57 protein-coding genes (1 of these 57 running past the window's edge) are annotated in these 57,671 nt (G+C 48.4%); 50 read left to right on the top strand and 7 right to left on the bottom strand.

The features are described from left to right. The 8 genes from BUB85_RS07375 to BUB85_RS07340 all read left to right on the top strand — a co-directional run. A protein-coding gene (locus BUB85_RS07375; protein ID WP_073107707.1) for a sensor histidine kinase crosses the window boundary here: on the top strand, nucleotides 1-95 show its 3' portion. The gene continues 1,147 nt to the left of window position 1, outside the view; only the last 95 of its 1,242 coding nucleotides appear in the window; its start codon lies beyond the left edge, outside the window; the stop codon is at nucleotides 93-95. A 189-nt stretch (nucleotides 96-284) separates the two neighbouring features. Next, nucleotides 285-1,910 (top strand): ABC transporter permease, encoded by a 1,626-nt coding sequence (locus BUB85_RS07370; protein ID WP_073107702.1) that lies wholly within the window; start codon nucleotides 285-287, stop codon nucleotides 1,908-1,910. Nucleotides 1,911-1,915: 5 nt separating this feature from the next. Then, a complete protein-coding gene (locus BUB85_RS07365; protein WP_073107697.1) occupies nucleotides 1,916-2,557 on the top strand; it encodes an ABC transporter ATP-binding protein in 642 nt (213 codons plus the stop codon). A gap of 276 nt (nucleotides 2,558-2,833) precedes the next feature. Further along, nucleotides 2,834-5,086, top strand: coding sequence for a formate C-acetyltransferase (gene pflB / locus BUB85_RS07360; RefSeq protein ID WP_073107692.1), 2,253 nt, complete (start codon nucleotides 2,834-2,836; stop codon nucleotides 5,084-5,086). A gap of 150 nt (nucleotides 5,087-5,236) precedes the next feature. Then, a complete protein-coding gene (gene pflA / locus BUB85_RS07355) occupies nucleotides 5,237-5,971 on the top strand; it encodes a pyruvate formate-lyase-activating protein (RefSeq protein ID WP_143160675.1) in 735 nt (244 codons plus the stop codon). 358 nt (nucleotides 5,972-6,329) lie between these two features. Further along, nucleotides 6,330-8,090 carry a GGDEF domain-containing protein gene (locus BUB85_RS07350; protein ID WP_159434626.1) on the top strand — a complete coding sequence of 587 codons (1,761 nt, stop codon included), beginning with the start codon at nucleotides 6,330-6,332 and terminating at the stop codon, nucleotides 8,088-8,090. Nucleotides 8,091-8,135: 45 nt separating this feature from the next. Continuing rightward, the gene (locus BUB85_RS07345; RefSeq protein WP_073107679.1) at nucleotides 8,136-8,801 is read left to right on the top strand and encodes an HD domain-containing protein; all 666 of its coding nucleotides are present in this window, start codon (nucleotides 8,136-8,138) and stop codon (nucleotides 8,799-8,801) included. 194 nt (nucleotides 8,802-8,995) lie between these two features. Then, complete coding sequence (locus BUB85_RS07340; RefSeq protein ID WP_159434625.1) at nucleotides 8,996-9,916, top strand: substrate-binding domain-containing protein; 921 nt, start codon at nucleotides 8,996-8,998, stop codon at nucleotides 9,914-9,916. Between the two features lie 60 nt (nucleotides 9,917-9,976). On the opposite strand, the gene BUB85_RS07335 is transcribed toward BUB85_RS07340, so the two are convergent. The 3 genes from BUB85_RS07335 to BUB85_RS07325 are packed head-to-tail and all read right to left on the bottom strand — an operon-like array spanning nucleotide 9,977 to nucleotide 11,573. Beyond that, nucleotides 9,977-10,687 carry an MBL fold metallo-hydrolase gene (locus BUB85_RS07335; protein ID WP_073107668.1) on the bottom strand — a complete coding sequence of 237 codons (711 nt, stop codon included), beginning with the start codon at nucleotides 10,685-10,687 and terminating at the stop codon, nucleotides 9,977-9,979. Between the two features lie 28 nt (nucleotides 10,688-10,715). After that, nucleotides 10,716-11,084, bottom strand: coding sequence for a VOC family protein (locus BUB85_RS07330; RefSeq protein ID WP_073107664.1), 369 nt, complete (start codon nucleotides 11,082-11,084; stop codon nucleotides 10,716-10,718). Nucleotides 11,085-11,126: 42 nt separating this feature from the next. After that, a complete protein-coding gene (locus tag BUB85_RS07325; RefSeq protein ID WP_073107659.1) occupies nucleotides 11,127-11,573 on the bottom strand; it encodes a GatB/YqeY domain-containing protein in 447 nt (148 codons plus the stop codon). 212 nt (nucleotides 11,574-11,785) lie between these two features. Between BUB85_RS07325 and rsmH the strand changes: the two genes are divergently transcribed. From rsmH to fucO, 30 genes are all read left to right on the top strand, one after another. Then, nucleotides 11,786-12,916, top strand: coding sequence for a 16S rRNA (cytosine(1402)-N(4))-methyltransferase RsmH (gene rsmH, locus BUB85_RS07320; protein WP_330392253.1), 1,131 nt, complete (start codon nucleotides 11,786-11,788; stop codon nucleotides 12,914-12,916). Nucleotides 12,917-13,294: 378 nt separating this feature from the next. Further along, nucleotides 13,295-13,510, top strand: coding sequence for a helix-turn-helix transcriptional regulator (locus BUB85_RS07315; RefSeq protein WP_073107652.1), 216 nt, complete (start codon nucleotides 13,295-13,297; stop codon nucleotides 13,508-13,510). Then, nucleotides 13,497-13,967, top strand: coding sequence for a DUF6773 family protein (locus BUB85_RS07310; RefSeq protein WP_242945375.1), 471 nt, complete (start codon nucleotides 13,497-13,499; stop codon nucleotides 13,965-13,967). The genes BUB85_RS07315 and BUB85_RS07310 overlap by 14 nt, the downstream gene beginning before the upstream one ends. A 266-nt stretch (nucleotides 13,968-14,233) precedes the next feature. After that, entirely contained in the window at nucleotides 14,234-14,446 is a 213-nt protein-coding gene (locus BUB85_RS07305; protein WP_073107648.1) for a hypothetical protein, read from the top strand. A 21-nt stretch (nucleotides 14,447-14,467) separates the two neighbouring features. Continuing rightward, nucleotides 14,468-15,874, top strand: coding sequence for an MATE family efflux transporter (locus BUB85_RS07300; protein WP_073107645.1), 1,407 nt, complete (start codon nucleotides 14,468-14,470; stop codon nucleotides 15,872-15,874). Nucleotides 15,875-16,005: 131 nt separating this feature from the next. Continuing rightward, a complete protein-coding gene (locus tag BUB85_RS07295) occupies nucleotides 16,006-16,764 on the top strand; it encodes a GTP pyrophosphokinase (protein WP_073107642.1) in 759 nt (252 codons plus the stop codon). 54 nt (nucleotides 16,765-16,818) lie between these two features. Continuing rightward, nucleotides 16,819-17,649: a deoxyribonuclease IV gene (locus BUB85_RS07290; protein WP_073107639.1), complete on the top strand. Its 831-nt coding sequence runs from the start codon at nucleotides 16,819-16,821 to the stop codon at nucleotides 17,647-17,649. Continuing rightward, a complete protein-coding gene (locus tag BUB85_RS07285) occupies nucleotides 17,646-18,350 on the top strand; it encodes a FadR/GntR family transcriptional regulator (RefSeq protein ID WP_073107636.1) in 705 nt (234 codons plus the stop codon). Before BUB85_RS07290 ends, BUB85_RS07285 begins: the two co-directional genes overlap by 4 nt. A 159-nt stretch (nucleotides 18,351-18,509) precedes the next feature. Further along, nucleotides 18,510-19,958, top strand: coding sequence for an NAD(P)/FAD-dependent oxidoreductase (locus BUB85_RS07280; protein ID WP_073107770.1), 1,449 nt, complete (start codon nucleotides 18,510-18,512; stop codon nucleotides 19,956-19,958). 82 nt (nucleotides 19,959-20,040) lie between these two features. After that, the gene (locus tag BUB85_RS07275; RefSeq protein WP_073107767.1) at nucleotides 20,041-21,276 is read left to right on the top strand and encodes an NAD(P)/FAD-dependent oxidoreductase; all 1,236 of its coding nucleotides are present in this window, start codon (nucleotides 20,041-20,043) and stop codon (nucleotides 21,274-21,276) included. After that, a complete protein-coding gene (locus tag BUB85_RS07270) occupies nucleotides 21,270-21,638 on the top strand; it encodes a DUF1667 domain-containing protein (protein WP_073107633.1) in 369 nt (122 codons plus the stop codon). The genes BUB85_RS07275 and BUB85_RS07270 overlap by 7 nt, the downstream gene beginning before the upstream one ends. A 182-nt stretch (nucleotides 21,639-21,820) precedes the next feature. Further along, entirely contained in the window at nucleotides 21,821-22,150 is a 330-nt protein-coding gene (locus tag BUB85_RS07265; RefSeq protein WP_073107630.1) for a metal-sensing transcriptional repressor, read from the top strand. Nucleotides 22,151-22,390: 240 nt separating this feature from the next. Next, on the top strand, nucleotides 22,391-25,018 hold the full coding sequence (locus BUB85_RS07260; protein WP_084533951.1) for a translation factor GTPase family protein: 2,628 nt from the start codon (nucleotides 22,391-22,393) through the stop codon (nucleotides 25,016-25,018). 120 nt (nucleotides 25,019-25,138) lie between these two features. Next, nucleotides 25,139-26,137: an energy-coupling factor ABC transporter permease gene (locus BUB85_RS07255; protein ID WP_073107623.1), complete on the top strand. Its 999-nt coding sequence runs from the start codon at nucleotides 25,139-25,141 to the stop codon at nucleotides 26,135-26,137. Between the two features lie 6 nt (nucleotides 26,138-26,143). Continuing rightward, on the top strand, nucleotides 26,144-26,935 hold the full coding sequence (gene cbiQ, locus BUB85_RS07250) for a cobalt ECF transporter T component CbiQ (RefSeq protein ID WP_073107620.1): 792 nt from the start codon (nucleotides 26,144-26,146) through the stop codon (nucleotides 26,933-26,935). A gap of 166 nt (nucleotides 26,936-27,101) precedes the next feature. Continuing rightward, the gene (locus BUB85_RS07245) at nucleotides 27,102-27,848 is read left to right on the top strand and encodes an energy-coupling factor ABC transporter ATP-binding protein (protein ID WP_073107616.1); all 747 of its coding nucleotides are present in this window, start codon (nucleotides 27,102-27,104) and stop codon (nucleotides 27,846-27,848) included. Nucleotides 27,849-27,905: 57 nt separating this feature from the next. Further along, nucleotides 27,906-29,288, top strand: coding sequence for an MATE family efflux transporter (locus BUB85_RS07240; RefSeq protein ID WP_073107610.1), 1,383 nt, complete (start codon nucleotides 27,906-27,908; stop codon nucleotides 29,286-29,288). A gap of 133 nt (nucleotides 29,289-29,421) precedes the next feature. After that, complete coding sequence (locus BUB85_RS07235; RefSeq protein WP_073107606.1) at nucleotides 29,422-29,859, top strand: RpiB/LacA/LacB family sugar-phosphate isomerase; 438 nt, start codon at nucleotides 29,422-29,424, stop codon at nucleotides 29,857-29,859. A gap of 352 nt (nucleotides 29,860-30,211) precedes the next feature. Beyond that, on the top strand, nucleotides 30,212-31,234 hold the full coding sequence (gene pdxA / locus BUB85_RS07230) for a 4-hydroxythreonine-4-phosphate dehydrogenase PdxA (RefSeq protein ID WP_073107603.1): 1,023 nt from the start codon (nucleotides 30,212-30,214) through the stop codon (nucleotides 31,232-31,234). 31 nt (nucleotides 31,235-31,265) lie between these two features. Beyond that, nucleotides 31,266-32,609 carry a four-carbon acid sugar kinase family protein gene (locus BUB85_RS07225; protein WP_073107600.1) on the top strand — a complete coding sequence of 448 codons (1,344 nt, stop codon included), beginning with the start codon at nucleotides 31,266-31,268 and terminating at the stop codon, nucleotides 32,607-32,609. 21 nt (nucleotides 32,610-32,630) lie between these two features. After that, nucleotides 32,631-33,659 carry a 2-keto-3-deoxygluconate permease gene (locus BUB85_RS07220; RefSeq protein ID WP_073107597.1) on the top strand — a complete coding sequence of 343 codons (1,029 nt, stop codon included), beginning with the start codon at nucleotides 32,631-32,633 and terminating at the stop codon, nucleotides 33,657-33,659. Nucleotides 33,660-33,768: 109 nt separating this feature from the next. Beyond that, nucleotides 33,769-34,272 carry a YcxB family protein gene (locus BUB85_RS07215; RefSeq protein ID WP_073107594.1) on the top strand — a complete coding sequence of 168 codons (504 nt, stop codon included), beginning with the start codon at nucleotides 33,769-33,771 and terminating at the stop codon, nucleotides 34,270-34,272. Nucleotides 34,273-34,298: 26 nt separating this feature from the next. Beyond that, nucleotides 34,299-35,090, top strand: a complete 792-nt coding sequence (locus BUB85_RS07210; protein WP_073107591.1) for a DeoR/GlpR family DNA-binding transcription regulator — start codon at nucleotides 34,299-34,301, stop codon at nucleotides 35,088-35,090. 232 nt (nucleotides 35,091-35,322) lie between these two features. Continuing rightward, nucleotides 35,323-36,267, top strand: a complete 945-nt coding sequence (locus BUB85_RS07205) for a hypothetical protein (RefSeq protein WP_073107588.1) — start codon at nucleotides 35,323-35,325, stop codon at nucleotides 36,265-36,267. Between the two features lie 209 nt (nucleotides 36,268-36,476). After that, nucleotides 36,477-37,196 (top strand): AzlC family ABC transporter permease, encoded by a 720-nt coding sequence (locus BUB85_RS07200; protein WP_073107585.1) that lies wholly within the window; start codon nucleotides 36,477-36,479, stop codon nucleotides 37,194-37,196. Then, nucleotides 37,193-37,501 carry an AzlD domain-containing protein gene (locus BUB85_RS07195; RefSeq protein WP_073107582.1) on the top strand — a complete coding sequence of 103 codons (309 nt, stop codon included), beginning with the start codon at nucleotides 37,193-37,195 and terminating at the stop codon, nucleotides 37,499-37,501. Before BUB85_RS07200 ends, BUB85_RS07195 begins: the two co-directional genes overlap by 4 nt. 141 nt (nucleotides 37,502-37,642) lie before the next feature. Next, complete coding sequence (locus BUB85_RS07190) at nucleotides 37,643-38,821, top strand: iron-containing alcohol dehydrogenase (RefSeq protein WP_073107579.1); 1,179 nt, start codon at nucleotides 37,643-37,645, stop codon at nucleotides 38,819-38,821. A 173-nt stretch (nucleotides 38,822-38,994) separates the two neighbouring features. Next, the gene (locus BUB85_RS07185; protein WP_073107763.1) at nucleotides 38,995-39,612 is read left to right on the top strand and encodes a flavodoxin family protein; all 618 of its coding nucleotides are present in this window, start codon (nucleotides 38,995-38,997) and stop codon (nucleotides 39,610-39,612) included. 11 nt (nucleotides 39,613-39,623) lie between these two features. Beyond that, nucleotides 39,624-40,175: a TetR/AcrR family transcriptional regulator C-terminal domain-containing protein gene (locus BUB85_RS07180; RefSeq protein ID WP_073107576.1), complete on the top strand. Its 552-nt coding sequence runs from the start codon at nucleotides 39,624-39,626 to the stop codon at nucleotides 40,173-40,175. Between the two features lie 293 nt (nucleotides 40,176-40,468). Further along, on the top strand, nucleotides 40,469-41,617 hold the full coding sequence (fucO, locus tag BUB85_RS07175) for a lactaldehyde reductase (protein ID WP_073107573.1): 1,149 nt from the start codon (nucleotides 40,469-40,471) through the stop codon (nucleotides 41,615-41,617). Between the two features lie 144 nt (nucleotides 41,618-41,761). On the opposite strand, the gene BUB85_RS07170 is transcribed toward fucO, so the two are convergent. Both BUB85_RS07170 and BUB85_RS07165 read right to left on the bottom strand, forming a co-directional pair. Then, nucleotides 41,762-41,980: a hypothetical protein gene (locus BUB85_RS07170; protein ID WP_073107570.1), complete on the bottom strand. Its 219-nt coding sequence runs from the start codon at nucleotides 41,978-41,980 to the stop codon at nucleotides 41,762-41,764. 122 nt (nucleotides 41,981-42,102) lie between these two features. Then, nucleotides 42,103-42,948, bottom strand: coding sequence for a DMT family transporter (locus BUB85_RS07165; protein ID WP_073107566.1), 846 nt, complete (start codon nucleotides 42,946-42,948; stop codon nucleotides 42,103-42,105). 617 nt (nucleotides 42,949-43,565) lie between these two features. Between BUB85_RS07165 and BUB85_RS07160 the strand changes: the two genes are divergently transcribed. The 8 genes from BUB85_RS07160 to BUB85_RS07125 all read left to right on the top strand — a co-directional run bounded on the left by BUB85_RS07160 (nucleotide 43,566) and on the right by BUB85_RS07125 (nucleotide 50,731). Then, complete coding sequence (locus BUB85_RS07160) at nucleotides 43,566-44,873, top strand: O-acetylhomoserine aminocarboxypropyltransferase/cysteine synthase family protein (protein WP_073107563.1); 1,308 nt, start codon at nucleotides 43,566-43,568, stop codon at nucleotides 44,871-44,873. Between the two features lie 172 nt (nucleotides 44,874-45,045). Continuing rightward, nucleotides 45,046-45,480: an RrF2 family transcriptional regulator gene (locus BUB85_RS07155; RefSeq protein ID WP_073107560.1), complete on the top strand. Its 435-nt coding sequence runs from the start codon at nucleotides 45,046-45,048 to the stop codon at nucleotides 45,478-45,480. Nucleotides 45,481-45,523: 43 nt separating this feature from the next. After that, nucleotides 45,524-46,456, top strand: coding sequence for a cysteine synthase A (gene cysK / locus BUB85_RS07150; protein WP_073107557.1), 933 nt, complete (start codon nucleotides 45,524-45,526; stop codon nucleotides 46,454-46,456). 236 nt (nucleotides 46,457-46,692) lie between these two features. Then, nucleotides 46,693-47,544: a pyridoxamine kinase gene (locus tag BUB85_RS07145; protein WP_073107553.1), complete on the top strand. Its 852-nt coding sequence runs from the start codon at nucleotides 46,693-46,695 to the stop codon at nucleotides 47,542-47,544. 192 nt (nucleotides 47,545-47,736) lie between these two features. After that, nucleotides 47,737-48,240 (top strand): TIGR04002 family protein, encoded by a 504-nt coding sequence (locus BUB85_RS07140; RefSeq protein WP_073107761.1) that lies wholly within the window; start codon nucleotides 47,737-47,739, stop codon nucleotides 48,238-48,240. Between the two features lie 169 nt (nucleotides 48,241-48,409). Further along, the gene (locus BUB85_RS07135; RefSeq protein WP_073107551.1) at nucleotides 48,410-49,009 is read left to right on the top strand and encodes a TIGR04100 family radical SAM protein; all 600 of its coding nucleotides are present in this window, start codon (nucleotides 48,410-48,412) and stop codon (nucleotides 49,007-49,009) included. Between the two features lie 289 nt (nucleotides 49,010-49,298). After that, complete coding sequence (locus BUB85_RS07130; RefSeq protein WP_073107548.1) at nucleotides 49,299-50,075, top strand: 4Fe-4S binding protein; 777 nt, start codon at nucleotides 49,299-49,301, stop codon at nucleotides 50,073-50,075. Continuing rightward, nucleotides 50,072-50,731, top strand: a complete 660-nt coding sequence (locus tag BUB85_RS07125) for an HAD family hydrolase (RefSeq protein ID WP_073107545.1) — start codon at nucleotides 50,072-50,074, stop codon at nucleotides 50,729-50,731. The genes BUB85_RS07130 and BUB85_RS07125 overlap by 4 nt, the downstream gene beginning before the upstream one ends. 39 nt (nucleotides 50,732-50,770) lie before the next feature. Here the strand turns inward: BUB85_RS07125 and BUB85_RS22600 are convergent, their stop codons facing one another. Then, nucleotides 50,771-50,872 (bottom strand): DUF6774 domain-containing protein, encoded by a 102-nt coding sequence (locus BUB85_RS22600; protein WP_408607071.1) that lies wholly within the window; start codon nucleotides 50,870-50,872, stop codon nucleotides 50,771-50,773. 139 nt (nucleotides 50,873-51,011) lie between these two features. Further along, nucleotides 51,012-51,521 (bottom strand): DUF6512 family protein, encoded by a 510-nt coding sequence (locus tag BUB85_RS07120; RefSeq protein WP_073107542.1) that lies wholly within the window; start codon nucleotides 51,519-51,521, stop codon nucleotides 51,012-51,014. Between the two features lie 266 nt (nucleotides 51,522-51,787). Here BUB85_RS07120 and BUB85_RS07115 point away from each other — a divergent pair, with 266 nt between their 5' ends. From BUB85_RS07115 to BUB85_RS07095, 4 genes are all read left to right on the top strand, one after another. Then, complete coding sequence (locus tag BUB85_RS07115) at nucleotides 51,788-54,862, top strand: EAL domain-containing protein (RefSeq protein WP_073107539.1); 3,075 nt, start codon at nucleotides 51,788-51,790, stop codon at nucleotides 54,860-54,862. A gap of 111 nt (nucleotides 54,863-54,973) precedes the next feature. Further along, complete coding sequence (locus BUB85_RS07110) at nucleotides 54,974-56,491, top strand: Na+/H+ antiporter NhaC family protein (protein ID WP_073107536.1); 1,518 nt, start codon at nucleotides 54,974-54,976, stop codon at nucleotides 56,489-56,491. Nucleotides 56,492-56,579: 88 nt separating this feature from the next. Continuing rightward, complete coding sequence (locus tag BUB85_RS20975; protein ID WP_084533944.1) at nucleotides 56,580-57,377, top strand: C39 family peptidase; 798 nt, start codon at nucleotides 56,580-56,582, stop codon at nucleotides 57,375-57,377. A gap of 80 nt (nucleotides 57,378-57,457) precedes the next feature. After that, on the top strand, nucleotides 57,458-57,671 hold a 214-nt coding region (locus BUB85_RS07095; protein WP_143160673.1), incomplete at its 3' end, for a transposase family protein.

Raw genomic sequence — 57,671 nt, 5'->3', positions numbered from 1 at the left:
GGCTTGCCATCGCCAGGAATATCGTGGAACATCACGGAGGGAAAATTGGTGTAGAGTGTGGGTCTGGCAGGACGACATTCTGGGTGAAAATATAAAGAATAATGAAATAACAGTGATACAGCTTCGATGGCGTTCTGTCGGGCTGTATCTTTTTTTGGACATATGAGAAAGCAGACAGAGGAATATATGTAGAATTTGTGAACAGCAGCCGTCTTCAATATTCATTCAATCTTTTTCGGATACAGTGTCTGTATTGCAGAACAAAGAGAAAGATGGAGGAGAATATGTATATTATAAAAAATGCAATCAGAAATGTATGGAGGTCGAAGGGGCGGAGCATCCTGATGGGAATCATTGTTCTCGTTGTGGCCGTTGCAGTGTGTGTCAGTCTGACGATTCGGCAGGCGGCGAAAAATGCGGAGGAGACGACGCGAAACGGGATGTCTGTGACGGCGCAGATCACTGCAGACCGCTCGGCTGTGATGGAGCAGAACAGCTCGGAGGACGGAACGGTGGATAAGTCCTCCTTTCACGACAGAATGTCGGGGGGATTGACAATCGATGAGCTGGAGACTTACGCAAAGGCGGAGTCTGTGAAGTCCTTTTATTACACAGAGACTGCTTCTGTAAATGGAAGTGACACACTGGAACCGGTATCGGACAGTGAGGAGACGGAATCCGGAGCACAGGAATCCGCGGCGGCGGAGGACACAGCCTCTGCCACAGCACCGGCAGGTGCATCGGATGGAACAGAAGCAGCTGAGGGAATGGAACGCGGCGGTATGCAGATGGGCGAAAAAGCGGCCATGATGGCAAGCACCGGGGAGTTCTCACTGGTTGGTTATTCCTCAGATGAGGCGATGACAGCATTTGTGGATGGCACGAACAGTGTCACGGAGGGAAGTGTGTTTGCGGAAGGCGGCACGGAGATGGAATGCATCATTTCTGAGGAACTGGCACTCTACAACTCCATTTCTGTCGGAGATAAGATCACGGTGGTAAATCCAAGTCTGGATACAGAGACGTATGAACTGAGCGTGGTGGGAATTTACAGCAGCAGTGAGACGTCCGGCAATTCCTTTTCCATGATCGACCCGGCCAACCAGATCCTGATGAGTACGGCAGCGCTGGATCAGATTGTGGCGGATTCTGCGGCGGCAGCAACAACTGTGACCAATGCGTACAGCGGGCAGGAGGAGTCCTCTGAGCTGACGGCGGCTACGGCAGGAACTTATGTGTTCGACACGGTGGAGGACTATGAAAAATTCGAGGATGAGGCGAAGAATTTGGGACTGGATGAGATGTATACGGTATCCTCTTCCGATTACACGAACTACACCCAGAGTCTGGTGCCGCTGGAGACGCTCAGCAGGCTGGCAAAATATTTCCTCATTGTTGTGCTGGTGATCGGAGCGATCATCCTCATGGTGTTCAATATGTTCAGCACCAGAGAGCGTAAATATGAGATCGGTGTGCTGACAGCAATCGGAATGAAGAAATCAAAGGTTGCCGTGCAGTTCATGGCAGAAATATTTACCATTACCCTGATGGCGGTCATCATCGGCGGAACAGTCGGGAGCGTGGTTTCTGTACCGATTGCCAATTCCTTACTGGAGTCACAGGTGGCAGCACAGGAAGAGGCGGCAGCAAGTACTCAGAAGTCCTTCGGGCGCGGAGTGAACGGAGGTACAGACGGCGGAACGGGCGGCAATATGAAAGGCGGCATGGGCATGGCGGCTCCGGGGCAGCAGGCAGCAGACTACGTGTCGGAAATTACATCGTCGGTTGACATTGTGATGCTTTTGGAGGTGCTTGGAATCTGCATTCTGGTATCCTTGATTGCAGGTGCGGTATCGGTGGGTACGATTATGAAATATGAGCCACTTACGATTCTGGCAGGAAGGGACTAGGACATATGGAAGTATTAAAATTAGAAAATATCGGATTCAATTATGGAAATAAAAAGGTACTGGACAATGTGAATTATACCTTTGAAAGCGGAAAAATCTATGCGATTGCCGGAAAGTCGGGAGCAGGAAAGACGACACTGCTGTCCTTGATCTCGGGACTTGCGACGCCGAAGAATGGAACGATATATTTCCATGACACGGATATCCGCTCCTATGACAGCTATGAGTACCGGGGGAAGAAAATCGGGATTATCTTCCAGAGCTTTAACCTGCTGGCCAATCTGACTGCCGCGGAAAATGTGGTGCTCACCATGGACATTGCGGGTGTGAAAGCGGCGGATAAAAAGAAGAAGGCAAAAGAACTGCTGGAGCAGGTTGGACTGAATGAGGACGAGGCAAACCGGAGGGTGCTCAAGCTCTCCGGCGGGCAGCAGCAGCGAGTGGCGGTGGCGAGAGCACTGGCCACAGATGCGGAGGTGATTCTGGCGGATGAACCCACTGGAAATCTGGACGAGGAGACGCAGGAGGAAATTCTTCAGACATTCCGCAGGCTGGCGGAGGCTGGAAAGTGTGTGATCGTCATCACCCACTCTCCGCGGGTGACGGAGGCGGCCGATCAGGTGTATCGGCTGAGTGCCATAAAGTAGCGGGCAGGATCGACCGCTTTACCTGCAGCTGACAAGAGCTCCAGGAAAGTTAAAATAGCACAAGCACGCTTGTATGATTAAAAAACATTCACAAAAGAGAGCCTTGATTTTGGGCACTTTTATGGATGTTTTATCGATTGATAAAAAAATGTCAATCGGATTGGATATTTTTAGATACAATCATTGACGGAGTGATTTATATTTGTTAATATGAGGTGAAACCAAGAGTAAGTTACTTCTAACTCGAACAAATATTTTTTAGTGGAGGACAAAAAAATGGCTAAGTTTGAACAGTGGGAAGGTTTCGAAGGAAGACTTTGGAAAGAAGAAGTTAACGTTCGCGATTTTATCCAGAACAACTACACTCCTTATGACGGAGATGAATCATTCCTTGAAGGACCTACAGATGCAACAGAAAAATTGTGGGGAAAACTTCAGGAGCTTCAGAAGGAAGAGCGTGCTAAAGGCGGCGTGCTTGACATGGAGACAGAAGTCGTATCAGGACTTACGGCTTATGGAGCAGGATACATCAGTGAGGAGTTAAAAGATCTGGAAGCTGTAGTTGGTTTACAGACCGACAAACCATTAAAACGTGCATTCATGCCATACGGTGGAATCAAGATGGCAGAGCAGGCTTGTACAACATACGGGTATGAGCCAAGTGAAAAGCTGCATGAGACTTTCACAAAGTATCACAAAACTCATAACCAGGCAGTATTTGATATCTACACAGATGAGATGAAAAAAGCACGTCACAACAAGATCATTACAGGACTTCCGGATACATACGGAAGAGGACGTATTGTCGGCGATTACCGTCGTGTTGCTCTCTATGGTATTGACTATCTGATCGCGATGAAGAAGAAAGACAAAGACATCTATGAGAGACATGGCATGAAGGGTACTGACTTCCGTCTGAGAGAAGAAGTTGCAGAGCAGATCCGCGCATTGGCAGACATGAAAGAGATGGCAGCAGCATATGGCTTCGATATCTCTGAGCCTGCGAAAAACGCAAAAGAAGCTGCACAGTGGTTATACTTTGGATACCTTGCAGCAATCAAGACCCAGAATGGTGCAGCAATGAGTGTTGGCCGTGTGTCTACATTCCTTGATATTTATCTTCAGAAGGACATGGCAGCAGGCGTTCTGACAGAGGCACAGGCACAGGAAATCATCGACCACATGGTTATGAAATTCCGTATGGTAAAATTCGCAAGAATCCCATCTTACAACCAGTTATTCTCAGGTGACCCGGTATGGGCTACACTGGAAGTTGCAGGTATCGGTATGGACGGACGTTCTATGGTAACAAAGACTGACTACCGTTTCCTTCATACACTGGAGAACATGGGACCTTCACCGGAGCCAAACCTGACAGTACTTTACGCTTCTGAGCTTCCGGAATCATTCAAGAAGTATGCAGCATACATTTCCGTACAGACAAGTTCTATCCAGTACGAAAATGATGATGTAATGCGTCCGGTATGGGGAGATGACTACTCAATCTGCTGTTGTGTATCTGCAACAGAGACAGGAAAAGAAATCCAGTTCTTCGGCGCACGTGCAAACCTTGCAAAATGCTTACTGTACGCAATCAACGGTGGTGTTGATGTGAAGACAAAACAGCAGGTTGCACCGGCTTACAGACCGATCACAGCTGAGTACCTTGACTATGATGAGGTTATGGAAAGATATGACACCATGATGGAATGGCTGTCTAAGCTGTATGTAGATACATTGAACATGATTCACTACATGCACGACAAATACTACTATGAGTCAGCAGAGATGGCACTCATCGACACTGATGTAAGACGTACATTTGCAACAGGTATCGCAGGATTCTCTCATGTGGTAGATTCCCTGAGCGCAATTAAGTACGCAAAGGTAAAAGTAATCCGTGATGATGAAGGATTGGCAGTAGACTTTGATATCGACGGAGACTTCCCGAGATACGGTAACGATGATGACCGTGCAGACGACATTGCAGTATGGCTGCTTCGCACCTTCATGCACAAACTGAGAAAATGCCATACCTATCGTGATTCTGAGCCTACAACATCTATCCTGACAATCACATCCAACGTGGTTTACGGAAAGGCAACCGGATCACTTCCAGACGGACGTAAGGCAGGCGAGCCACTCGCACCGGGAGCAAACCCATCTTACGGCGCAGAGAAAAATGGTCTTTTGGCATCATTGAACTCTGTTGCAAAACTTCCATATGAGGAAGCACTTGACGGAATCTCTAATACACAGACCATCAACCCGGGAGCACTGGGACATGATGATGCTGAGCGTAAAGAGAATCTGGTACATGTACTGGATGGTTACTTCGATCAGGGAGCACATCATCTGAACGTGAACGTATTCGGAAGAGAAGTACTTGAGGATGCTATGGAGCATCCAGAGAAACCGGAGTACGCAAACTTCACGATCCGTGTGTCTGGATATGCAGTAAAATTCATCGACCTGACAAGAGAGCAGCAGATGGACGTTATCGCAAGAACCTGCCACGACAGAATGTAAGACGCAGTAAGACATTAAGATATTAAGATATACAAAAGAGGGAAGCAACTGCAGCGCAGATATTTGCTTCCCTTTGTGTATCTTCTCAAAGTCGGCCCATTTGCTGAACGCAAATTTAAAATGGGCGGATGTTCAATGGGAGGAGAAAACATGACGACAGGATATATTCATTCGTTAGAAAGCTTTGGGTCTGTGGATGGTCCCGGAGTGAGATATGTGATATTTACGACCGGCTGCGCGATGCGGTGTCAGTTCTGTCATAATCCGGACACCTGGCAGATGGAGACGGGGACGGAATATACGGTAGATGAACTGTTGGAGAAGGCACTCCGCTACAAGAAATACTGGGGCGCGAAGGGCGGAATCACGGTCAGTGGCGGAGAGCCGCTGCTGCAGATTGATTTCCTGACAGAACTGTTCCAAAAAGCAAAGGCAAAGGGCGTGCACACCACACTGGATACCAGTGGAAATCCATTTACCCGAGAAGGAGTATTTTTTGATAAGTTTCAGGAACTGATGAAGTATACGGATCTTGTGATGCTGGATATCAAGCAGGTCGACGATGAACAGCATCAGATTCTGACCGGATGTACCAACCAGAACATTCTGGATATGGCGTCGTACTTGTCAGAGATAAAGAAACCGGTATGGATCCGTCACGTGCTGGTGCCGGAGCGGAGTGATAAAGATGAGTATCTGCACCGCCTGAGAGCATTTCTGGATACGCTGACCAATGTGGAGCGAGTGGAAGTACTTCCCTATCACACACTGGGCGTGTTCAAATGGAAAGAACTGGGACTTGAGTATCAGCTGGAAGGAATTGACCCACCGACGGATGAGCGCGTGAAGAATGCGCGTGAGATTCTGGGAGCGTCCGGGGACTGAGACTCGGAAAAAGGGCTGTCGTGTCAAGCATAAATCATACAGGGGCGGTATCGCAGGATACTGGAAAATTTCATGTACTGTATGAACTGTGCTGGTCCGGCGGTTCTTTTTTTATGCGGAAAAATATGTGAAGTCCGGCAGTTATTTTCGGCGTCTGTTTTATCTGGGGCAGGCAATCTGCACGATTGTGTGCGAGTTTACACAGTTTTTACGAAGAGTATTTCTTATATTTTACGTCAGAGTGATAGTCTACATGGGTGAAGCTATACGAGAACCCCACAGGATATAATGGAAGGAAACGAGGCGTGCTCCTGGTATCTGACGTACAAAGGACGGTTTCCGTGAGGAGATAATGAAATTGAGTGGAGAAAAAAATGAGGTAGAACTCTGGATGGAGAATGTCATCCGGAATAAGAAAATAAAATCAGTATTTCAGCCGATTGTATCTTTGAAAACAGGGGAAATATATGGATATGAAGCACTGAGCCGGATTACGGAGGATCCTTATGCTGTGGGGATAGAAGATCTTTTTACTTATGCGAGAAAGTCCAAAAATCTCTGGAGACTGGAGGAGACCTGTCGGGTGAGGGCGTTGAAAAAAGCCAGGGAACTTCCTGCCGAAAAAAAATTATTTCTGAATGCAGACCCCAACGTTATCAATGACAAAAAATTTATCAGCGGATTTACGAGAAAGAAGATTCGGAAATATGAAATCGAATCACAGAATATTATTTTCGAGATTACAGAACACTCTGCAATCAAAGATGTAAAGATGTTCAAACAAATCGTGCAGCACTATCAACGTCAGGATTACCAGATTGCAATTGATGATGTGGGAAGTGGCTATTCAGGTCTCAACCGGATCTGCGCACTGCACCCACAGTTTCTGAAAATAGATATGAGCATTGTGCGCAACATCCACAACGATTCGGTAAAGCAGTCGCTGGTACAGGGGATGGTTCAGTTTGGTAATGCAGCAGGTATCGAACTGATTGCGGAGGGAATAGAAAATGAGGAGGAGATGGAGGAAATCATCCGACTTGGTGTACATCTGGGGCAGGGATTCTTTCTGGGAATGCCGCTGGAAAAATTTCAGGAGGAAAAACAGACCATCAGAAAACGGATTGTAAGTATGTACCGCAAGCATCACCCACATAATTTTGCACCATCTATTCTAGGAGAAGTGGGATATATATGCTCTCCCAAGGAGACTGTCACTCCGGAAAAGTCGGGGGAAGTAATATACGAATTTATGAGAAAGAATCCAAATATTACGGAAATCTGTATAGTGGATGACCAAAATTATGTGCTGGGAATGCTGACCCGAAAAAGAGTTATGGAGCTGTTTGGAGGAAGATATGGCTATACACTTCATGCGAGGGATACAGCGGGGGAGCTTGTGACGAAGGATTGTCTGGCGGTGGATGCCTCCACTTCGATTGAGGTGACATCGAAGCTTGCCATGGCAAGACCGAGAGACATGCTGTACGATGCGGTTGTGGTGACAAGAGACGAGAAGTACATGGGAATCGTTACGCTGAAGGATCTGCTGGAGACGGCGATCAATATCCAGATTTCCCGTGCGGTAGATGCCAATCCACTGACCGGCCTTCCGGGGAACAAAAAGATCGAAGAGGTGATAAGCGGATGTATCTGCGAAAGGCAGGACTTTACGGCCATCTATATTGATATTGATAATTTCAAAGCGTACAATGACGCCTACGGATTTAACAACGGAGATTTGATGCTGCAGGCCCTTGCGGACGTACTGCGCGATACCTGCGAAAAAGACGATTTTGTGGGACATATTGGCGGAGATGATTTTGTGGTGATCCGAAGGAAAGACCAGGCGGCAAAGCTGTGTGAAGAGTTGATTGCAAAGTTCCATGCAGCCATTCTGGAACTCTACAGCCCGGAGGATAGGAAACGGGGATGGATTGTATCCAAGGATAGAAATGGTCTGAAAGCAGAATTTCCGCTGGCGTCGCTCTCTGTTTCTGTGTTGATTTCTCTGGAACAGCATGTGAAATCAGTAGATGAATTTTCAAGAAAGATCGCGGAGATTAAGAAAAAGTGCAAACAGAAGCAGGGGGACTGCTATATGATCAAAACGATATAAAAGGATAAAAAAACATCTTTGTAATGGATGCAATAACAGACGGGAGTGTTACAGTTGAAATATTCAGAAATTAAAAAAAATGAGGAAGTAAAGGAATTTCTACGAAAAGGAAATGAGAATCTGGGCGTTCTGGGCTACACAGACCATTCAGAAAAACACTGCTCCGTGGTTGCGGAGCGCGCCGGAATGATTCTGGAGAAATTCGGATATTCCAGGCATGATATAGAACTGGTGAAGATTGCGGGATTCATGCATGATATCGGCAATGCAATCAACCGCAGCCACCATGCGGAATACGGCGCACTGTTGGCTAATGAGATCCTGAAGACTACAGACCTTCCGCTGACTGACCGGGTGACCGTGGTGTCCGCCATCGCCTGCCACGATGAGTCCACGGGGGGCGCACAGGATCCGGTATCTGCGGCATTGATTATTGCAGATAAGACGGATGTTCGCAGAAACCGTGTGCGCAACAAGGACAGGTCCAGCTTTGACATTCACGACAGGGTGAATTATGCGGTAACCGAGGCAAAGCTGAAGATCAGCCCGGATAAAAGTGTGATTGCATTGAATCTGCAGATTGATGAAAAGATCTGCACGATGTATGAGTATTTTGAAATCTTTCTGGAGCGGATGATGATGTGCCGGCGGGCGGCGGAACTGCTGGGATCGAAATTTAAGCTGACGGCCAATGGAAGCAAGGTGCTGTGATACACGGGACACTTTACCAAGATTTAACTTTTATTCGATTTGAGTTTTACCCGTATTTGTTACACTGTTCCTAACAAGACAGCGCGGGAGTATGAAGCACCCGGTCAAAACAGCTGTTTTACCTGTAAATGCAGCGGCAGATGGAATGCAAAGGTGCGAAGTCAACTGTGCAGACAAAGGGATGGGATGATAGGATGAAGATGAAAGAGATGTTGGGAAAAAGAAAACTGCTGGTGCTTGGCGGTGTGCTTTTGGCAGGTGTAATCGCGGTCGTGGGAACGAAGAGCGCGGTATTTACAGTGAATGCAGATGACGGAAAAGAGAGACGAAATATCGTGGCGGTCACCAGAGAAGACGGTTCAGGGACACGAAGTGCATTTGGAGAACTCACCGGTCTGGTGGAGGTAGATGCATACGGCACGAAGACGGATCGCACATCGGATCAGATCGCAGTCACGGGATCCACAGAGGAGATGCTTCGTCAGATTGAATTGACGGAGGACGGAATTGGATACGTTTCCATGGGTGCTTCAGATATGGAGAGCGCAGATGTCAAAATTGTAAATGTGAACGGCATGGAACCGACGAAAGAAAATATTAAAAATGGCAATTATGAGCTGACACGCCCGTTGCAATTGATTTACAACGGAAAACTGACAGATCTGGAGTATGATTTTCTGACGTATCTCAAGAGCGCAGGTCAGGGGATCGTTGCGGATACGGACTACATTGCGGCGAGAGATACGGGGATTCATCTGAAAAAAAATGTGACAGGGAAGATCGCAGTCAGTGGCTCGTCCTCCATGGCACCGATAATGCAGGTGCTTGCCGCCGCTTACATGACAGAAAATCCAGGGGCGGAGGTTCAGGTCACGACCTCGGATTCTAACAAAGGAATGCTGGATGTGATGGAAGGGAAGAGCAATTTCGGAATGGTTTCCAGGGATCTCTACAGCTATGAAAAAGCGGTGTTCCAGAGCGAGACGATTGCGAAGGATGCAATCGTGGTGATCGTGAATAAGAAAAATGGATTAGAGGATATTACAACAGACCAGATTCAGGGGATCTATACCAGTAACATCGAGAATTGGGAGTATCTGGAAGTATATGAATAGAAGGGCAAGTAGCAAAGCGGATTGCGAATATCCGTTTTGACTATAAAAATGGCCGGCAGCTTATTGATAAAAGCTGCCGGTCATTATGCGTTCTCGGTATGGAGCCGTAATTTCCAAATTCAGGAATTTGTCGATGACGGAAGGGTCTTTCCAAAAATGCATGGGATAGACCAGTCTGGTGTCGGTATTTCTCATGAAATAATCGAGACCTTTGAAAAAACGGTCCTCCTCCTGTCTGGGATCCAGTACAAGGAATGCGACATCGATCGGAATGTCGGAAAGTCTTGCGATTTCCGTCTGGTAGCCGAGTGTCCGTTCCTGGTATTCTTCCTCCGTCTCGCCGCCCCACGTCCACCAGTGAAGATCACCGGCGTGGTAAATGGTCAGCCCCTCGCTCTCCACGAGAAATGCAACACCCTCATCGGTGGATAGAAGCGTGGTGATCTTGAGCGCCCCAATCGTCCGGTCGGTATGCTCCGGCAGAAAATAAATAGAATCGTAAGTCTGCTCATTTACGTGATGCCGCAGAAAATAATTCCGGTTGTATTTTTTGCGAATGTCGTCGGAAAGAATATAAGTGACGGAAGGGTACTGATCCGCCAGTTTGAAAATATCCATATTAAAGTGGTCATGATGAAAATGACTGGAAAACACGTAAATCGGTTTGGTGGGTGGAAAAGCCGGAATCACGCCCTCAAAATAGTCGAAAAGCAGGATACTGTTCTCCAGCTCCACCGAAAAGCCGCTGTGGCCAATATAAGTTATGTTCATTCAATTCTCCATAATCTGAAAAGCAGGGTTATTTGGCAGGTACGATCTCAAGCCAGTATCCGTCCGGGTCTGCGATAAAGTAGATGCCCATGTCAAGATTCTCAAAGCAGATACAGTCCATTTCTTTGTGAAGTGCGTGCGCCGCCTCAAAATCATCCACATCAAACGCAAGATGAAATTCGTTGTCTCCTAAGTTATACGGTCTGTCCCACTCCTTGAGTTCTGTGAGCTCCAGAAGATGCGGTGTCACGCCGTCGGTCAGATACACGAGCGTGAAAGAGCCGTCAGAAGCTTCTTTGCGGTGATGCTCTGTGAGCCCGAGTGCTTTTTCGTAAAATGGAAGAGAGGCCTTAAGGCTTCGTACATTAAAGTTGTTGTGAGCAAATGTCAGTTTCATAATGTAGTTCTCCTTTTCTGAATGATGAATTGTGGTTGCATTTTATTGGAAAAATGTAGAAACAAGGTCGTTGACGAGCTTGCCGTCAGCCTTTCCCTTGACCTTTGGCATCAGTTCTTTCATGATTTTTCCCTTATCTTTGGCGGTAGGTGCGTCCAGTCCGAGATCTGCCAGAACACCGGTGATAATTTCACGGATCTCGTCCTCGCCCATCATCTTCGGAGCGTATTCCTCCAGAACTGCGATCCGCTTCGTGCACTCAGCGATGATATCGGTGCGGTCAGCTGGGGTGAGCTCCAGTGTCTCTTTGGTCTGCTTGATCTCTTTTAAGATTACCTGTATCTCTTCCTCCCCGGTCAGATCGGCTCTCTTGTCAATTGCTTTATTTTTAAGGGCTGATAACAGCAGGGAAAGGGATTCTTTCTTCTCTTTGTCGCCGGATTTCATAGCAGCGACCATGGCACTTCTTACTTCTTCGATTTTACTCATTTTGATTACCTCCGTTTTTAAGTAGAACAGTGCAGAGTATCTGTATGTTCTGCATTTTATCTTAGCAGAATTTGGGTCACTTTTCAAGTGCGAGGGAATGCTGGGTTACTGGAACAGATTTATCAGTGAACAGTAACATGCTGGATGTTGCAGGAATGAGGTTTCTCATGTAGAATAGAGACGTGAATTATGGTGGCGGAAGAAAATAGAGAATGGAGATCAAGATGGAATTTGAGAATAAAAAGGATGGCAATACAGCGGGACATAGAAAAGATGTGTCCGGGACGGAACCGGGGACAACGGGGCAGCCTCATAAGAGGCGAGTGCGTTATAAGGGGACCCATCCGAGAAATTTCAAGGAGAAGTATAAGGAGCTGCAGCCGGAAAAGTATGCAGATACGATTGCGAAGGTTGTGCAGAAGGGGAGTACGCCTGCGGGAATGCACATTTCTATCTGTGTGAATGAGATCCTGGATTTTCTCCAGATCCAGCCGGGGCAGAAGGGGCTGGATGCGACGCTCGGGTACGGTGGCCATACGCAGGCCATGTTAAAGTGCCTCAAGGGCGAGGGACACATTCATGCGCTGGACATAGACCCCATCGAGTCGGTGAAGACGAAGGCCCGCCTGGAACAGGCCGGATTCGGAGAAGAAATTCTGACGATTCATCACATGAATTTTGCGGATATCGATCAGGTGGCGGAGGAGGACGGACCGTTTGATTTTGTGCTGGCGGATCTGGGCGTCTCCTCGATGCAGATCGACAATCCGGAGAGAGGGTTTTCCTACAAGACGGAGGGACCACTTGATCTGCGCCTGAATCCGGAGAAGGGAGAATCCGCAGCAAAACGTCTGCGGGAGATCGATCAGGAGGAGCTGCAGGGGATGCTGATTGAAAATTCAGATGAACCTTATGCGGAGGAGATTGCGAAGGCGGTGATGACGACGCTGAAGCGCGGCGGAAAGATCGAGACGACACAGGATCTGCGCCGGATTATAGAAGAGACCCTGAGTTTTCTGCCGGAAAGGGAATTTAAGGAGAGCGCGAAAAAGTCCTGTCAGAGAACCTTTCAGGCACTGCGAATCGATGTGAACAGTGAGTTTGAAGTGCTCTATCAGTTTCTGGAAAAACTGCCCGATGTGCTGGCACCGGGCGGACGAGTGGCGATTCTGACGTTCCATTCGGGGGAAGACAGGCTGGTGAAACGCTCGTTCAAGGAACTAAAACGGGCGGGAATCTACAGCGATGCAGCCACGGACGTAATCCGCCCCTCGGCGGAGGAGTGCAGACTGAATCCGCGTGCCCGCTCCACGAAGATGCGCTGGGCAGTTCGGAGCGAGTAGGAAAACAGGCGGAGAGACCTGCCCAGAAAGCCGCAGAAGGTGCCGGAAACGCAGACATGAAGTATGACCGATTTACGAAAATAGCAGAAAAAGATTTCAGACAGATCATCTGGTGACGGGATTCTTTTTCTGCTATTTTTTTGTGCAGAAAATCAGAGGGGCAAGTCTGACAAACATCTGATAAACAATATGCTGAGCTCGAAGGATCACAGAGCTTCATCTTGCTATGCTGCTTATTTGATAAACACCACGCGCAGACTTGAAAGATTACAAAAAGTACTTTAAAATAATACAAATGTCGCATATACTTGACATAATGTAAAACAAGTGATATGATATAGGCATAAAAAGAGAAGAAAGAAGAGAGGAGTGATCGCAATGGCACGTAACATTCCGATTAAGGTGGCCAGGGCACAGCTGGACATGACACAGAAGAAGCTTGCCGAGGAGGTCGGCATCTCAAGGCAGACGATGAATGCAATCGAACAGGGAGAATATAATCCAACGATCAAGCTCTGCCGATCCATTTGCAGAGTGCTTGGAAAATCATTAGATGAATTATTCTGGGAGGATGAAAAAGATGAAGAAAAATAATAAAAGTCAGTTGGATGAGATGCAGGAACAGAAATTATTGAAAATTGAACACAACGGATGCTGGCTTGCATTCTGGGGACTGCTGGCAGTGCTGGCGGTTCAGACGTTTACAGGCGGGGAAGATATGGTGAAAAATACAGCGGGAGAGCTCATCGTATTTCTGTGTCTGTGCCTGTATATGTTGATCGCATGTCTGAGAAACGGAATCTGGGATCGCAAATTCAAACCGACGATGAAGACGAACCTTGTGTTCAGTGTATTGGGTGGAATGGGGATGGCGATATTCTATTTTATAAAGTCCTATGTGAATTACCACAAGCTGGCGGGATCTATCGCAACGGGAATATTCATGTTCATAAGTACTTTTATCTGCTGTTTTGTTTTATTTATGGCGACAACAGCGATTTATAACAAGAGAAAAGATAAGCTGGAAGGACCGGATGATCCGGAAGAGTAGACAAACAGCAAAAAAAGAAAACCTCCGCAGTATCGGCTACGGAGGTTTTCTTTTATTATCTAAAGGAATGAGAGTAAAGTTGGCAGAAGAAACATCGTTCGTTGGAGGGCGATATATCACTGCCTGTACTTTATGAGGGGGCGATAGTATTTGTTTACTATCTGAATCTAGTATATCCAGAGAAAATGTCCAAATTGTGTGCAAATTCTAAAAGAAATCTTAAGTAAAAAGAAGAAAATTATAAAGAAGCGAATTTAAGTAGAAAAATGTCGAAATGCGTCGCAGACAGCGGAGTTTCACTGAACCGGGAGGACGGTTTTCGGGGTGAAAAAGATGGCTGGGAGGTGAATCGCACCGGCGAATCACTCTGCCATATTCGAAGAAAATGTGATATGATATACGTGATAGCAAAGAGCGGAGCGGAATCGAACTGCACTGCGGATGACAGGAAGACGGCAGCATATGCTATAAAGAACTAAAAGTGAGAGAGAAGTAAAGCAATGGGAGAGAACAAAGAAAAAACAGATCCAAAAAACAGAACGAATGATTTCGCGGAAGGGAGCATGTGGAAAAATATACTCCTCATGGCCATTCCGATGACGGTGGCACAGCTTGTGCAGGTGTTTTATAATCTAGTGGACCGTATCTACATTGGCCACATGGGAGCAGATGCATCCCTTGCCCTGACGGGGCTGGGACTGAACTTCCCGATCATCAGCCTGATCACTGCGTTCTGTCTGTTGTTTTCCAGTGGCGGTGCGCCTTTGTGTTCCATTGAGCGTGGCCGCGGGAATCATGAGCGCGCGGAAAAACTATTGGGGAATTGTTTTGTTCTGCTGATGATAACAGGTGTGGTTCTGATGGTGATTCTATATGTGTTCATGAGGCCGATTCTCTATACCTTCGGCGCATCGGATGCGACCTATGTGTACGCGGCAGATTATCTGCGCATTTATCTGCTGGGAACACTGTTTGTGATGACGGCCACGGGGATGAACATGTTTATCAATTCCCAGGGGTTTGGACGGATCGGAATGGCGACCACGCTGCTTGGGGCTGTGTGCAACATCATTCTGGATCCGATTTTTATCTTCGTTTTGGGCTGGGGGGTCCGCGGAGCAGCAGCGGCTACGGTGATCAGCCAGGGAATCAGTGCTGCGTGGGCGCTTCATTTTCTGCTGAGCGACAAGGCAATCTATAAGATAAAGAAGAAGTGGCTGAGACTGGATGACGGGAAATTGATTTTACAAGTGCTCGGACTGGGGCTGTCCGGCTTTGTGATGGCGGTGACAAACAGTCTCACGCAGATTGTCTGCAATGCGATGCTTCAGCGTTGGGGCGGCGATCTGTACGTGGGGGCGATGACAATTCTCAATTCTGTACGGGAAGTCTTTACATTGGCGGCGCAGGGAATCACACAGGGGGCACAGCCGGTTCTGGGGTATAATTACGGCGCACACGAATATAAGCGGGTGAAAAAAGGAATCCAGTTTATGAGTCTGGTCACCATCAGCTATACCGTCGTGATCTGGGCCGTGATCAATCTCTTCCCGCATCCGTTCATTGCCATGTTTACGAAGGATGCAGATCTGATCACACTGGCAGCACCGGCGCTGAAGATTTTCTTCGGTGGATTTTTCATGATGAGTCTGCAGTTCAGTGGGCAGGCAACGTTTGTCGCGCTGGGCTACAGCAGGCATGCCGTGTTCTTCAGTCTCCTCCGCAAGGCGTTCATTGTAGTTCCACTGACGCTGCTGCTGCCCGGATTTCTGGGTGTGGACGGTGTGTTCTATGCAGAGCCAGTCAGCAACTACATCGGGGGAACGGCCTGTTATGTGGCGATGTTACTGACGGTATGGCCAAGACTGAGCGGAAAGAAATCCGTCGGAAACAGCAAAGCGGATTGAGAAGGATGTCTTAATTTACGGTAAATTAATAAATTGTTCATGTGGTTTTCACGTATCAAAAACGCTTTTTTGGTAAGATAAAGACAGTTGGGAAAAAATTCCTGAAAAAGTATGCTTAAAAAGAGGTAGCCATGAGAAAAAAGACAAAAGAGATAATTAGTATAAAAGAGACAGATGTTACAATAGAACGGGAAGAGATGCTGGAAGGAACGCTGGAGGTAAATGAACTGATTCCCCGGGGCGTACGGCAGGGAGACAACATGGAGTGGATCGTGAACATGAAGGACCAGTTTTCCCAGACCATGGATCCCATCCTGCGCATGTACAATGCGGCGATGAACGAGACGACGGCAAGAATGGAGATCATCAAGGATGAATTTCATTTTCGGAAACAGCGGTGCCCCATTCATCATATTGACACACGATTGAAATCGGCGGACAGTATTCTGGGGAAACTCCAGAAGAAGGATCTTGACCTGACACTGTCTTCCGCTTGCAATAATATATACGATATCGCCGGGGTGCGTGTCGTCTGCCCTTATGTGAAGGACATTTATCTGGTGAGAGAGCGGATTATGGCGCAGGATGATATCAGCATCATGGAGGAGAAGGACTATGTGCAGTCCCCGAAGCGAAACGGGTACCGAAGTCTTCACCTGGTCATTCGGATTCCAGTATATTTTATGGGCAAAAAGCAGATGGTTCCGGTGGAACTTCAGATCCGCACGCTGGCCATGGATCTGTGGGCCAGTCTGGAGCATGATTTGAAGTACAAATCCCTGCACCAGGAATGTGAGATCGACTTTACCGCGAAGCTGTATGAGTGCAGCCGCCTGATTTATCAGGCAGAGGATGAGATGGAGAAGATCAATGACCTGCTGGAGGATTGAGAAAACAGAACGCATAGACTTAGAAGCGAATAAAAAAAGAAACAGGAGACTGATATGTTAAATATAGGAGCACACTTATCCTCATCGAAGGGCTTTCTGAATATGGGAGAGACGGCCGTTTCCATCGGCGCAAATACCTTCCAGTTCTTCACGCGCAATCCGCGGGGGAGCAGGGCAAAAGAAATTGATCCGGAGGATGCTGCGGCATTGGTACGCTTTCTGGAAGAGCATGAATTTGCGACACTGGTAGCGCATGCGCCGTACACTCTGAATCCGTGTTCGGCCAAGGCAGAGACAAGAGAATTTGCACATCTGACCATGAAGGATGACCTGCAGCGGATGGAATACGTGCCGGGAAATTATTATAATTTTCATCCGGGAAGTCACGTGGGGCAGGGGAGTGCAGAGGGCATCCGTCTGATCACGGAGATGCTCAATGACATTATAACTGAGGAGCAGACCACGACCGTGCTTCTGGAGACCATGTCCGGAAAGGGAACGGAGGTCGGCCGGAGCTTTGAGGAGCTGCATGAGATCATAGCGGGAGTGAATCTGACCGACAAGATCGGCGTCTGCCTGGACACCTGCCATGTGTACGATGCCGGGTATGATATCGTGAATCATCTGGATGAAGTATTGGAAGAGTTTGACCGGATCGTGGGGTTGGACCGGCTGAGGGCAATTCATCTCAATGACAGTAAGAATCCGTTTGAGAGTCACAAGGACCGCCATGAAAAGATCGGGGAGGGCAGCATCGGGCTGGAGGCCATGGTGCGGATCATCAATCACCCGAAACTGCGGGGTCTGCCATTTTGCCTGGAGACGCCCAATGAGCTTCCCGGGTACAAGAAGGAGATTGAACTTTTGCGGGGGAGTGTGGCATGAAGAGGGAACAGGGATTAACTTTGGGAGAGAAGGCTGTGGATGGACTGCTGCAGTTGATACAGGAGCGGGATTACCGGCCGGGGGATAAGCTCCCCACGGAGCCGGAACTGGCAGAAATCCTGGGGGTCAGCCGGAATATGGTGCGTGAGGCACTGCGCGTTCTGGTGAGCCGGAATATTGTGGTGATCCGGCAGGGGGCCGGGACATTTCTATCGGAGAAGCAGGGCGTGGTGGACGATCCGTTCGGATTTGCCATGGTGAAGGATAAGAAGAAGCTGACCCGGGACGTGCTGCAGGTGAGGAGCATCATCGAGCCGTCTATTGCGGCGCTGGCGGCGGAGAATGGGACGGCGGAAGAAGTCAGTGAGCTTCGAGAGATTCTTGAGCAGCTTGAGAGCAAGATGATGAAGCGGGAGGAGTATTCAAAGCTGGATGCTCTTTTCCATAAAAAGATTGCGGAGTGCACACACAATACGATGATGGTCAACCTGATTCCGGTGATCACGGAGGGAATCGAGATTTTTTCCCGGGAGGTCAGTGTGACGGAGTATGAGGACACGATCAAAGCGCACCGGAATATCTACGAGGCGATTGCCGGGCGGAAGGCGCTGGAGGCGCAGCAGGAGATGCTCTATCACATTCTGTATAATCACGAGCGGTACCAGCAGGAACAGAAGGACGAAAAATCCGGGGAAATATAAGTTTTATAAAAACCGATACATTGGATGAATATATCCTGTACCGGTTTATTTTTTTACAAAAATATTCATAAATGCTTGAAAAAATGGAGACGTGATGTTATTATAAAGAAAATTCATTGGATGAATATGAGGCTGGATTCAAAGAAAGAGGTGTGCGGATTGAAAGAGAGATACGATGTTGCCGTGATAGGCGGCGGTGTAGTCGGGAGCGCGATCGCGCGGGAGCTGTCCAGATACAGGCTGGATATTGTGGTCCTGGAGAAGAACCTGGATGTATGTTATGAGACGAGCGGACGAAATTCCGGGGTGGTTCATGGAGGATTTGCCTATGACACCGGTACCCTGAAGGCGAAGCTCTGTGTGGAGGGCAACCGGGAGTTTGACAGGCTGGCACAGGAACTGGACATTCCGTTTAAGCGGTGCGGGAAGGTGCTGGTCGGCAATACCCGGGAGGATATGGAAACGCTGGAGCGGACCATGGAGCAGGGCGCGAAAAACGGCGCGGCCGGGCTCAGTCTGATTGATGAGGAAGAACTGCACCGGCTGGTTCCGGCCGTTGTGGGGAAATTTGCGATGTTGTCGGAGAACAGCGGGATCGTGGATCCGTTTATCTATACCATAGCACTCGCGGAAAATGCGGCGGAAAACGGCGCGGAATATCTCTTTGACCACGAGGTGACGGCCATCCGGCGTGAGGCGGATGAATACTGCATCACTGCGGGAACAGATGAGATCCGGACGCGGTGGGTCGTGAACAGTGCCGGGCTGGGATGTGGGAAAATCTCGGATATGCTGGGAATCACCGGGTATCAGATCATTGGCTCCAAGGGGGATTACATTATCCTGGATCAGCGGACAGGGGCAATGCTCCCTATGCCTGTATATCCGGTACCCAGCAATACATATATGGGGATTCATGTGACCAATACGACGGACGGGAACGTAATCATTGGACCAAATGCAGATATGGTGACGGATTTTACAGATTACAGCGTCTCACAGAAAAATATGGATTATCTGGCTGAGAGCGCATCGGACTTGTGGCCCTGCATTAGAAAGGCGGACTACATAAGAAACTATTCCGGAATCCTGCCGAAGTGGGTGGATGAAAATGGCGTTATTCAGGATTTTCGGATTGAGATGAGAGAAGAAATCGCGCCCCGGGCAATCAACCTCGTGGGAATCGAGTCTCCGGGTCTGACGGCCGCGGTGCCCATCGGCAGAATGGTGGCGTCCATGCTGGCGGGGAGAGAGCATCCGGAGAAGAATCAGGAATTTAACCCGAAAAGAAAAGGGATCCGGAGATTTTCGCTGATGACGGAAGAGGAGCAGAGAGAAGCTATTGAGAAAAATCCAGATTATGGTCAGCTGATCTGCCGCTGTGAGAAAGTGTCGAAAGCGGAGATATTGCAAGCCATACATAATCCGCTGGGGGTGAGTACAGTGGTCGGAGTCAAATACCGCACACGTTCGATGATGGGACGGTGTCAGGGCGGATACTGCCAGATGCGGATCACGCAGATGATCGAGCAGGAACTGGGACAGCAGCCGGAAGAAATCTGCTATAACAGACAGGGTGCGTATATGTTTACCGGAAAGGTGAGATAGGAGGTGCACGATGGAAACATTTGACAGAACAAGAGAAGTGGAAGGAATAAGAGAAATAGAAGAGACGGATGAAATAGAAAAAATGCAGGAAATAGATGTGCTGGTTGTCGGGGGAGGCCCTGCAGGGCTGGCGGCAGCGGTAAAACTGTATGAGAAGGGGATTACCAGTGTGCTGATCGTAGAGCGGGAGAAAACCATGGGCGGAATCCTGCGCCAGTGTATCCATGACGGATTCGGGCTCACCAGATTCAAGGAGACGCTGAGTGGGCCTGAGTATGCGCAGCGATTCATCGATGCGGTGGAGGAACTGCACATTCCCTACATCACCAATGCGGCGGTGACGGAGATCACAGAGGACAAGGTGGTCACCGTTGTCACGCGGGGCGGAATCAGAAAATGGAGAGCCAGAGCGGTCATCCTGACGATGGGCTGCAGGGAACGGACCAGAGGAGTGCTGGGGATTCCCGGGGAGAGGCCGACCGGCGTGTTCACGGCGGGTGTGGCGCAGGCGTATATCAACCTGTATAACCGGATGCCCGGAAAAGAGGTGGTGATCCTGGGTTCCGGTGATATCGGAATGATCATGGCGCGGCGCATGACGCTGGAGGGGGCACATGTGCAGGCAGTTTTCGAGATCCTGCCCATTCCGAGCGGACTTCCGAGAAATATTCAGCAGTGTCTCAACGATTATGACATTCCGCTGTATCTGAGCCATACGGTGACGGAGATTACAGGAAAATCCAGATTGGAATCAGTCACGGTATCGGAGGTGGATGAGAGTCTGAAACCGATTCCCGGCACGGAAAAAGTCTATCCCTGTGACACCCTGATTCTGTCGGTGGGATTGATTCCGGAGAATGAGCTCTCTCTCGACGCATCGGTGGTTTTGGATGGGCGAACCAAGGGCGCGGTCGTGGATGAAAATTTCCAGACATCTCAGGAGGGGATTTTCGCTGCAGGAAATGTGCTGCATGTACATGATCTGGTTGATTTTGTTTCCATGGAGGCGGAAAAACTGGCGGAGGGAGCCGCGCGGTACGTGTGCGACGGAAAGCTGCAGGCGTGCAGGATTCCTGTGACTGCCGATGAGAATATCAATCATACGATTCCGCAGAAAGTCAGCGGAACGCAGGATGTGAAGCTGGCCATGCGTGTCAGAAAACAGTTTAAGGATGTGACGATCGTGGTGCGCCAGAACGGGGAGACGATTGCATCCAGAAAGATGAAGAAGGCAATCCCCGCGGAGATGATCCAGATTCCGGTGAAGGCGGAGCGTATGAAGAGAGACGGAGCATTGGAGGTGTGTGTGGAATGCTAAAAGAATTTACATGTATCGTGTGTCCGAATGGATGTGATGTCACGGCAGAGTTTGAAGGAACCGAGATCAGAAGGATCGAGGGGGCGGCCTGTGCGAGAGGTGAAGAATACGTCCGGCAGGAACTGACGGCACCGAGAAGGACGATCGCAAGCTCCGTGGCTGTTTTGGGCGGAACCCTGCCGCTGGCAAGTGTGAGAACGACCGCCGCCATTCCGAAAGATAAAATTTTTCGGGTGATGGAAGAGGTGAAAAAAGTGACGCTGCAGGCACCGGTGTTTTCCGGGCAGGTGGTAATTCGGGATGTGCTCTCACTGGGCAGCGATATCGTTGCCACAAAAAATGTACCGGAATGTGAAAAGTAATTGGCGATCTTACATTTTCTGCTGTATCGGATCTTGCACAGACATTTGCATTGACTGGTTGACTAATCATCGGGAATCACGTAAAATAATTTTATCTGAGCAATTATGAGGATGCAGTGAATCGGACTCGGAATGTCCGCTTTGCTAAAAAGTCATACATAGTATAGAATAGGGTGATGAGAATGAAAGAAGCACATACACAGGAGGGGCATGAACAGGAACCGCAGCAGGTCCCCCACAATCATGGTCACAACCACACTCATACAAAAGAGGTGCTTGACCGGCTGGCCAGAGCCAGCGGCCATCTCAACAAGGTGCGCCGGATGGTGGAGGATGGCGAGGACTGCAGCGAAGTGCTGATTCAGCTGGCTGCGGTCAAATCCGCGCTGAACAACACCGGCAAAGTGATCCTGAAGGATCATATCGAGCACTGCATTGTACACGCGGTGGAGGATGGTGACCAGCAGATGATCGAGGAACTGAATCACGCGATAGACCGATATATGAAATGATCGCTCGTAAGTATGCCCCGCTTCAAGTGCATGAAGCACAAAGTGGCGGGTTGAGGACAGAGCAAAAGTGCAATTGGGGACGTAGCAAAGTTGCAACTTTGCTACGTCCCCAATTGCACTTTTGCTCTGTCCCTAATCGCTGCCGGATGAGTTTGCCGGTAAGTCTGAAGGTGAGTTCACCGGCGGGCTACAGGAAGCGGTTTTAGAATGGATGATGAAAACAGCCGAAGGAGATTTGTGATGCAGAATAAAAAAATAAATATCGGAATCCTTGCCCATGTCGATGCGGGGAAGACGACATTGTCTGAGGCGATGCTGTATATTACGGGAACGACCCGCAGACTGGGACGTGTGGACACGAGGGATGCGTTCCTGGACAATGATGAGATGGAAAGGAGCCGCGGAATCACGATTTTTTCCAAGCAGGCACAGCTTACATATGAGGATATGGAGATCACGCTGCTTGATACGCCGGGGCACGTGGACTTCTCGGCCGAGACAGAGCGGACGCTCCAGGTACTGGATTATGCGGTTCTTGTGGTCAGTGGGGCAGATGGTGTACAGGGGCACACGGAGACTTTGTGGAGACTGCTGAAACGTCATGAAATTCCGACGTTTCTTTTTATAAATAAGATGGATCAGGACGGAACAAATAAAGAAAAGCTTCTGGAGCAGCTGCAGGAACGTCTGGGCGAGGGATGCCAGGAATTTACGCCGGGCCTGATGGAGATAATCAATGAAGTGCGGCCGGGCGGCGCGGGCAGTATGACAGACACAGGTGCGGCTTCGGACAAGGACAAGAAAGCGATGGAACTGCTGGAAGGACTGCGGATGTACGCGAAGTCACGGGAATATCCCAAAGAGTTTGGGGCCAGGGTCTACAAGATCGCAAGGGATGAAAATGGAACCAGACTCACGTATCTGAAGGTGACCGGCGGGACACTGAAGGTGAAGGATGTGCTGACAGATGCCGCAGAGAAGGTCAACCAGATTCGTATTTATTCGGGGGCGGCTTTTGAAGCGGTGCCGGAGGTGCAGGCGGGGACGGTCTGTGCGGTCACCGGGCTGACGCAGACATTTCCCGGGGAGGGAATCGGCGCGGAGCCGGATTCGGAGATTCCAGTACTGGAGCCTGTTTTGACTTACCGGATCATTCTCCCGGAAAATGTACACGCCAATGTGATGCTCGGAAAGCTGAAGGAGTTGGAGGAGGAAGAGCCGCAGCTCCACATCGTCTGGAATGAAAATCTCAGGGAGATCCAGGCCCAGCTCATGGGAGAGGTGCAGACCGAGATCCTGCAGTATCTGATCAAAAAAAGATTTGGTGTGTGGGTCGAGTTCGGCGCAGGGAAAATCATGTACAGAGAGACCGTCTCCAGGGCGGTGGAAGGAGTGGGTCACTTCGAGCCGCTCCGCCACTATGCCGAGGTCCATTTGCTGCTGGAGCCGGGCGAAGCGGGGAGTGGGATGGTCTTCCATACAAAGTGCAGCGAGGATGTGCTGGACCGCAACTGGCAGAGGCTGATTCTGACCCATCTGGAGGAGCGGGAGCATGTGGGGGTGTTGACTGGAGCCCATATCACGGACATGAACATTACGTTGACTTCCGGCAAGGCACATCTTAAGCACACCGAGGGCGGCGACTTCCGCCAGGCCACGTACCGGGCGGTAAGACAGGGGCTGATGAGTGCGAGAGCGCAGGATGCGGCGGTGCTTTTGGAACCCTGCTATGCATATCGGTTAGAGGTGCCGACGGAGATGATCGGCCGTGCCATGTCCGATGTGGAGCGCATGTGCGGAACCATGGAACCGCCGGAACAGGAGGGGGAAATGTCCATTCTGCAGGGGATCGCGCCGGTAGCGACCATGCAGAATTACCAGAAGGAGCTGCAGGCTTACACCAGCGGCCGCGGGAAGATGTCCTGCTCACTGAGTGGATACCGCCCGTGCCACAACGCACAGGAGGTCATCACAGCAAGGAACTACCAGCCGGAAATGGATCTGGAGAACCCGACCGGGTCGGTCTTTTGCGCACACGGAGCCGGATTCGTGGTGTCGTGGGATGAAGTGGAAGAGTACATGCATATGGACAACACTCTGGAGCATGTCATGCCAAAGAGCCACGGCTCCAACATCCGCCTGACCGAGGATGAGCTGGACGAAATCTACGTGCAGACTATCTTACCGAAGAAAAAACCAGAGAGTAAGGCGGCAAAAAAAGTTTCTTTTGACAAAAAGAAACCGAAGCCTGTGGAGGTCATTTATAACCCGGACAAAAAACCGCCGCTGAAGGAATATCTTCTGGTGGATGGCTATAACGTGATCTTTGCGTGGGACGAGCTGAAGGAGCTGGCGGAGATCAGCCTGGATGCGGCGCGCCTGAAGCTGCAGGACATTCTCTGTAATTATCAGGGCTTCAGACAGTGCCATCTGATTGTCGTGTTCGATGCGTACAAGATCCCGGGCCATGTGGAGGAAGTGGAAGAGTATCACAACATTCAGGTCGTTTTCACGCAGGAGGCGGAGACGGCGGACCAGTACATTGAAAAAGCGGCCCACGAGATGGGCAGAAAATATCACGTCACGGTAGCCACGTCCGATGGAACGGAGCAGGTCATCATTCGAAGCAAAGGGTGTTTTCTGTTGTCTTCGAGAGAACTGAAGGAAGAGATCGCGCGGACGAACCGGGAGATCCGCGAGGCGCATATCGACAATCCGCAGGGGAAAGAAAAGAGTTCCAATTATCTGTTCGATCACATGCCAGAGGAACTTGCGGAGCAGATGGAGGAAATCCGTCTTGGCAGGAAAAATATGGATCAGGTGAAGGGAAATCCGTCTCGGCAGGAAAAGTATGGAGCAGATGAATAAAACAGATGGACAGAATAGATAAAAAATAACCCCCCGGTAGGCTTCTCGCACGTATGACGTCTCTGCTATACTAAGTTAGAATAAAACTTATTAGAGGATACTTGAAGGAGGAAATGACTTATGCATATGGCAGACGCACTGGTAGCACCTGCGGTGGCGGGAACCATGTATGCGGCCTCAGCGATTGCGGCCGGATATTCGATTAAAAAAGTACATCTGGAGGCGGACCCGAAGAAGGTTCCGGTGATGGGGGTAATGGGGGCATTTGTGTTCGCGGCACAGATGATCAATTTTACAATTCCGGGAACCGGATCCTCCGGGCATCTCTGCGGCGGCATGCTTTTGACAGCACTGCTGGGACCCTACGCCGCATTTCTGACGATGATCGGTGTGCTTCTGATCCAGTGTCTGATGTTTGCGGACGGAGGACTTCTGGCGTTGGGGTGCAATGTGTGGAATATGGCATTTTACGGATGCTTTCTCGGGTATTTCCTGGTATGGCGTCCGATGATGAAAAAGACCACCAGCAGAGGGAAGATCATAGCGGCATCCATCATCGGTTCGGTGGTGACGCTGCAGCTCGGAGCATTCAGTGTATCCATCGAAACCCTGTTCTCGGGAATCACGGATTTACCGTTTTCCGTGTTTGCGGGGACCATGCAGCCGATTCACTTGGCAATCGGATTGGTGGAAGGTCTGATCACAGCGGCGGTGCTGGTGTTTGTTTACGAGGCAAGGCCGGAGATGCTCTACCGGGCAAATGTAGCAGGAAAGCGGGAGAAGTTTTCTTTTAAGAAAACTCTCGGAGTGCTGGCAGTTGTTATGCTGCTGATCGGCGGCGGACTTTCGCTGTTCGCATCCTCCCATCCCGACGGACTGGAATGGTCCATAGAGAGAATCACCGGTTCCACGGAACTGGATGCGGCAAAGAAGAGTGTTTACAATACTGCGGAATCCGTACAGGAGACTACGGCACTTTTACCGGATTATCAGTTTAAGGGGTCTGAGTCGGGGCTTGGAACTTCATTTTCCGGAATTATTGGTTCCTGCGTAGTACTTGTGGTTTGCGCGGGAGTGTGTTATATTATCAGCACTACAAGAAAGAAAAAGAGTGCCTAGAGTAAAATGAGCAAATTAAGCGGAGCATATTACGAGATCGATCATATGAATATGGTAGCGACGAGAGACCAGTGGGTGAACAAAATTCATCCACTGGTTAAACTTGTTGTTACGGTTTTTTATATTGCGGTCGTCGTGTCACTGTCGAAGTACAACTTGTCTGGAATTTTGCTGATGGGGGCCTATCCCATCGTTATGTTCATGCTGGGAGAGGTATCGTTTAAAGACAGTATCAGACGGCTGCGAATTATCCTGCCGCTGGTCTGTGTGGTGGGAATCTTTAATCCGTTTTTTGATCGGCAGGTGGTTTTTAACGTCGGCAGCATTTCGGTCACGAGCGGAGTGATATCCATGGTCACGCTGATGATCAAAGGGATTCTCACCGTGCTGGCATCCTATCTGCTGATTGCGACCACGACCATTGAGAAAATCTGTTATGCCTTGAGACAGCTGCATATTCCGGCGGTTCTGGTGACTCAGATTCTTCTGACCTACCGCTACATCAGCGTGCTGCTGAAGGAGGCGAACACGATCATGCAGGCCTATCTTCTGCGCGCACCGAACCAGAAAGGCGTGCAGTTTAAAGTCTGGGGGCCGCTGGTGGGTCAGCTGCTGCTGCGTAGTATCGACCGGGCCAATGCGGTTTACGAGAGCATGATGCTGCGCGGATACCGCGGGGAGTTTCACTATTCAAACATGGAGCACTGCAGCGGGAAGGACTATCTGTTTCTGGTGGCATGGATTGTTGTGCTGCTGGCAATAAAATACTTGCCGGTTTTCATGTACTTTAATTCATGATATGGCATAATGGGAATAGAAAGAGCAAAAGTGCAAAAGTGCAATTGGGGACGTAGCAAAGTTGCAACTTTACTACGTCCCCAATTGCACTTTTGACCTGTCCCCAAATGAAAACCGCCAGGGCGGGCTGCTTACGGACGATCAAAATAAGAATCGAGGGAAATTAATGAGTCACATACATATTGACATGGAACATGTGAATTTTTCATATGAAAAGAATAAAAAAATACTCGATGACATCACCTTCACTGCCAGAGAGCGTGACTGCATCGGCCTGATTGGTGCCAACGGGGTCGGAAAATCCACGCTGCTGAAACTCCTGGTGGGGCTGGAGTCAGGCTACGAGGGAAGTATCCGGGTGGAAGAAATTCCGGTGTCATCGGAAATGCTGCCGAAGATCCGGGAAAAGATTGGATACGTCTTCCAGGACTCGGACAGCCAGCTGTTTATGAACAATGTCTATGAGGACATTGCGTTTGCACCGAGAAACTATGGCCTGCCGGAGGAAGAGGTGGTCCGCTGTGTGGAGCACGCGATGCAGATGACGGAAATCGGGCATCTCCGTGAAAAATCCATCTACAAGCTGTCGGGCGGGGAGAAAAAGCTGGTCTCCATCGCGACCATTCTGGCGATGACACCGGATATCATCCTGATGGATGAGCCGACAATCGCGCTGGATCCGCGAAACCGCAGAAATCTGATCCACATCCTGAACCAGTTCGATCACCTAAAGATCATCGCATCCCATGACCTGGACATGGTGATGGACACCTGCAGCAGGGTGATCCTGATGTCGGACGGAAAGATCGTGAAGGACGGGGACGTGATGGAGATTCTTAAGGATCGGGAGCTGTTGGAGAAAAACGGACTGGAACTGCCGCTGGGGCTGCAGGAAAGGAAACCGCAGCAGTGAGTACACAGGATGAAAAATAGAAACAATTAAAACAGGTAAAATTGAGAGTTGGGGAAAATGAATACGAAAACAAACACAAAAATAATAGAAACAAAAGAGAATAAACAGAACTTCTACAAATCTGTCTTCTCGCTGGTTCTGCCGCTGGCGCTGCAGAATCTGATCAATGTCAGCGTGTCCACGGCGGATGTAGTCATGCTGGGCAAGGTGGGAGAGACGGCATTGTCCGCGTCCTCTCTGGCAGGTCAGGCGTACTTTGTGATGTCACTGATCTTTTTCGGACTGACATCAGGGGCAATGATCCTGGTGGCGCAGTACTGGGGCAAAAAAAACATCGAAGCAATTGAACAGATCATGGGAATTACACTCAGAGTGGGCTTTATCATCGCCGCAATATTTACGGTGGTGGTGCTCGCGTTTCCGGGGCAGATCATGCGCATATTTACGAATGAGCAGGTCGTGATCGCGGAAGGAGTGAAGTATCTGCGAATCATTGCCTGCTCCTATATCATCGCCATGATTCCGATGGTATATACGAACCTGATCCGCGGCGTGGAACAGGTGGTCATCTCTACGGTGGTTTACGGGACATCTTTGATGGTAAATATTGTTTTAAATGCGATCTTTATCTTCGGACTTTTGGGCTGTCCGGCCATGGGAATCCGGGGAGCCGCGCTGGGTACGGTGATGGCGCGGGTCGTGGAATTGCTGATCGTGATCGTTTACGACCGAAAGTTTAATCCGGTTCTGAAATTTCAGCCGAAGATGCTGTTTGTAAAGAATAAGGAATTGAATCATGATTTCATGACATACGCGATGCCCGTAATTCTAAACGAGCTGGCATGGGGGTGTGGCATGGCGACCGTGACGGCAATCGTCGGGAGGCTCGGCCAGGCGGCAGTTGCGGCCAACTCGGTGATCCAGGTGGGACGACAGATGGCCATGATCCTGTCCTTTGGTGTGGCGGGGGCGACTTCGATCCTGGTGGGCAAGACCATCGGCGAGGGAAAGACAGAGCTTGCAAGAATCTATGCAAAACGATTCGTGAAGATGGCGGTGATCCTGGGATTGTTCGGTGCCGTAATTATTCTGATCGTGATGCCGGTCGCGGGAAGTTTCCTGACACTCAGTGACCAGGCCAGAGCATATCTTCATAACATGACCTATGTGATGAGCTACTTCTGCTTTGGGCAGAGCATCAACACCATCCTGATCGTAGGAATCTTCCGTGCAGGCGGGGACTCGAAGGTAGGTCTGCTAATCGACATGGGAACACTGTGGGGATTCTCGATTGTAATGGGTTCACTGGCTGCATTTGTATTCAAATGGCCGGTGATGGCAGTCTATGTCTGCCTGGTGAGTGATGAGATTGTGAAGCTCCCATTTTCCATAAAAAGATACCGCTCTTATAAGTGGCTGAACAACGTGACCAGGGAGTAAAAAGTATTTTCTTTGGAAAAATGCACAAAAAAATATCAAAAGTAGACAGGATATTAGTTGCTATTTCCGTGCTGCGGTGATAAGATGATGTCAGAAATCGTTTTATACATATAACAAATCAGGAGGATGAAAGATGAAAATAGCAGTAGGATGTGATCCAAACGCTCAGGCGTATAAAGAAGAGATGATTGAATTTATAAAAAGTCTTGGTCATGAAGTAGAGGATTTTGGCTCTGATGATCCGATTTATGCCAATGTTGCGTTTGCAGTGGGCGAGGCGGTTGCAGCAAAGAAGTATGACCGTGGCGTATTGTTCTGCGGAACAGGGATCGGTGTGATGGTTGCAGCGAATAAGGTAAAAGGAGCATATGCGGCAAATGTACTGAATGTATATTCTGCAAAACGCGCATGCCTTTCTAACAATTGCAATATTATCACGCTTGGTTCACAGGTTACAGGCAATATGCTTGCGAAAGAACTGATTCAGGCTTATCTGGAGTGCACTTATGAGTATACAGAGAGATCCGGCCCGAAGGTGGATGCGTATGTGAATTATGAGGCGACGCACTAAGCGGTATTAGGCTGCGGAAAGTCTGCAGATTTACGAGTTTGATATCTAAAAAATAGAATATGACAAGAGAGACTGTTGCTGGGGCAATGGTCTTTTTTTGTACCACAGGCAGAACTTTTGCTTCTACCGTGAAAAATGCGAAAACAAAAAATACAAAAAACAAAAAACAAAAAACGAAAGTAGAACGAAAATAGAAAACTAAAACAATTGTTAAAGTGCACAAAAATAAATACAATAAACTGTGCGAAGTGACAAAAATAGAAAAAATGATTGCAAAAAACAAAATAAAAGGATAATATAAAGAAAGAAAAACGAAACTATAAACGAAAGTAAAACGAAAGGAAAAGAAAAGATGAGCAATGAGAAATTCAGACCAGTCACAGCGATAACAATGGGAGATCCGGCAGGTATCGGCCCGGAAATCTGTGTGGGTACAATGCTGGATAAGGAAGTTCATGAGGTCTGCCGTCCATTTATGATCGGAAGCATCGCAATTATGGACAAAGCGGCAAAGGTGTTGGGAAAAGAACTGAAATACAACAAAATATCAGAACCTGGCGAAGCAAAATACGAATATGGAACCATAGATATCATCGAGACCGGCGATTACGATACCGATTCCATTGAATGGGGCAAGGTTCAGGCATTGGCAGGGCAAATGGCAATCGATTGGATCATGAAATCCATTGAACTGGGAAAAGAAGGAAAAATAGATGCAGTATCCACTTCACCGATCCACAAAGGCGCAATAAAGCTTGTTGGAGTCAAGGAGCCGGGGCACACAGAAATCTACCAGAATCAGACCAATTCACCCTACGCACTGACTATGTTCTCCTGCCATAAACTGAGAGTATTCTTCGTGAGCCGCCACATGTCGCTGGTAGATGCGTGTCACTATGCAACGAAAGAAGTAGTTCTCGAAAATGTAATCAATATTGACAAAGAGCTCCGCAAAGTCGGAATAGAAAATCCACTGATTGCAGTTGCGGGACTGAATCCACATAACGGTGATGACGGACTTTTCGGCACGGAAGAGCAGACCGAACTGGAGCCGGCAGTAAAGGCAGCGCAGGAGATGGGGATCAATGCAATTGGACCGTGTCCGGCAGACTCTGTATTTAACATCGGAAAATCCGGTAAGTTTGACGCAATCCTCTCACTGTACCATGACCAGGGACATATTGCATGTAAGACACTTGATTTCGAAAAATCAGTAACTCTGACATTTGGCCTTCCGTTTATCAGAAGCTCGGTGGATCACGGAACTGCATTTGACATTGCCGGAAAAGGAATTGCCGGATCGGTCAGCCTGATCGAATCAACGAAAGTGGTTGCGGAATATGCTGCGAAACAGCATGAAAGAGATGCCAGATAGTGTAGATTAACCGGAAAGAGAGGAATAAAAAATGCCATTAATCGGAGGAATCGCCGATGATCTGACAGGGGCGACAACGACTGGGGTATTGCTGGCCAGATCAAAGGCAAGAACGGCTGTGTTTTTTAATGAGGAGGCTGCGGAAAATGCGAAAGGACTGGATGAGTTAGAGACCATAATGATTAGTAGCAACAGCAGACCACTTCCGGCAGATGAGGCATATGAGAAAGTGAAATCAGCGACACTGACCTTAAAGAGAATGGGCGTGAAGCACTTTCAGAAACGTATAGATACGACGCTGCGCGGTGGAATTGGTGTGGAGATCGATGCCATGCTGGACCAACTGGATGACACAGTTGCAGTGGTGGTTCCGGCCATGCCGCAGTCCAGGCGGATATTGGTTGGTGGGTATTCGGTGATTGATGGAGTTGCCCTGATCAATACGCCGGTTGCACATGACGTGCGCACACCGGTGACAGAAAATTACATACCGAAACTTCTTGCAAAACAGACAAAACGAAAAGTCGGACTGGTGGCTTTGGACAAAGTTCTTGCAGGTGAGGATGCAGTGTCTGAAAAGCTGTTGGCGGAACGCGCGGCAGGATGTGAAGTGATCGTGGTGGATGCAATCACACTGGAGGATGTGGATGTGATCGCAAAATCATGTATTCAGCTGAAATGGAATATTCTGACCGTAGATCCGGGGCCGTTTACGGCAAAGCTGGCATTCAACAGAGGTCTGATTGGAGAAGAGGAGCCAAATGTTCCAGAAGGATCGGCTGAAGGAAGTGGAAAAACAGTATTGATTGCTGCGGGCAGTGCTACACCTGTCACAAAAAAACAGATGGGTATTTTGTGTGAAGATCCAAGACATGTGCGCATCAGCGTGGAGCCGATCCCACTGATAGAAGGTAGCGAAACTGCATTGGACGAAGCGTTCAAGGCGATCAACAGAGCAGTGGAGCTGTTGGATTCAGACAACCCGCCACGCGCGATTCTTTTCGAGACAGCACTCCACGGAGAACTGCTGAATCTGGATGAGGAGGACGCGAAGCGAAACTATGCCGGTGGAATGAGCGCTGACCGTATCAATGCAGGATTGGGGACGATTATTTCACAGGTGCTGGAGCAGGTGGGACAGGACAGAGTGGCCGGCATTTACACGACAGGTGGAGATACGATGGTAAATGTATGTTACCAGCTTGGGGTGCAATGCCTGGAGGTCATAGACTATGTGATCCCGCAGACAGATGTGACGCGGCTTATCGGCAACTATGATGGACTTCCGGCGATTGGAAAAGGCGGTCTGACCGGAAATGACCATACGGCATGTGATATTGTGGATCGCCTTTTTAAAGAGGCAGCGAGAGCGTAAGAACCTGGAGGAGGATGAAAAATGAGTGAAGAAAAAGTCACAAAAAAAGATTTGGATTTATTAAATAAAATGAAAAAGATGCCGGGAGGTCTTGTAATTATCCCTTTGGTTATCGCTGTAGTTCTTGCAACATTTTGTCCGGGCGTATTCCAGATCGGCGGATATGTAACCGCGTTATTCTATGACGGAAACTCGGCAATGATGGGTCTGTTCCTGATTATCTGCGGATCGGCAATCAATGTGAAACAGGTAGGTCTTCCACTTTACAAAGGTGTTGCGCTTACGGGGATGAAGTTTGTTTTCGGTGTACTGCTCGGACTTGCAGTGGGCAAGATCTGTGGGCCGAGTGGGTTCCTTGGCCTGACCCCGTTCGTAATCATCGCAGCAATCACAAACTCAAACGGATCTCTGTACATTTCTCTGTCCTCACAGTTTGGTAATGCTACAGATACGGGTGCAATCTCGATCCTGTCACTGAATGACGGTCCGTTCTTTACACTGGTGGCACTTGGGGCGACGGGGCTTGCGTCCATTCCGTTTATGAGTCTGGTATGTGTGCTGGTTCCACTTTTGATCGGTTTTATCTGGGGAAATGTGGATGCAGGTTTCAAAAAAGCATGTGCCCAGGCGCAGCCGATCGTCACATTTTTTATGACAATTTCAATCGGTTCAAAGACAGAGGTGAAAACGTTGATCACGGCTGGAGCATCCGGTATTGTTCTCGGACTGATCTCAGCAGCAACTGCATTTATTTTCTTCTTTGTATTCCAGATCTTGTTACCGAAAAAAGAGAGAAATGCAATGGGAGCAGCTGTAGGAACAACCGCTTTGAACTCGGCGATGACACCGGCAGCGGTAGCTGAAGCAGATCCGTCTATGGCCGGATATGTGGATATGGCGACAGCACAGTGCGCAACCGCATCGATCATCACATTGTTCTTGTGTCCGTTCATTCTGGCGTTCCTGGATAAGCAGATGCAGAAGAAACGTAAGGGAATCTATTCTCCGGAAGGATGGGCAGCAGAAAAGGGAGCAGTCGCAGCAAAATAATTATTTTTAAATAGGAAAACTCGCAAAAAAGTCCTCTTGTATGGTACAATACATAGAGGACTTTTCAATACAAACGATAGAATGTATGGAAAAGGAGCATTGATTTATAATGGAAGAAAAATTGACGGTTCAATTGACAGAGGACGCATTGTTTGATTTTATTTTATATCACACATATTCAAAGTTTGCCGGTTTTCTGGTAAATATATTAGGAACAGCTGTTATTTTTATGGGAATTATCATGTTGATCACCGGCAAGGCATCGCCGCTTCAGTTTTTGTTTTATCTGGTGGCGGGGATCGCATTTCTTCTTTATACCCCGATCGGTCTGAAACGCAGGGCAAAGAAGCAGATGAATACTAATCCGGAATTTCGGGATCCGAAAGAATATACTTTCTGCGAAAACGGAATCAGAGTATGTCAGGAAACGTCTGAGAAGGAAATTGCATGGGATCAGATTGAAAAGGTCGTTGCAACACCAAAGACAATAGGGGTATACTATGAATCAGAGAATGCATTAATTATACCAAAACAGCAGTTTGGAGATAAGTTTATGAAGGTTATGAATGTGATTACAGCTCATGTCTCCAGAGAAAAAATCAAGATTCGTTAGTAAATAGCATTGTGAGGTCAGGCAGAATGAGGGAAGAACGTAGGGAGATTATCCTGCAGGAATTGAAAAAACATGGGAAAATTCGTGTTGCGGACTTAAGTAAGAGATTTCAGTGTTCGGAAGTAACTGTGCGCAATGATATCCGGTTGATGGATAAAGAAGGCCTGCTGGTCAGGGTACATGGCGGCGCAGTGCCGGCGGAGTCCGCAGAGCAGAACCCGGAGCCATATAAGAACTGTGAGATGGAGAGTCTGCAGAGACACGCAGAGCGCAAAAGAAAAATTGCTGCCTGCGCGTATGCGTTTATCAAAGATCGGGACACCATCATCATAGACGATGCTTCTGCAAGTTATTATCTTGCGGAACATATCAGAAATCATCCGGAAAAGCGGGTGATCGTGGTGACAAATTCCCTGCCCGCAGGTAACATTCTGATGACTTCAGACCACGTGGAGCTTTTTATGGTGTGCGGTTATGTTGGTGGTTATGCGGGGGGGCATCTTCCTGCGACCCTGGGTGACTGGGCTGTGCGCAACATCGGTCAGTTTCATGTGGATAAGGCCTTTATCGGTGTTCACGGGATTAATTTTGAGGTTGGTTTCACTTCCGTGGCAACGCTGCAGATGGAAGTGAAAAAAGCAATCATCGGAGCGGCAAAGGAGACTTACGTTCTTGCTGACAGTAGCAAGTTCGGAGGGGGCTATCTGTCGGTGGTCTGCCCACTGGATGCTGTTCGGACCGTAATTACCGACGACGCAATTTCAAGTGAGGATTTAAAGCAGGCGGAAAATGAAAATCTGAACCTTGTAATAGCATGACGATCCTGCTTCTGTGATCTTATATTTTATTGAGCTCTTCAACAGCACCTTTCGGGTGCTGTTTTTCTTGACATTTACTTTAGAAACAAGCAAAATAGGAGAGTAGGACAGTGGGAAACCTGGAAGAGAAAAGCGGTACAAGGCTGCCGATTTCGTCGGTGGATCTTCATGCGGACGATAAGAGACAATTCAGGTTTACGACACAAGCAAAAGAAAGAAACGGTTAAAAAATATGAAAAAAGAAAAGAGAACATTAAAGGACAGACGAAAGGATTACCGTGCAGCAGTAAAAATGGAACTGCGGGAACACAAAAGCTCGTTTATCGTGTATTCCATGCTGCGGATCATCGTCATAGCAAGCATGATCCGCCAGTTTTTTCTGGGGAATTACGAAGGCTTTTTTCTGTGTATCCTGACATTGCTCCTGCTGATGCTGCCAAGCCTCATACAGGTGCAGCTCAAGATCGAACTGCCGACGACACTGGAAATCATCATTCTGCTGTTTATATTTGCGGCGGAGATTCTGGGAGAAATCAATGCATTCTATGAACTGATTCCCCTCTGGGATACGATTCTGCATACGCTGAACGGGTTTCTCGCGGCGGCCATCGGGTTTTCGCTCGCGGTGCTGCTCAATGACAGTGAACGGCTGACCTTTGATCTGTCACCCGTATTTCTGGCAATCGTAGCCTTCTGTTTTTCCATGACGATTGGGGTGTTGTGGGAATTTTTTGAGTGTGCGATGGATCTGTTTTTTCATCTGGACATGCAGAAGGACACGATTATACATTCCATCAGCAGTGTGATGCTGAGTCCGGCAGGAAGTAATGTGGTCGGCCACATTGACCAGATCTCGGACGCGGCGGTGAACGGAGAATCGCTTGGACTGGGAGGATATCTTGACATCGGACTGCTGGATACCATGAAGGATATGTTCGTGAACTTTGTCGGTGCGGTCGTTTTCTCCGTGATTGGTTTCTTCTATGTAAGAAGCAAGGGAGAGGGCAGAGTCGCGAGACGGTTCATTCCGCAGCGGAAGGCTGAGGATCGGGATTATCTGGCGCTGCAGATACGTCTGGAGGCAGAGCGCACCGGGAACGAGCATGTGCAGCCGGAGGCGGAGTGCGCTGGGGATGAGCAGATGAAGCCGGAGGCGGAGCGCGCCGGGAACGAGTAGATGCAGTCGGAGACGAGCAATGCAGCCGGAGACGGAGTGCACCGGGGATGAGTATGTGCAGCCGGAGACGAAACGCACCGGGGGGAGTCGAACAGATACAGCCGGGGACGAGTAGATGCAGTCGGATGTGGCGTTTGGGCATCCGCCTCTCGCAGGACTGGCTGCCGGAAGGATAAGAAATACAGAGGATAAAAGAGGGGATTTTTGGTATGGATTCTAACAATCATTTTATGCAGGGAGTGAAACACGGGATTCCTATTTTCATGGGATATCTGCCCGTGTCATTTACATTTGGATTTATGGCGGTGTCCGGGGGGCTGCCGGTCTGGACGGTCATTCTGATCTCGCTGACCAATCTGACGTCAGCGGGACAGTTTGCGGGGGCCAGTCTGATCATGGCGAGTGCGGCTTATTTTGAGATGGGACTGACGGTGTTTGTGATCAATCTGCGTTATATGCTGATGTCGCTTTCTCTCTCTCAGAAAATTGAGAGCCGGATTCCAATCTGGAAACGGATGATTTTTGCTTTCGGAATTACCGACGAGACATTTGTGGTGGCGTCCATGCAGCCGGGGCAGCTGACGTCCAGCTATATGATGGGATTGATCAGTATGCCGATCGTGGGATGGAATCTGGGGACGATTCTGGGGTGCTGCATGTCGGAGGTGATTCCGGTCAGCCTGCAGAATGCCATGGGGATTGCGTTGTATGCTATGTTTATCGCGCTGATCATCCCGCCGGCTAGAAAGTCGAGAGCAGTGCTGGTCGTGGTGGCTGTGGCGGTCGTGGTTACATCGGCCCTGAAATACATTCCGCTGTTTCAGATGATTTCTTCCGGTTTCCGGATCATCATTGCGACGGTGGTGGCAGCAGGACTGGGAGCAGCGTTTTTTCCAAAAGAAGAAGAAAGTGAGGAGCATGTGGCATGAGTGTGAGCAGACTGATCATTTATATTGTGATTATGGCACTTGTAACGTATGTGCCGAGAGTGCTCCCGGTGACATTATTCCGGCATCAGATCAAATCCCGGTTCGTGAAATCATTTCTGGATTATACGCCCTATGCGGTACTGGGAGCACTGACATTTCCAGATATCTTCACATCTACAGGCAGCATGATTTCGGCAGCGGCAGGCACGGTGGCAGCGCTGGTGATGGCTTATTTTGACCGGAGTCTTGTGGAGGTTGCGGTGACAGCCGTGGCGGTGGTGTATATTGTGGAGCTGATTTTATAAGAAAAGATCTCTAATAAGAAAAGGTTTCTAATAAGCAAAGCTGCTGGACAATCAGGAGACAGGCAGCAAAGCGCATCGTGAGTGTCTGCTTTACGTGTGGACTTACGGACGATTAAATCAAAATACGAGGAGGAGAAGAACATGAATAATTTTCAGTATTACGCGCCGACAAAAGTGGTGTTCGGGAAAGACACGGAGAAGGAACTGGGTGCATTGATCAAGGAGCAGGGATGCAGAAAGGTGCTGGTTCATTATGGTGGAAACAGTGCCCAAAAATCTGGTCTGCTGGATCGCGTGTGCCGGTCTCTTGAGCAGGAGAACATGGAATATGTTACACTTGGCGGCGTCGTGCCGAACCCGAGACTGTCAAAAGTCAGAGAAGGAATCGCGCTGTGCAAAGAAAATCAGGTGGATTTTGTGCTGGCAGTCGGTGGCGGCAGTGTCATCGATTCTGCGAAAGCGATTGGCTATGGTGTCGCGAATGAGGGGGACGTGTGGGACTTTTATGCGAAGGTGCGTGTGCCCCAGGCATGTCTGCCGATCGGAGTGGTGCTGACTATTGCAGCGGCGGGAAGTGAGATGAGCGATTCATCCGTCATTACCAATGAAGCGGGCTGGCTCAAGCGCGGATGCAATAACAATTTGTGCAGAGTGAAGTTTGCGGTGATGAATCCGGAACTGACTTACACGCTGCCGGCTTATCAGACTGAGAGTGGCTGTACGGATGTCCTGATGCACACCATGGAGCGCTACTTTAACCAGGCGGACAACATGGAGATGACGGACGGAATCAGTGAGGCTCTGATGCGCACGGTAATCAAAAACGCGAAGATTCTGCTGACGGATCCGGAAAATTATGAGGCGCGCGCGGAAGTGATGTGGGCAGGCAGCCTCTCCCACAACGGGCTGACCGGATGCGGGACTGACGGCGGAGACTGGGCCTGTCATCAGATGGAGCATGAGCTCGGCGGTATGTTTGATGTTGCCCACGGTGCGGGACTTGCGGCAGTCTGGGCGAGCTGGGCAAGATATGTCTGTCAGGAGAGAATGGACCGCTTTGAAAAATTTGCGGTAAATGTGCTGGGAGTTGAGCCTGCGGAGACGGCAGAGAAGACCGCCGCACGGGGAATTGAGGCTATGGAGGCATTTTATCGCAGTATACAGATGCCGACCAGCCTTACAGAACTCGGCATCGATCCAACGGAGGAGCAGATGCAGGAGATGGCGAGAAAGTGTTCCTGGGACGGAGGCCGTACAGTCGGTGTCGTGAAGAAACTGGATCAGGGCGATGTGCTTGAGATTTATAAGGCGGCAAGGTAGAACAGACAACGGACAGCGATCTGTGACGATGAGACAGCAGCAAGACTGCGCAAGGCCGCGCAAGGCCGCGATGAAGCTGTGAAATGGATTCGAAGGATTCGGCGTATCCGTTTGACAAAGCAGAAAGTGGACAATGCCGGAGGGCTATAGACGATAGAAAAGAGGACATAGATATGAAAGTTTTATTAGTAAACGGAAGTTCAAGAGAAAAAGGATGTACTTATACAGCGTTGACCGAGGTAGCAAGAGCACTTCAGGAGGAAGGCGTCGAGACCGAGATCTTCTTCATCGGAAACAAACCGATTACAGACTGTGTTGCCTGTGGGCAGTGCGGAACACTTGGAAAATGCGTGTTTGACGATGTGGTAAATGTGCTTACAGAAAAGGCGGCAGCGTGTGACGGATTTATTTTCGGAACACCGGTTTATTACGCACATCCAAGCGGCAGACTGCTGTCTGTTCTGGACCGTGCATTTTATTCAGGTGGAAAACATTTTCAGCATAAACCGGGCGCAGCGATCATGAGCGCAAGACGTGGCGGGCTGACCACATCTTTTGATGCGGTCAACAAACATTTCACCATCAATCAGATGCCGATCGTTTCCTCTACTTATTGGAACGGTGTGCATGGGAGTAACCCAGAGCAGGTAGCACAGGATATCGAGGGGCTGCGGACCATGTACAATCTCGGCAAAAACATGGCGTGGCTTCTGAAATGTATCGAGCTGGGGAAAGAGAACGACATAAATGCGCCGAAGAATGAGAAGGTATACACAAACTTTATCAGATAGGGGGAGTGCCTGTGGAATCATCAGAACGTACAAAGTATAAATTTGCAGATGCAGTCAAAGAGCTGATGCGAAAGGATGCGCTGGATAAGATATCTGTCAAGGACATCGTGGAGAACTGCGGGATGACAAGACAGACATTTTACCGCCATTTTCAGGATAAATATGCCCTGGTAAACTGGTATTTTGAGGTTCTGGTCAGGGACTCGTTCAAGGAGATGGGCACGAAGAAGACGCTGGAAGGTGCACTGATCAAAAAGTTTTACTTTATAAAAAGTGAGAAATATTTCTTTAAGGCGGCATTTCAGTCCAAGGACTATAACTCGCTGATGGAGTATGATTACCAGTATATTCTGAATTTTTATACGGAGGTGATCGAGAAGAAGACGGGAAAACCGCTGGAGGAGGATGTGCGTTTTTTGTTGGAAATGTACTGCCGGGGGTCTATTTCCATGACGGCGAATTGGGCCATCCACGAGACGGAGGAGACACCGGAGGAGATGGCCAGACTTTTGGTGGAAGCACTGCCGATGAAGCTGCAGGAGCTGTTGATCGAGTTTGTCTAGGTTCACCAGCATATTTCGCCTGTCCTGTTCCGGGCAGCCGGGTACGCTGTTCCAGGCCATTGGGATATCGGGTAAATTTGTGTGTATGGTTATATTTACGAGAATGTTAAGAAAATTTACAAAAAAGTTATACAAATGTTACATATATGTAAGTCTGTAACTTGAATTACATTTCCGGGAAGTGTTAGAGTTATATCAAACGAAGGACGCAGGGAGGGGATTCCGGTCGTCCTGTGGGACCCGTTGAAGGGTTTCGTGAACAATAGGATAACACAGAAAAGGAGAATGAAAAAATGGCAAACAGATTTGTATTGAATGAAACATCTTATCACGGGGCTGGTGCAATTCAGGAGATTGCAGCAGAGGTAAAAGGAAGAGGATTCAGGAAAGCATTTGTATGTTCAGACCCGGATCTTGTGAAATTTGGCGTGACGAAAAAAGTACTGGATGTGTTAGAAAAAGACAGCCTGCCGTATGAACTGTATTCTGAGATTAAACCAAATCCGACAATTCAGAACGTGCAGACAGGTGTGGAGGCTTATAAAAAATCGGGTGCAGATTATCTGATCGCCATCGGTGGTGGTTCGTCTATGGATACAGCGAAGGCAATCGGTATCATCATTAACAATCCGGAGTTTGCAGACGTGAGAAGCCTGGAAGGTGTTGCACCGACGAAGAACAAATCAGTTCCGATTATTGCAGTTCCAACCACAGCGGGTACAGCAGCGGAAGTGACAATCAACTACGTAATCACAGATGTCGAGAAGAGCCGCAAGATGGTATGTGTAGACCCGAAAGACATTCCGATCATCGCGGTGGTGGATCCGGACATGATGTCTTCTATGCCAAAGGGGCTGACCGCAGCAACCGGTATGGATGCGCTGACACATGCCATCGAGGGCTACACAACAGCCGGTGCATGGGAACTGTCAGACATGTTCCATCTGAAAGCAATCGAGATTATTTCCCGTTCTCTGCGCGCAGCCGTAGACAACACGCCGGAGGGCAGAGCGGACATGGCACTTGGACAGTACGTTGCAGGTATGGGATTCTCAAACGTAGGCCTTGGAATCGTACATTCCATGGCACACCCTTTGGGCGCATTCTATGATACACCACACGGTGTTGCCAATGCAATCATTCTTCCGACTGTTATGGAATACAATGCGGAGGCGACAGGCGATAAATACAAATATATCGCGCAGGTAATGGGCGTGGAAGGCACAGAGAACATGACTCAGGAGGAATACAGAAAAGCGGCAGTTGACGCAGTGAAGAAACTGTCTGCGGATGTGGGGATTCCGGCAGACCTGAAAGAAATCGTAAAAGAAGAGGATATCCCATTCCTTGCACAGTCCGCTTATGATGACGCATGCAGACCGGGAAATCCAAAAGAGACGAGCGTGGAAGACATTACGGCTTTGTATAAGTCTTTGATTTAGCCGAACACAAAAAAGCAGCGATGTTCTTGTCCGGATTCTTTCTGAGGTTTGAGCGTATAGAATTAAAAGGGCTGTAAAAAAGCTTCTATATTAAAAATTGCCAGTTCCGGCAAATGCCGGTTCTGGCGATTTTTAATTAGGAAATTATTTTACAGCCCCTTTTCTGTTTTGCTTACAATTTATTTTTAATTTGACAGTATGACGAATCTCCTCAATTTCCTTCTGACTCAGACCAGTATATTTTTGGATCTGCGCATCATCCATCCCGTCCCGCAGCATTTCTACGGCTGTCTCACGTTTTCCTTCAATCTTCCCCTCAATCCGTCCAAACCGCTCTGCCGATGCCATGGTGTGTTCATACATTTCCCGTGCTTCGCACTGCAGCTGGATTTTTTCATCTTCTGTTAACTCTTTCAGGGTCAGAACAGAGGCCTGAGCAATTTTTTTGTATAATTAATTATGCGAATAAATAAAAACACCAACGCTTACTCCCGCCGGAGGAACATTGCCAGGGATGCGCTGATGATGATCGCATATCCGATGAAGCTGTAGACGTCCGGTATCTGGCCAAGGATTACGAAGGAAAGGATCGTCGCGAAGATGATCTGGGAGTAATCGTAGATGGAGATGTCTCTGGCCGGTGCGAAGGTGTAGGCGGCTGTGATGGAGAATTGACCTCCGGAGGCAGCAAGCCCGGCACCAAGAAGGCAGAGGATCTGTGCGCCGCTCATGGGATGATAATCTAAGAGCAGGCTGGGCAGCGTCACCAGGCAGGAGAAGCTTGAAAAGCAGAACACGATCAGCGGTCCTTTTACGCCGCGGGAGCCCAGCATACGGACATAGGTGTAAGCCAGTCCGGCACAGAGTCCGCCGCAGGCACCGATCAAAGCCGGAGCCGCACTCATGCTGAAGCCCGGTTTGATGACAAACAGACTTCCGAGGAAAGCGATGATGACGCAGATTGCCTGATATGGTTTTACCTTTTCCTTTAACAGCAGGAAAGAGAAGATGATGACAAAGAATGGAGACAGCTTGTTCAGCATCGACGCATCAGATACCATCAGGTGGTCAACGGCGTAAAAATTACAGAGGATACCGATGGTTCCAAAGGTGGAACGCAGGATCATATATACCCAGTTCTGCCGCTCCAGTCTCAGAGGGACATGATTTTTACGAATCATGATGAAGGCGAAGATTAAAGCGACGAAATTTCGGAAGAAGCTCTTTTGTATAGAAGGAAGATCACCGGACAACCGGACGAATACATTCATCAGTGCAAAACAGAATGCCGAACATATGATTAACAGGATTCCTTTATTTTTGTGACTCATAACAGTCTGATACCTCATTTCTTATTATGTAAGATATGCTGAAAAATTGTTTTATTTCAGCGCCCGAATATAAAGTATAATCCGAAAGAAAAAGAAATGCAACGGCAAAAAAGAGTAAAGCGGACATTCGCAATCCGCTTTGCTACTTGCTCATGAACATCCTGCAGCTACGCTACCTTTCAGCAGGGGCTTTTAATCCCCTGCTGAAACAAGCATCCCCCCTTACCCACCACTTAGTACTCTACGCACTTGAAGTTGGGGAATGCTTACAGATGTTCAAAATAAAACATAATTACATATTGACAAACTAGGAAATAAGGGATATAATACGAAACATAGTAAAACATACTATGCCGATAGGAAATGAGGAAAGGAGAAACAGCATGTGTATTATTAGAAAACAAAACTTGATTCTTGTAGTGGAGGAGCGAATGTGTTGTTGCTGCTAAGCCGATAGACAATAGAATATTTAAATAGGGACAGGTCAAAAGTGCAATTGGGGACGTAGTAAAGTTGCAACTTTACTACGTCCCCAATTGCACTTTTGACCTGTCCCTATTTATGAAATGAATACAAATCATGTAGATGACACAGATTATAGAAAAGAGGATAATAATATGAGCACAAAAATTAAAAGAGAAGATAGAAACTTAAAATTTGAAACCTTACAGTTACATGTTGGACAGGAGACACCGGATCCGGTGACTGACGCGAGAGCGGTACCGATCTACCAGACTTCTTCCTATGTGTTCCGCAACAGTGAGCATGCGGCAGCACGTTTTGGACTGGCAGATGCGGGAAATATTTATGGCAGACTGACCAACCCGACGGAGGATGTATTTGAGAAACGTATCGCGGCACTGGAGGGCGGGGTTGCGGCTCTGGCGGTTGCTTCAGGAGCAGCGGCGGTTACTTATACGATTGAGAACCTTGCACAGAGCGGAGATCACATTGTGGCGGCGAAGAATATTTACGGCGGAACTTACAATCTGCTGGCACACACACTTCCGCAGTATGGCGTGAGCACAAGCTTTGTAGAGCCGAATGCGGAGGCATTTGAGGCGGCGGTGCAGGAGAATACAAAAGCTCTTTATATTGAGACACTTGGAAACCCGAATTCCGATGTAGTGGATATAGAAGCAATTGCCAAGGTGGCCCATGCCCATAAGATTCCACTGGTGGTTGACAGCACATTTGCAACACCTTATCTGGTGAGACCGATTGAGTATGGTGCGGACATCGTGGTACATTCAGCGACAAAATTCATCGGCGGACACGGAACGACCATCGGAGGCGTCATTGTGGACAGCGGAAAGTTCGACTGGGAGGCCAGCGGAAAGTTCGCGTCTCTGACGGAGCCAAACCCAAGCTATCATGGCATCAGCTTTACAAAAGCAGTTGGAGCGGCGGCATTTGTGACCAAGATCCGTGCAATCTTACTTCGTGACACAGGAGCGACGATTTCCCCGTTCCACTCATTCATTTTCCTGCAGGGACTGGAAACTTTATCACTGCGCGTGGAGCGTCACGTGGAAAATGCACTGAAGGTTGTGGAATATCTGAATAATCATCCGCAGGTGGAAAAAGTGCACCATCCGTCTGTGTCCGATGATCCGGAGCAGCAGAGATTATATAAGAAATATTTCCCGAACGGCGGCGGATCCATCTTTACATTTGAAATTAAGGGAGATGACAAAAAGGCGAAAGAGTTTATCGACAATCTGGAGATATTCTCCCTGCTTGCTAACGTGGCAGATGTGAAATCACTGGTGATTCATCCGGCATCAACCACGCATTCACAGCTGAATGAAGCGGAATTACTGGATCAGGGAATCAAGCCGAATACGATTCGTCTGTCCATCGGTACAGAAAATATTGATGACATTCTTCAGGATCTTGAAGAAGCGTTCAAGGTAGTTGAATAGCGTATGGCGAAAAGGTACAAAGGGATTCTCCCGCCATTGGCGGGTCCATTCCTGGCACAGGAAATAGGAAACATTTATTTGACAGGCAGGATAATCCGTTTATAATAAAAGTATCATATATAATCCGTATGAAAAAGGGAGAACAAAAAACAAGAAGCGGAGGATACAAGCAATGAAGATTTCAACAAAAGGACGCTATGCAGTACGTTTACTGGTGGACATTGCACAGAATGATGCGGATGGATTTGTGCGCTTAAAGGATGTGGCGAAGCGCCAGAACATTTCCGTAAAATATCTGGAACAGATTATCGCAATTTTGAGCCGGGCCGGCTATGTGAGAAGTGTCAGAGGGCCCCAGGGAGGGTATCATTTGACCGGAGAACCTAAGGACTACACCGTGGGGATGATTCTCAGACTGACCGAGGGCAGCATGGCGCCGGTAGCATGCCTGGAGGATGAAACGAATCAATGTGAACGACAGAACGAGTGCGTTTCGCTGCGAATCTGGAAGGAACTGGACGAGGCGATCAAGGGCGTGATCGACAAATACACGCTGCAGGATCTGCTGGACTGGTCCATAGAGAATGGCGACAATTATGTAATATAGATCCGTGCACGGTCTTGTCTATCAGGAAAGCGAGGATGATTTTATGTCAAACATTTATAAAGGAGCAATTGATTTAATTGGAAATACACCGTTGGTGGAACTTGTGAATCTGGAAAAACAGTATGATCTGGAGGCAACACTGCTCACAAAGCTGGAGTATTTTAACCCGGCGGGAAGTGTGAAAGACAGAGTGGCGTACGCCATGATCGTGGATGCGGAGGAACGTGGACTTCTCGGGGAAGGTTCGGTCATCATCGAGCCGACTTCAGGCAACACCGGAATCGGGCTGGCAGCCATTGCGGCGGTAAAAGGGTACCGTGCGATTCTTACCATGCCGGAGACTATGAGCGTGGAGCGGAGAAATATTTTGAAAGCATATGGAGCGGAGATTGTTCTGACGGATGGCAAGAAGGGGATGACCGGAGCCATCGAAAAGGCGAGAGAGCTGGCGGATGAGATTGAAAACAGTTTTATTCCGGGACAGTTTGAGAACCCGGCCAATGCCAGAGTGCATCGAGAGACGACCGGACCGGAGATCTGGAAAGATACTGACGGGAAAGTAGACATTTTCGTAGCCGGAGTCGGAACCGGTGGAACGGTAACCGGAACGGGAGAGTATCTGAAATCCCAGAACAAGGATGTAAAGGTAGTGGCAGTAGAGCCGGCCACATCGCCGGTACTCTCAGAGGGCAAGAGCGGTCCGCACAAGATTCAGGGAATTGGTGCCGGATTTGTGCCGGAAGTATTGAATACAAAAATATACGATGAAGTGATCAAGGTCGAGAATGAGGATGCATTCCGCGTTGCCAAAGAAATCGCAGCAGTGGAAGGGATTCTGGTTGGAATCTCATCCGGAGCGGCGGCACATGCGGCAATCGAGCTTGCAAAGCGTCCGGAAAACAAAGGCAAAACTATCGTGGCACTGCTCCCGGACAGTGGGGACAGATACTACTCCACACCTTTGTTCATAGAATAGAACTGGAGCGATAAGGGACAGGTTAAAATGCGAATTGGGGACGTGTTAAAATTGCAATTTTAACACGTCCCCAATTCGCATTTTAACCTGTCCCCTTTTGCAAGGGCTACATTATTTCATGGCGAAACTGGACTGGTCATATAATTGATATTTGGCTATTTAGACGCAACCACATATGTGCTATTCTTTCATATAATAACGGAGGTTATAAAAACAGACAGAAAAGAGGCAGTATTATGAACAAGAAAGTAGCAGTAATTAACGATCTGTCCGGATTTGGACGCTGCTCATTGACCGCGGCTATATCGGTGTTGTCGGCGATGGGCGTGTCACCGTGTCCGCTTCCAACGGCGGTGCTGACCAATCAGACGGGGTATGACAGTTATTATTGCGATGACTATACGGATAAGGTGCATCATTACACGGAGGAGTGGTCAAAACTGGATGCACATTTTGACGGCATTTACACGGGATTTATGATGGGGGAGAAGCAGATCGAACAGATCGAACGATTTCTGGATCGTTTTCAGAAGCCGGATACCTGCCTGCTGGTTGACCCGGTGATGGGCGATAACGGTGCGGCATATGGCATCTATACCCAGAAGCTTCGCGACAGCATGCGCAGGCTGGCAGAGCGCGCGGACATTATCACTCCGAACTTTACGGAATTGTGTCTCCTGTCCGGAGAGGACTGTACCATGGCAGGACAGATGGAGGAAATGAACCAGAGAGTAGAAACAATCCGGGAGATGGGTATAAAACTCTGCAACAAAGAGAACAAGGTGGTGTTGGTCACTGGCGTGATCTACGACGACCCGGATGGTGGGCAGTGCATGGGCAATGTATATATCACCCGCAGGGACTGCAGGATGATAGCCCAGCCTTATCTCGAGGGCAGTTATTCCGGAACAGGAGATCTGCTGGCATCTACGGTCATCGGGGGTGTCGTGCGCGGAGACAGCGTTACAGATACAGTGGAGCTGGCCGGAAGATTCCTGCAGAAGGCACTGAGAGATACAATAACGGAGAAGATCCCGAGGAATGACGGAGTAAATTACGAACAGTTTCTCGGCATGCTGATAAAATAAAATAAGATCAAAAGGGACAGGTCAAAAGTGCAATTGGGGACGTAGTAAAGTTGCAACTTTGCTACGTCCCCAATTGCACTTTTGCACAGACAGAATAAGGAGGATTTAAAAATGAACGAACAACTTGATAAGAAGGTAAGCAAAAATACTGACAGGAAAAAAGACGGGAACAAAGACCGCCAGGATAATAAAATGGTGCTGATAGCCATGACTGGCTTGTTTGCAGCCATGATCACCATCATGACCGCCTATATTTTTCATATCCCTTACGGACTAAACGGGGGTTATATTCACTTTGGTGACATGCTGATCTATGTGGCGGCAGTCCTTCTTCCGCAGCCTTATGGGCTGGCAGCGGCGGCAATCGGAGGCGGTATCGCAGACATTCTGACGGCACCAATGTGGGCTCCGGCAACCATCATCATTAAGGCACTGATCACCCTGCCGTTTACACAGAAGAGCGGAAAGATTCTGACAGGAAGAAACATCGCGGCACCGTTTATCGCAGGAATCATCTCGGCGGTGGGATATTATCTGGCGGAGGGAATCCTGTTTGGTTCTTTTGCTTCAGCGACGGCATCCTTTTTGGGAAGTGCAATCCAGTCAGGTGGCAGCATGATCCTGTTCTTTGTGTTTGCGACGGCACTTGACCGTGTACACATCAAGAACAAAGCAAAACAAATTGGTGTGATATAAGGAGTGTTAGTGAGCCAAGCGCTTGCATTTGGCGAACGGCGAATGGCAATCATGAATTTGTACTTTAAATTCATGATATAAGGAACCAGTCACAAATTCGGCAGACTACGCGGCAGCAGCCGTAAATGGATTGCAGCCAGCGATAGTAACAGAAAGACGAGGAAAAAATATGGCAGATATTTTATACACATACAAAAATCAGGTCTACGTAAACCTGACTAATGAATGCAACTGCAGATGCACCTTTTGCATCCGTAATCAGGAGGACGCCATCGGCGAAGCCGAAAATCTCTGGCACAAGACAAATCCAACGTTGGAGGAGGTACTGGAGGCGATGAAGCAGTTTGATTTTACCGGATACACAGAGCTGGTCTACTGCGGGTACGGGGAGCCGACCTGCGCGCTGGACATCCTGCTCGCCACTGCGAAATATGCGAAAGATACATACGGCCTCACCATTCGGGTGAACACTAACGGTCTGGGGAATCTTTACCATGGAAGAAATATTGTTCCGGAGCTTGCCGGAGCGGTGGATGCGGTATCCATCAGCATGAATGCCCCGGACGCGGAGGGATACATGAAGGTCACCAGACCAAAATATCCAGATGCTTATGAGAAGATGCTGGAGTTTGCATCTCTTTGCAGGGACAGCATTCCATCCGTGAAGCTTTCGGTCGTGGATGTGCTCCCGGAGGAGGATATCGCAGAGTGCAGAAGAAAGGCAGACGCAATCGGAGTGGAACTTCGGGTACGCCATTTCACGGATTAAAACAGTTGTATAAAGTGGTACATAAAGTGGCATATAAAGTAGTGTATAAAGTGGACGGCCGGGACTGCAGACGCAGATTCCGACGGTCCACTTTTTTGCTGCATTTCCGGCAGTCTGCGCAGATCTGCGCCCCCCCTGGATCAAGTAAAAACAGATGACCCCGATTTCCTTTACCAATATTGTTTTCTATACGGAAATCCGATATAATGGTCAACATAGCAGCAGAGATCTAGGCAGACGGCGCAGGATAATGATGGCCTTGTGTCCGAGAAAAAGGAGGATTCACAAAATGAGATTATTTGAAGTGGTGTTCAGTCCAACAGGGGGAACCAAAAAAGTATGTAAAATTCTTTCCAATGAATTTCCGGGAGAAAAGATTGAAATCGATCTAATGAACATGGACTCGTCAAACAGTAAGGGTGAAATAACATCCGATGATATCTGCCTGATCGCTGTGCCTTCCTTTGGCGGGAGAGTTCCGGTTCCGGCAGCAGAGAGTCTTAAGAGAATGAAAGGCGATCATGCCAAAGCCGTTCTTATCGTTGTATTTGGTAATCGGGCTTACGACGATACGCTTTTAGAACTAAAGGACATTGCAGAGAAATCCGGTTTTGTGTGCATAGCAGCAATTGCGGCAATCGCAGAGCATTCTATCATGCATCAGTTTGGCAGTGGGAGACCCGATAAACAGGATAAAGAAGAACTGAAAAAATATGCGGTACAAATCTTTCACAAGTTGTCTGAAGGTCAGGAGTTTGGAGATCTGGTTGTGCCGGGAAAGCGGCCATATCGGGAATTTGGCGGGCTGCCACTTCATCCGAAGGCAGGAAGAGCTTGCAATGAATGCGGTGCATGTGCGAATGTCTGTCCAGTGGGCGCAATCAGGAAAGAAAATCCAAGAGAAACCGACAACAAAAAATGTATTACGTGTATGGGATGTGCTGCCGTCTGTCCCCAAAATGCAAGAAAGCTGAACCCTGTTCTTTTGGCAGCAGCGTCCAGTAAGATGAAAAAGGCATGCAGCAGCAGAAAAGAAAATGAATTTAGGATGGAGATGTATTCATGATAAAAGCGATATTTTTGGATTATACAGGAACGATCACACAGGAAAATTGTAAAGCAGTACAGGACGTTGTGATTAGAATTGTAAAAAACAGTGTGCTAAAAACACCACAGGAGGCACTGTCCTATTGGTGGTCGAACCTGAAGGCGATGGAAGAAGCAAGCTATCTGGATACGTATAAAACAGAGGATGAAATTGTAACAATGCTTTTAGAAAAGTGTGAAAATGAAATAAAGCTGAATGACAATTTAGAAGAGTTACATAAACTGTTCCAGGATTTTTGGACCAGTTCTCCCGTTTATCCGGATGCAAAAGATTTTTTTGAGAAATGTGAATTGCCAATCTATATTGTGACAAATAATGGTGTGCAATATGTGCAGGAATGTATGCGGATCAACGGCTTAAATCCCGCAGGAATCATTTGCGGCGATATGGCCAGAGCCTACAAACCACATAAAGAATTATTCGAAAAGGCACTTCAAGTGAGTGGCTGTCAGGCAGGAGAGGTACTGCACATAGGTGATTCCATGTCCTCCGATGTGAAGGGGGCCCTAAACGCAGGAATTACACCGGTTCTGATCGACAGAGAACCGGAAAAACAGTATGATTCGGTGAAGACAATAAAAGAACTAACAGAAATCATTGATTTAATAATTTAATAAAGTGTCATATCCAAAATCAGGCGCAGACAGGTCAATTTACTCTTTATTACAAATATCATTTCGAACAAGCATTGCAGTAATCGTGTCAGCGAGCTGCATTAGGTCTGCGGAAAGAATAGCGAGTTCCTCTTTGCTCATGCATTCGAAAAGTTTACATGCAATCGCAGTAATAGCAGCGGCGGATTTACATTCGTTCATTGTGGTCACCAAATGGTTTTTATATATGATATGCGAAATAAGTAAGGTTGTTAAATTCTACCCTAGAGAATTTTATTCCCTAAGAATTTGATGCAGGGTCAAGAAACAGAAAAAAATCTGGCGGATTAAAAGTAAAACGAAAAAAGGAAATGCAGATAAGAACTAAAATTAATATACATATGCCATTCATATTAAGAGCAGCGTTTACCAGAATGCGATAGCTTACCATATAAGAAACGACAACGGCAATGATAAAGATTGAGATATCTAAAATAAAATAATTTGTTCCAAGTATAGCGGTATATGCGTAAAAGAGAACTGGTATAAGTGCCAGACCACAAATAACACCAATACATTTTGCAGTGGCAAAATTGGAATAGTCTTTACCAATATAAAGATATTCTAAAATCGCATAAAGCATATAGGGGAAAAACAACAGCTTCATATGCTCCCATGTTGATTCGTTCACAGCACTAAACAAACCAACAAACTGGTTGCGGCCGGACCATTCAAAAACAAAGTGCAGCAGGGAACCAACCACAATTGTAAATATAATTCCAATTAACTCAGCGTGTTTTAAATTTTTCATAGAATCACCTCAGCAGATACACTATCTATTCTATGCGCAATAACACAAAATATGTAAGGGAGGAAGTCTCACGTCATAATTGGAAGAAAGATAGAAAAAAAAGACGGCTTATGCTATACTGTTTCCAGGAATATCGCAGGAGAAGCCCCAGCGTAGCCCGCTACGTCCACGTTTTTTGATACGCACTCTTGTGAAAACATTCTGCGTGAAACAGAAAGGTATTTAATGTCACTTATACTAGCTCAGAAAAAAGGAGGCGGAACAAAATGGAAGATTCATTATTGAAGCTTGCTTCCGCGATTGCAGAGCAAAAGGAGCCTTCGCTTACATTACAGATATACGAGGACGCACTGGATGCAATTCCATACTCGATCGGAATCATGAGTCTGGAACAGAAGATCCTGTTTATGAATAAAAGATGGGTCATGGTTCGTGGGATTGGCAAAGAAACCTGGATTGGAGAACATTGCTCCATTACAGGATCACCACACTGCGGGACGGACAAATGCTCGGTCGATCGTCTGGAGAATGGCAGCACATCCATCCCGATGCTTTGGGAAGGCATTCACTACAACGTCGAGGCGCAGTATCTGCGCGGCAAAGATGGAGAGAAGATCGGGATTATTAAGACCATCAGCCGACTGTCGGATGAATACGATCAGCTGACCGGGCTGTACAACCGCAAAGGCTTCTATAAAGCGCTCCGGAAAATTCTGGACGAGAATCCGAACCGGGAGTACCTGCTGATCCTCACGGATATACAGCGCTTTAAGATGATCAATGAATTGTTCGGAAAAGAATCCGGGGACCGCAGCCTGTGCCAGTTCGCTGATTGGCTGAAGGATCTGGCGGGAGAGGAGAGCATTCTCGCGCACCTGGACTCCGATCATTTTCTGATCTGTATACCGGATCAGGAGGAGCTGCTGCAGCAGATCATCGAGGCGACGGACCGGGAAATCCGGTTCTCACAGCAGAGCATCGGACTCAGGTTCAGCATGGGAATTTACCGGATCGAGGATCGAAATGTACCGGTCAACGACATGTACGAGAGCGTCAACATGGCAATCGGGACGATCAAGAACGACTACTCCAGATATTATGTATTCTATAATGAAGAGATGCGGACACGTTTTCTCATGGAACAGGAACTGGAGGAAGACGCCAGAACCGCGTTTCTTGAAGGGCAGTTTGATGTTTACTATCAGCCGGTATACAACGTGGAGAATGAGCGGATACTCAGCGCGGAGGCATTGGTGCGCTGGCACCACCCGGAGAGAGGCCTTGTCAGTCCGGAAGATTTTATCCAGATTTTCGAAAAAATCGGGTTCATACAGGAACTGGATTTCTATGTGTGGAGGAACGTGTGCGAGGCGATCCGGGATCAGAAAAAAGCAGGGAAACCCATCGTACCGATTTCTGTGAACTTATCCCGTGTAGATTTTTGCGATGAGAAGATGTGTGAGAAGCTGTTTGCAATCGCAGAGGAATGCGGAGTGGAGCACGAGTACCTCAGGGTGGAGATCACGGAGACGGCGTATACAGATGATTCAAAGCAGCTGCTGGCGCTGGTGGAAACGATGCAGGCGGTAGGAATCAAGGTACTGATGGACGACTTCGGGAGCGGCTATTCTTCGCTGAATGCACTGAAGGACATTCCGGTTGATATTCTGAAGATCGACTTAAAGTTTCTGGAAGATTTTGAGACAAATAACAGGGCGGGCAACATCATTGCCTCGGTGGTTCGTATGGCAAAATGGTTAAAGCTGTCTGTGATCGCAGAGGGAGTGGAGACCAAAGAGCAGGCAGAGTTTCTGCGCAGCATCGGGTGCAGCAGGATACAGGGATACTATTATACAAAACCGCTTACCAGAGAAGACTTTCAGGAATTGCTTGTCAACTGCCAGGTACAGAAGGATGAGCAGTATTACCGTACACTGGAGCAGCTTGATTTCAATGCACTCTGGGATGCCAACGCCAACATCAACATCCTGTTTCAGGGGATGATCGGAGGCATGGGGCTCTATGAGATGATCGGAAACCAGCTGGAGATCGTGCGTGTCAACAACGGATACTATGAAGTGATGGGCGGGACGGCGAATGATATTTTCATCAATGCGGGTAACGCATTTGCCCATGTGATGGACGGGGATAAGGATGTTCTTCTGGCGACCTGCCGAAGGTCTATGAAGACCAGGCAGGTGGAGACAATCCAGGTTCAGAGGAGACGATTCGACGGCATTCCGATCTGGGTGGAAGTAAAGATCCGCTATCTTGGAAGTTCCGGGAACCGTTCCGCATTTTACTTTGCAATCAATGACATCACCAGAGAAAAGAAGCTAGTGCAGCGCATTGAAGAACAGAACGCGTATATCGATACTATTTCCGACAGAGTGGACGGTGTGCTTTCTAAACCGCAGCTTCTGGTGGTGGACGACAGCCGGATCAATCGCATGATCCTTCAAAAACAGCTGGTCCAGTACTACGAGATTGTCGAGGCTGAGAATGGCAGAGAGGCACTGCAGGTCATCGAACAATCCCGGGGGAGAATCAAATTGATTCTGCTGGATCTGATCATGCCCGTGATGGATGGATATGAATTTATGCAGACGATGAGAGAAAAAAATATCGCGCCGAACGTGCCGATTCTGGTGATGACAGGTGAGACGGGAGAGGACGCAAAGCAACGCTCCATACAGCTGGGGGCAAGTGATTTCCTGCAGAAACCGTTTGAACCGGTCGCCATGCGTCTGCGTATTCACAACCTGATCCGCCTGCAGAGAGCGCTGGAGGAAAAGGAGCGTATGCAGGAACGCGCAGAGAAGGACGCATTGACAAGTCTTTTGAATCGCGCCACGTTTGAGGAGAAGGTGCGTGCCATTCTGGAAGAGGAAGAGACTTCGTGCCAGAACGCATTTTTTATCATTGATATTGATGACTTTAAGCATATCAATGACAGTCTGGGACACAGTTCGGGAGACGAGGTCCTGAAAAAAACCGGAAAACGGCTGAAGTCGCTGTTCCGGGAGAGGGACATCATCGGGCGTCTCGGAGGTGACGAGCTGGTCGTGTTTATGGAGGGGGACGCGGCACCGGACGTAGTGTATAAAAAAGGAGTCGAAGTCTGTGCAACACTGAGCAGATGGCGGAAAGAGGACAGCGAGGCACCGTTTACCTGCTCGGCCGGGATCGCATGCTCGCCAATCCACGGAACAACATTTGAAGAATTGTACCGCTGCGCGGATCTTGCACTTTACAAGTCGAAGGGGCAGGGGAAAAACAAATGTACGCTGTATAATTATAATGCTGCGGCGATTGAGGAAACGGACAGCACCGACGGATAATGCGCGGATGCCGGATGGATATTGTGGCAGGACAAAAGTGCTGAAAAATATGAAAACAGAAGAATAAAGAGACAAATAAAGAGAAAAAGAGAGACAAAGAGGAGTTTAGTTATGGATAGTTCAATGTTTATCGGAACATGGTGGTCCCTTGTACCGCCGATTTTGGCAATCGTACTTGCCTTTGTAACAAAAGAGGTATACAGTTCGCTGTTTATCGGAATTGCAGTCGGAGCGCTGCTCTATACCGGATTCGTCCCGTGGGATGCATTCGAAGCCATTTTTACAATCATGAAAGATAATATGAACCTGAATATCCTGATTTTTGATGTCCTGTTGGGCATGATTATCGTGCTGATGGCGAAATCGGGAGGATCGGCGGCTTATGGAAACTGGGCGGGCGGCAAGATCAAGTCCAAGAGGAGCGCACTTCTTGCAACGACGGGGCTCGGAGTGCTGATTTTCGTGGATGATTACTTTAACTGCCTTACCGTGGGCTCGGTGATGCGTCCGGTCACAGACCGTTATCAGGTATCCAGAGCAAAGCTGGCCTACATCATCGATGCGACAGCGGCACCAGTCTGCATCATCGCACCGATTTCCAGTTGGGCGGCCGCAGTCAACTCCTACGTGCCGAAGGACGCGGGAATCACGGGATTTCAGCTGTTTCTCCGCACGATCCCGTACAATCTGTATGCACTGCTGACTCTGGCAATGGTACTTTATGTTATCGTTGCAAAGTTTGATTTTGGTCTGATGAAAAAGCATGAGATCAACGCGGCACACGGAGACCTGTTTACCAGCGGAGCGGAAGAATTTGAGACCATGGAAGAGGAAAAAGGCAGCGATAAGGGAAAAGTGATCGATCTGGTACTTCCGGTTGCGGTGCTGATCGTCTCGGCCATCGGGGCCATGATCTACACAGGATTTCTTGGAGGCGCAGGCAATGTCATTGATGCATTTGCGGGATGCGACGCGGAGACGAGTCTGATTTTCTCCACATTTGTGACGATCCTGTTCATGCTGGTGCTGTATCTTCCAAGACGGGTTGTGACCTTCAAAGGCTTCATGGAAGGCTTTGTGGAAGGATTCCGTCTGATGATTCCGGCAGTTGCAATTCTGATTTTCGCATGGACACTGAAAGGAATGGGCGATGCGCTCGGAATCGCAGATTTTGTGGGAAGAGTCGTGGGAGACAATGCCTCTGCCAGTGTGATTGTTCCGGCAATTATGTTCATGGTGGCCGTGTTCCTGGCGTTCTCGACCGGAACATCCTGGGGAACATTTGCGATTCTGGTACCGATCGTGGTTGCCATGTTCAGCGGGGCGAACCTTGAGATGATGATCATCTCCGTATCCGCGGTTCTGGCAGGAGCGGTCTGCGGAGACCATGTATCTCCGATTTCCGACACGACGGTCATGTCCTCTGCGGGAGCACAGAGTAATCACATCAACCATGTGCAGACACAGATGCAGTATGCGATGATCGTGGCGGTGGTCTGCATTTTCGGATATATTCTTGCGGGAATTACGAAAATCTGGTGGCTGACACTGGGTGTCAGTCTGATCGTGCTGCTGACGGTGCTGACTGTCATGAAGAAACGGGAAGAGAAGAAGGATGCGGCGGCTTAGCGAATGGACTGACGCAGATTCATGTGAAGAATGACCCTGCAGCGAATGCAATATGTGCAGAAGGGCATATAGAAATGAGGATACAGAGATGACAAATAATAAAACAAAACATCTCATAGATGTACCCTACATCAATCAAAGCGAAAAATGGCCGACAGGCTGCGAGAGTGTGACAGCAGTGATGCTGTTACACTTTCTTCAGTTTGACATTGATGTGGATACATTTATCGAGCAGTGCCTGGAAAAAAGGGCATTTGAAGAGCGCGCCGGAGAATTGTACGGTCCAGATCCGGCCATGTATTTTGCGGGGAGCCCGTATGAGGAAGATTCCATGGGCTGCTACGCACCGGTGATCGTGCGCGCGCTGGAGAAGGCCATGCAGAGGTGCGGGCAGGAGGACAAGAAAAAAGACAAAAATACCGGGAACAGGATACCGCACAGGCCTCACGGAGACGGGCAGGAAGAACCCGGGGAAGAGAGCAGCAGATACGAGATCATCGATGAAACAGGGAAAGACATTTCTGATCTCATAGACACCTACATCGACCACGGGATGCCGGTGCCGCTGTGGGCTGCTATCAACATGCGGGATCCGATTGTCGGCCCGAAGTGGAGGCTGTTTGACAGCGGGGAGGAATTTACGTGGATATCCAACGAGCATTGTATGCTGCTGGTAGGATACGATGCGGAAAAATATTACTTCAACGATCCATATGAAAATAATGGCGTCATCGGTTATGAAAAAAAGGTGGTGGAGGATCGGTACCGCTGGCAGCATATGCAGGCGGTGGGGGTGAGGAGGCTGCAGACAGGTAAAAACCCCTCTAAATCGCCAAAATTCAACAGTATCACGCCAGCGTTGAGGAATAAAAACTTTTCGCAATAAAATAACCAGAATCTAAGCAGGAGTACCTCTTGTGCGGTAAAATATAAGTAACAAATTTTTCGCACAGGAGGTTTTTACGAATGACAAAGAAAGAAAAACGTGAACGAAAGAAACAGGACCGTGGAATAGTTGATTTTATGATGGTTGCAAATCATTTCTTTCATTATTTACAACAATGGATCTCGGAAATGAATGATCCAAGAGATTCAAGTTACATCACGTATTCGCAGACTGATCTTGGGTATATGGCGATTCTCAAAAATATCTGCGGACAGCATACAATGAGAGAAATGG

Origin of the sequence: Hespellia stercorisuis DSM 15480, assembly GCF_900142165.1 — a bacterium.
GTDB classification, from domain to species: domain Bacteria; phylum Bacillota; class Clostridia; order Lachnospirales; family Lachnospiraceae; genus Hespellia; species Hespellia stercorisuis.
The sequence above is the reverse complement of the archived record's forward strand: the minus strand, read 5'-3'. Positions and strand labels throughout refer to the sequence as shown.

Excerpts from the sequence above, each read along its gene's own strand:
- pflB (WP_073107692.1), top strand. The coding sequence starts at position 2,834 with ATGGCTAAGTTTGAACAGTGGGAAGGTTTCGAAGGAAGACTTTGGAAA.
- BUB85_RS07275 (WP_073107767.1), top strand. The coding sequence starts at position 20,041 with ATGCAGGAAATAGATGTGCTGGTTGTCGGGGGAGGCCCTGCAGGGCTG.
- BUB85_RS07190 (WP_073107579.1), top strand. The coding sequence starts at position 37,643 with ATGAATAATTTTCAGTATTACGCGCCGACAAAAGTGGTGTTCGGGAAA.
- BUB85_RS07325 (WP_073107659.1), bottom strand. The coding sequence starts at position 11,573 with ATGAGTAAAATCGAAGAAGTAAGAAGTGCCATGGTCGCTGCTATGAAA.
- BUB85_RS07265 (WP_073107630.1), top strand. The coding sequence starts at position 21,821 with ATGAAAGAAGCACATACACAGGAGGGGCATGAACAGGAACCGCAGCAG.
- BUB85_RS07195 (WP_073107582.1), top strand. The coding sequence starts at position 37,193 with ATGAGTGTGAGCAGACTGATCATTTATATTGTGATTATGGCACTTGTA.
- BUB85_RS07310 (WP_242945375.1), top strand. The coding sequence starts at position 13,497 with ATGAAGAAAAATAATAAAAGTCAGTTGGATGAGATGCAGGAACAGAAA.
- cbiQ (WP_073107620.1), top strand. The coding sequence starts at position 26,144 with ATGAGCAAATTAAGCGGAGCATATTACGAGATCGATCATATGAATATG.
- BUB85_RS20975 (WP_084533944.1), top strand. The coding sequence starts at position 56,580 with ATGACAAATAATAAAACAAAACATCTCATAGATGTACCCTACATCAAT.
- BUB85_RS07260 (WP_084533951.1), top strand. The coding sequence starts at position 22,391 with ATGCAGAATAAAAAAATAAATATCGGAATCCTTGCCCATGTCGATGCG.
- pdxA (WP_073107603.1), top strand. The coding sequence starts at position 30,212 with ATGAGCAATGAGAAATTCAGACCAGTCACAGCGATAACAATGGGAGAT.
- BUB85_RS22600 (WP_408607071.1), bottom strand. The coding sequence starts at position 50,872 with ATGAGCAAAGAGGAACTCGCTATTCTTTCCGCAGACCTAATGCAGCTC.
- BUB85_RS07220 (WP_073107597.1), top strand. The coding sequence starts at position 32,631 with ATGAGTGAAGAAAAAGTCACAAAAAAAGATTTGGATTTATTAAATAAA.
- BUB85_RS07145 (WP_073107553.1), top strand. The coding sequence starts at position 46,693 with ATGAACAAGAAAGTAGCAGTAATTAACGATCTGTCCGGATTTGGACGC.
- BUB85_RS07270 (WP_073107633.1), top strand. The coding sequence starts at position 21,270 with ATGCTAAAAGAATTTACATGTATCGTGTGTCCGAATGGATGTGATGTC.
- BUB85_RS07255 (WP_073107623.1), top strand. The coding sequence starts at position 25,139 with ATGCATATGGCAGACGCACTGGTAGCACCTGCGGTGGCGGGAACCATG.
- BUB85_RS07200 (WP_073107585.1), top strand. The coding sequence starts at position 36,477 with ATGGATTCTAACAATCATTTTATGCAGGGAGTGAAACACGGGATTCCT.
- BUB85_RS07130 (WP_073107548.1), top strand. The coding sequence starts at position 49,299 with ATGAGATTATTTGAAGTGGTGTTCAGTCCAACAGGGGGAACCAAAAAA.
- BUB85_RS07290 (WP_073107639.1), top strand. The coding sequence starts at position 16,819 with ATGTTAAATATAGGAGCACACTTATCCTCATCGAAGGGCTTTCTGAAT.
- rsmH (WP_330392253.1), top strand. The coding sequence starts at position 11,786 with ATGGAGATCAAGATGGAATTTGAGAATAAAAAGGATGGCAATACAGCG.
- BUB85_RS07225 (WP_073107600.1), top strand. The coding sequence starts at position 31,266 with ATGCCATTAATCGGAGGAATCGCCGATGATCTGACAGGGGCGACAACG.
- BUB85_RS07245 (WP_073107616.1), top strand. The coding sequence starts at position 27,102 with ATGAGTCACATACATATTGACATGGAACATGTGAATTTTTCATATGAA.
- BUB85_RS07305 (WP_073107648.1), top strand. The coding sequence starts at position 14,234 with ATGTCGAAATGCGTCGCAGACAGCGGAGTTTCACTGAACCGGGAGGAC.
- BUB85_RS07185 (WP_073107763.1), top strand. The coding sequence starts at position 38,995 with ATGAAAGTTTTATTAGTAAACGGAAGTTCAAGAGAAAAAGGATGTACT.
- BUB85_RS07170 (WP_073107570.1), bottom strand. The coding sequence starts at position 41,980 with ATGTATGAACACACCATGGCATCGGCAGAGCGGTTTGGACGGATTGAG.
- BUB85_RS07155 (WP_073107560.1), top strand. The coding sequence starts at position 45,046 with ATGAAGATTTCAACAAAAGGACGCTATGCAGTACGTTTACTGGTGGAC.
- BUB85_RS07370 (WP_073107702.1), top strand. The coding sequence starts at position 285 with ATGTATATTATAAAAAATGCAATCAGAAATGTATGGAGGTCGAAGGGG.
- BUB85_RS07340 (WP_159434625.1), top strand. The coding sequence starts at position 8,996 with ATGAAGATGAAAGAGATGTTGGGAAAAAGAAAACTGCTGGTGCTTGGC.
- BUB85_RS07165 (WP_073107566.1), bottom strand. The coding sequence starts at position 42,948 with ATGAGTCACAAAAATAAAGGAATCCTGTTAATCATATGTTCGGCATTC.
- BUB85_RS07110 (WP_073107536.1), top strand. The coding sequence starts at position 54,974 with ATGGATAGTTCAATGTTTATCGGAACATGGTGGTCCCTTGTACCGCCG.
- cysK (WP_073107557.1), top strand. The coding sequence starts at position 45,524 with ATGTCAAACATTTATAAAGGAGCAATTGATTTAATTGGAAATACACCG.
- BUB85_RS07210 (WP_073107591.1), top strand. The coding sequence starts at position 34,299 with ATGAGGGAAGAACGTAGGGAGATTATCCTGCAGGAATTGAAAAAACAT.
- BUB85_RS07160 (WP_073107563.1), top strand. The coding sequence starts at position 43,566 with ATGAGCACAAAAATTAAAAGAGAAGATAGAAACTTAAAATTTGAAACC.
- BUB85_RS07330 (WP_073107664.1), bottom strand. The coding sequence starts at position 11,084 with ATGAAACTGACATTTGCTCACAACAACTTTAATGTACGAAGCCTTAAG.
- BUB85_RS07215 (WP_073107594.1), top strand. The coding sequence starts at position 33,769 with ATGGAAGAAAAATTGACGGTTCAATTGACAGAGGACGCATTGTTTGAT.
- BUB85_RS07235 (WP_073107606.1), top strand. The coding sequence starts at position 29,422 with ATGAAAATAGCAGTAGGATGTGATCCAAACGCTCAGGCGTATAAAGAA.
- BUB85_RS07115 (WP_073107539.1), top strand. The coding sequence starts at position 51,788 with ATGGAAGATTCATTATTGAAGCTTGCTTCCGCGATTGCAGAGCAAAAG.
- BUB85_RS07135 (WP_073107551.1), top strand. The coding sequence starts at position 48,410 with ATGGCAGATATTTTATACACATACAAAAATCAGGTCTACGTAAACCTG.
- BUB85_RS07365 (WP_073107697.1), top strand. The coding sequence starts at position 1,916 with ATGGAAGTATTAAAATTAGAAAATATCGGATTCAATTATGGAAATAAA.
- BUB85_RS07300 (WP_073107645.1), top strand. The coding sequence starts at position 14,468 with ATGGGAGAGAACAAAGAAAAAACAGATCCAAAAAACAGAACGAATGAT.
- BUB85_RS07125 (WP_073107545.1), top strand. The coding sequence starts at position 50,072 with ATGATAAAAGCGATATTTTTGGATTATACAGGAACGATCACACAGGAA.
- BUB85_RS07120 (WP_073107542.1), bottom strand. The coding sequence starts at position 51,521 with ATGAAAAATTTAAAACACGCTGAGTTAATTGGAATTATATTTACAATT.
- fucO (WP_073107573.1), top strand. The coding sequence starts at position 40,469 with ATGGCAAACAGATTTGTATTGAATGAAACATCTTATCACGGGGCTGGT.
- BUB85_RS07335 (WP_073107668.1), bottom strand. The coding sequence starts at position 10,687 with ATGAACATAACTTATATTGGCCACAGCGGCTTTTCGGTGGAGCTGGAG.
- BUB85_RS07140 (WP_073107761.1), top strand. The coding sequence starts at position 47,737 with ATGGTGCTGATAGCCATGACTGGCTTGTTTGCAGCCATGATCACCATC.
- pflA (WP_143160675.1), top strand. The coding sequence starts at position 5,237 with ATGACGACAGGATATATTCATTCGTTAGAAAGCTTTGGGTCTGTGGAT.
- BUB85_RS07240 (WP_073107610.1), top strand. The coding sequence starts at position 27,906 with ATGAATACGAAAACAAACACAAAAATAATAGAAACAAAAGAGAATAAA.
- BUB85_RS07315 (WP_073107652.1), top strand. The coding sequence starts at position 13,295 with ATGGCACGTAACATTCCGATTAAGGTGGCCAGGGCACAGCTGGACATG.
- BUB85_RS07285 (WP_073107636.1), top strand. The coding sequence starts at position 17,646 with ATGAAGAGGGAACAGGGATTAACTTTGGGAGAGAAGGCTGTGGATGGA.
- BUB85_RS07205 (WP_073107588.1), top strand. The coding sequence starts at position 35,323 with ATGAAAAAAGAAAAGAGAACATTAAAGGACAGACGAAAGGATTACCGT.
- BUB85_RS07295 (WP_073107642.1), top strand. The coding sequence starts at position 16,006 with ATGAGAAAAAAGACAAAAGAGATAATTAGTATAAAAGAGACAGATGTT.